Origin of the sequence: Runella zeae DSM 19591, from assembly GCF_000423565.1 — a bacterium.
GTDB classification, from domain to species: Bacteria; Bacteroidota; Bacteroidia; order Cytophagales; family Spirosomataceae; genus Runella; species Runella zeae.
On record NZ_AUIF01000036.1, the window covers coordinates 1 to 57,671 of the forward strand.

The 57,671-nt window shown below is 43.2% G+C and carries 34 protein-coding genes (1 of these 34 running past the window's edge); 22 read left to right on the plus strand and 12 right to left on the minus strand.

Translation table 11 applies throughout. From position 1 onward, the window contains the following. Positions 1–196: 196 nt before the first annotated feature. The 9 genes from G563_RS0110570 to G563_RS34340 all read left to right on the plus strand — a co-directional run bounded on the left by G563_RS0110570 (position 197) and on the right by G563_RS34340 (position 17,268). The gene (locus tag G563_RS0110570) at positions 197–622 is read left to right on the plus strand and encodes an ATP-binding protein (RefSeq protein ID WP_028665293.1); all 426 of its coding nucleotides are present in this window, start codon (positions 197–199) and stop codon (positions 620–622) included. Positions 623–654: 32 nt separating this feature from the next. Continuing rightward, positions 655–3,840, plus strand: a complete 3,186-nt coding sequence (locus G563_RS0110575) for a WD40 repeat domain-containing protein (RefSeq protein WP_028665294.1) — start codon at positions 655–657, stop codon at positions 3,838–3,840. A gap of 30 nt (positions 3,841–3,870) precedes the next feature. Continuing rightward, positions 3,871–6,474, plus strand: coding sequence for a TonB-dependent receptor plug domain-containing protein (locus tag G563_RS0110580; RefSeq protein ID WP_028665295.1), 2,604 nt, complete (start codon positions 3,871–3,873; stop codon positions 6,472–6,474). Positions 6,475–6,476: 2 nt separating this feature from the next. Further along, complete coding sequence (locus tag G563_RS0110585) at positions 6,477–7,061, plus strand: GNAT family N-acetyltransferase (RefSeq protein WP_028665296.1); 585 nt, start codon at positions 6,477–6,479, stop codon at positions 7,059–7,061. A gap of 13 nt (positions 7,062–7,074) precedes the next feature. Further along, the gene (locus tag G563_RS0110590; RefSeq protein WP_028665297.1) at positions 7,075–9,981 is read left to right on the plus strand and encodes an MFS transporter; all 2,907 of its coding nucleotides are present in this window, start codon (positions 7,075–7,077) and stop codon (positions 9,979–9,981) included. A gap of 16 nt (positions 9,982–9,997) precedes the next feature. After that, complete coding sequence (locus G563_RS0110595) at positions 9,998–13,807, plus strand: sensor histidine kinase (RefSeq protein WP_037326474.1); 3,810 nt, start codon at positions 9,998–10,000, stop codon at positions 13,805–13,807. Positions 13,808–13,818: 11 nt separating this feature from the next. Continuing rightward, positions 13,819–14,718, plus strand: a complete 900-nt coding sequence (locus G563_RS34335; protein WP_051210894.1) for a sensor histidine kinase — start codon at positions 13,819–13,821, stop codon at positions 14,716–14,718. Positions 14,719–14,782: 64 nt separating this feature from the next. Next, positions 14,783–15,958: a PP2C family protein-serine/threonine phosphatase gene (locus G563_RS0110605; protein ID WP_028665299.1), complete on the plus strand. Its 1,176-nt coding sequence runs from the start codon at positions 14,783–14,785 to the stop codon at positions 15,956–15,958. A 71-nt stretch (positions 15,959–16,029) separates the two neighbouring features. After that, positions 16,030–17,268 (plus strand): SGNH/GDSL hydrolase family protein, encoded by a 1,239-nt coding sequence (locus tag G563_RS34340; RefSeq protein WP_051210895.1) that lies wholly within the window; start codon positions 16,030–16,032, stop codon positions 17,266–17,268. A gap of 6 nt (positions 17,269–17,274) precedes the next feature. Here the strand turns inward: G563_RS34340 and rbsK are convergent, their stop codons facing one another. From rbsK to G563_RS0110630, 4 genes are all read right to left on the minus strand, one after another. Further along, positions 17,275–18,192: a ribokinase gene (gene rbsK / locus G563_RS0110615; RefSeq protein WP_028665300.1), complete on the minus strand. Its 918-nt coding sequence runs from the start codon at positions 18,190–18,192 to the stop codon at positions 17,275–17,277. Positions 18,193–18,297: 105 nt separating this feature from the next. Beyond that, entirely contained in the window at positions 18,298–19,158 is an 861-nt protein-coding gene (locus G563_RS0110620) for a sugar phosphate isomerase/epimerase family protein (protein WP_028665301.1), read from the minus strand. Positions 19,159–19,253: 95 nt separating this feature from the next. Further along, positions 19,254–21,089, minus strand: coding sequence for a RagB/SusD family nutrient uptake outer membrane protein (locus tag G563_RS0110625; protein WP_037326475.1), 1,836 nt, complete (start codon positions 21,087–21,089; stop codon positions 19,254–19,256). Positions 21,090–21,124: 35 nt separating this feature from the next. Next, positions 21,125–24,265 carry a SusC/RagA family TonB-linked outer membrane protein gene (locus G563_RS0110630; protein WP_229598481.1) on the minus strand — a complete coding sequence of 1,047 codons (3,141 nt, stop codon included), beginning with the start codon at positions 24,263–24,265 and terminating at the stop codon, positions 21,125–21,127. Positions 24,266–25,065: 800 nt separating this feature from the next. Here G563_RS0110630 and G563_RS0110640 point away from each other — a divergent pair. The 5 genes from G563_RS0110640 (at position 25,066) to G563_RS34350 (ending at position 29,912) form a co-directional block, all read left to right on the plus strand. Further along, positions 25,066–27,630 carry a TonB-dependent receptor gene (locus tag G563_RS0110640; RefSeq protein WP_028665304.1) on the plus strand — a complete coding sequence of 855 codons (2,565 nt, stop codon included), beginning with the start codon at positions 25,066–25,068 and terminating at the stop codon, positions 27,628–27,630. 74 nt (positions 27,631–27,704) lie between these two features. After that, positions 27,705–27,965: an ACT domain-containing protein gene (locus G563_RS0110645; protein ID WP_028665305.1), complete on the plus strand. Its 261-nt coding sequence runs from the start codon at positions 27,705–27,707 to the stop codon at positions 27,963–27,965. 29 nt (positions 27,966–27,994) lie between these two features. After that, positions 27,995–28,870, plus strand: a complete 876-nt coding sequence (locus tag G563_RS34345; protein WP_037326479.1) for a sulfite exporter TauE/SafE family protein — start codon at positions 27,995–27,997, stop codon at positions 28,868–28,870. Positions 28,871–28,972: 102 nt separating this feature from the next. After that, on the plus strand, positions 28,973–29,263 hold the full coding sequence (locus G563_RS37995) for a hypothetical protein (protein ID WP_028665306.1): 291 nt from the start codon (positions 28,973–28,975) through the stop codon (positions 29,261–29,263). A gap of 40 nt (positions 29,264–29,303) precedes the next feature. After that, positions 29,304–29,912 carry a peroxiredoxin family protein gene (locus G563_RS34350; RefSeq protein WP_051210897.1) on the plus strand — a complete coding sequence of 203 codons (609 nt, stop codon included), beginning with the start codon at positions 29,304–29,306 and terminating at the stop codon, positions 29,910–29,912. 20 nt (positions 29,913–29,932) lie between these two features. Here G563_RS34350 and G563_RS0110665 read toward each other — a convergent pair whose 3' ends face one another. From G563_RS0110665 to G563_RS0110695, 7 genes are all read right to left on the minus strand, one after another. Next, positions 29,933–31,366, minus strand: a complete 1,434-nt coding sequence (locus G563_RS0110665; protein WP_028665307.1) for a phytoene desaturase family protein — start codon at positions 31,364–31,366, stop codon at positions 29,933–29,935. A gap of 9 nt (positions 31,367–31,375) precedes the next feature. Then, positions 31,376–32,623, minus strand: a complete 1,248-nt coding sequence (gene soxC / locus G563_RS0110670) for a sulfite dehydrogenase (RefSeq protein WP_028665308.1) — start codon at positions 32,621–32,623, stop codon at positions 31,376–31,378. 3 nt (positions 32,624–32,626) lie between these two features. Further along, positions 32,627–33,235 carry a c-type cytochrome gene (locus tag G563_RS0110675; RefSeq protein WP_037326480.1) on the minus strand — a complete coding sequence of 203 codons (609 nt, stop codon included), beginning with the start codon at positions 33,233–33,235 and terminating at the stop codon, positions 32,627–32,629. 86 nt (positions 33,236–33,321) lie between these two features. After that, a complete protein-coding gene (locus tag G563_RS0110680; protein WP_028665310.1) occupies positions 33,322–35,016 on the minus strand; it encodes a hypothetical protein in 1,695 nt (564 codons plus the stop codon). Positions 35,017–35,042: 26 nt separating this feature from the next. Beyond that, complete coding sequence (locus G563_RS0110685) at positions 35,043–36,380, minus strand: hypothetical protein (RefSeq protein ID WP_028665311.1); 1,338 nt, start codon at positions 36,378–36,380, stop codon at positions 35,043–35,045. Positions 36,381–36,509: 129 nt separating this feature from the next. After that, a complete protein-coding gene (locus G563_RS0110690; RefSeq protein ID WP_028665312.1) occupies positions 36,510–37,853 on the minus strand; it encodes a RagB/SusD family nutrient uptake outer membrane protein in 1,344 nt (447 codons plus the stop codon). A gap of 26 nt (positions 37,854–37,879) precedes the next feature. Next, entirely contained in the window at positions 37,880–40,915 is a 3,036-nt protein-coding gene (locus G563_RS0110695; protein ID WP_028665313.1) for a SusC/RagA family TonB-linked outer membrane protein, read from the minus strand. An 835-nt stretch (positions 40,916–41,750) separates the two neighbouring features. On the opposite strand from G563_RS0110695, the gene G563_RS0110705 reads away from it, so the two are divergent. Both G563_RS0110705 and G563_RS0110710 read left to right on the plus strand, forming a co-directional pair. Further along, entirely contained in the window at positions 41,751–44,393 is a 2,643-nt protein-coding gene (locus G563_RS0110705) for a DUF7133 domain-containing protein (protein ID WP_028665314.1), read from the plus strand. A 67-nt stretch (positions 44,394–44,460) separates the two neighbouring features. Next, positions 44,461–45,327, plus strand: a complete 867-nt coding sequence (locus G563_RS0110710; protein WP_028665315.1) for a 3-keto-disaccharide hydrolase — start codon at positions 44,461–44,463, stop codon at positions 45,325–45,327. 11 nt (positions 45,328–45,338) lie between these two features. Here the strand turns inward: G563_RS0110710 and G563_RS0110715 are convergent, their stop codons facing one another. Then, a complete protein-coding gene (locus G563_RS0110715; RefSeq protein ID WP_028665316.1) occupies positions 45,339–46,745 on the minus strand; it encodes an OprD family outer membrane porin in 1,407 nt (468 codons plus the stop codon). 197 nt (positions 46,746–46,942) lie between these two features. Between G563_RS0110715 and G563_RS0110720 the strand changes: the two genes are divergently transcribed. From G563_RS0110720 to G563_RS0110745, 6 genes are all read left to right on the plus strand, one after another. Continuing rightward, the gene (locus G563_RS0110720; protein WP_169579744.1) at positions 46,943–50,353 is read left to right on the plus strand and encodes an RHS repeat-associated core domain-containing protein; all 3,411 of its coding nucleotides are present in this window, start codon (positions 46,943–46,945) and stop codon (positions 50,351–50,353) included. 1 nt (position 50,354) lies between these two features. Next, positions 50,355–50,804, plus strand: a complete 450-nt coding sequence (locus tag G563_RS0110725) for a hypothetical protein (RefSeq protein ID WP_028665318.1) — start codon at positions 50,355–50,357, stop codon at positions 50,802–50,804. 268 nt (positions 50,805–51,072) lie between these two features. Beyond that, entirely contained in the window at positions 51,073–54,450 is a 3,378-nt protein-coding gene (locus G563_RS0110730) for a hypothetical protein (protein WP_028665319.1), read from the plus strand. A gap of 4 nt (positions 54,451–54,454) precedes the next feature. Then, positions 54,455–55,975, plus strand: coding sequence for a leucine-rich repeat domain-containing protein (locus G563_RS34355; protein ID WP_169579745.1), 1,521 nt, complete (start codon positions 54,455–54,457; stop codon positions 55,973–55,975). Between the two features lie 29 nt (positions 55,976–56,004). Then, positions 56,005–57,108, plus strand: a complete 1,104-nt coding sequence (locus G563_RS0110740; RefSeq protein ID WP_028665320.1) for a hypothetical protein — start codon at positions 56,005–56,007, stop codon at positions 57,106–57,108. Between the two features lie 45 nt (positions 57,109–57,153). Beyond that, a protein-coding gene (locus G563_RS0110745; RefSeq protein WP_028665321.1) for a hypothetical protein crosses the window boundary here: on the plus strand, positions 57,154–57,671 show its 5' portion. It continues 1,246 nt past the right edge of the window; 518 of the gene's 1,764 nt are visible here — the first part of the coding sequence; it begins with the start codon at positions 57,154–57,156; the stop codon falls past the right edge of the window.

Consider the following 57,671-nt stretch of genomic DNA (forward strand, 5'->3'; position numbering starts at 1 on the left):
GTTGATTTTCTCAAAACAAAAAATCGGGGTAGGTCTTACGATTTATGTAGTGAAGCCGCAAGAGTCTATCGTAGATACACTCGAAAAGACAGGTCTACACCACAGCGTAAACATCGTGGATCAATATCCTGCTTAAATAGAGCAAAAAGCAGCATAAACCTTTCCAAACTCAGGTACGAAATTTGTCTTTACGCAAATGGAATTAAAAACCTTTCCCGCCCATGTTGACTCTCTTGACCCTCTACGGCAATACGTCAAAGAAATATCCCAACAAGCGGGATTAGACAAAAAAGCCACGTACAATTTGATATTGGCCGTCGACGAAATCGCCACCAATATCATCTTATACGGCTACCAAAACGCCGGTTTGGAGGGCATCATTGATGTAAAAACGGAGGTAGCCGACAATCAACTCAAGGTAATCTTTGAAGATGATGCGGCTCCCTTCGACCCTACGACTCGCGAATTGCCCGACCAAGAGGATTTTGATTTGCCCCTCGACGAAAGGCCCATTGGAGGGCTAGGTATCTATCTCACTGTCAATGGAGTAAGTGAGTTTAAGTACGAATATTCCGACAATCGAAATCGAAACATCTTTATTGTTGACATCAAAAGCCCTTAGTATCAAGGGCCAATGACCGTTTTTTTTGAAATATGACCACCCACCGACCTTATGCCAACCCTTTTCCTGGATTAAGAAGCTTTGACTCAAAAGATGCAAGTCTATTTTTTGGGAGAGAAAGCCACGTCAAAAAATTACGGGATAAACTCAGTGCATCAAGGTTTTTGGCAATCATTGGATCTTCGGGAAGTGGGAAATCGTCGCTTATCAAGGCAGGGCTTATTCCCTCTTTAGAAAAATCGCCGCTCGACCTTACCCCTGAGCAAGGATGGCATATTTTGTTGCTAAAACCAGGAGGAGAACCTATCAAAAATCTCATTGGAGCTATCAGCGAATACTTCAATAGATTTAATATTGGTGGTTCTTCTCCTGATATTGTCAATAATCTCGAATCTTTGATTTTCAACGATTCCGATGGCATCAATCGCGTTTTTCAGCTCCTTGCCGGAAAAAACATCCTTTTTGTCATCGACCAGTTTGAAGAGGTATTTAGATATCGTCAAAAGGAGGCCACCATTCAAACCGACCGCGACGAAACCATCCTTTTCATTGAGTTTTTGATTCGGATTCTTAATCAGCGCAGTTTGCCTATTTACGTGGCTCTGACGATGCGCTCCGATTACTTGGATTATTGTACCAACTACAACGGCCTTACCGAGGCCATCAATCGTGGATATTATCTTTTACCAAAGATGAACCACGCCGAAATTGTGTTAGCGATTAGTGGTCCGCTTGATACAGTGGGCGTCAATATTTCCCCCGACCTCATCGAAAGGCTCCTTAAAGATATTGGCAACAAGACCGATCAATTGCCCGTACTTCAGCACGCACTTATGCGTACTTGGGATCATTGGCAAACCGTCAAAACACACCAACAAAGCATTGATGAGTCTGATTATGAAGCCATTGGCACTATGTCAGATGCGCTTTCTCTACATGCTGAACAAATCTATGAAGATATCTTCGATGCCAAACGAAAAGCGGTCACCGAAAAGTTGTTTAAAGCACTTATTACGCTTGGAGCAGGCGATGCCGGCGTAGTTACCCCTACGACTTTGGCCAATGTCAAAAAAATAACCGCTGCTCCAGAATTTTTACTACTTGATGTCATTGATAGATTACGAGAAGTTGGTACTTCTTTTTTATCCCCTTCCTATTCCACTCCACTAGCCGACAATTCGGTCATTGACTTGACCCATGAGCGCATCACTTATCTATGGAAACGCCTCAAAATGTGGGTAGAAGAAGAAACTGAATCGGCAAAGCTTTACAAAAAATTGAGTTTTTCGGCGGAACAATATCAACAAGGAAAAACGGGGCTATGGGTCAATCCCGAACTCCAAATAGGGCTAAAATGGCTCAAAGAAAATCGCCCTACCAAAGAATGGGCAACCCGCTATGACCCTTATTTTGAACGAGCTATCAACTACCTTGAATACAGTCGTAACCAGTATGATTTTGAGGTTCAAAACAAAGAAGCTAGACACAAGAAGGAAGTCAAGCGGAATCGACAATTTGCCCTCATCTTAGGGCTAGGCTCATTGCTTTCACTGCTATTTTTGATTGTTTCTATTATTCTCCGAAACCAAGCTGAGCAAAGTGAAAAAGAATCTTTAGAGAAAGAAAAAATCGCGCTTTCTGAACAGAAAAAAGCCGAAATACAAAAAAGAGAGGCTATTTCTCAAAAAAGAATAGCCCAACAACAAGAGGAAATCGCGGAAGCTCAAAAACAACTTACCGAAGAGCAAAAGCTCATCGCCGTAACTGAGCAACGAAAAGCTGAATTTCAAAGACAAGAAGCCATTCAAGCACAAAAAGTGGCTACCCAACAACGCATCAGTGCCGAAAGTGCCAAACGCGACGCTGAAAGCCAACGTACAAGAGCAGTCATTGCCCAAGGCGAGGCCGAAAAACGCAAAGATGAAGCCGAAAAAGCGAGAAAAGACGCCGAAACGCAAAGGAGGTTTGCTGATGAAGCTCGCAAGGATGCAGAAAATCAGAAAGTTAAGGCGATTGCTCGTTCAATCGCCATCCAAGCCACCCAAATGCCCGACAATGCCCAAGATGGTCTTCCCGCTTTGCTGGCTCTTCATGCTTATGACCTCAACCTAAAAAGTGGTGGCGACAAAAATAATCCTGACATTTTCAATGCCTTAGCTAAAGCCGCAGGGGCAAGCTCTAAGTTGGTTTTGCGTCGGCATAGTGATATTGTAAGGTCTGTGGCCATTAAAAACGATATTGTAGGTACTCAATTTGTCTCAGTAAGCGACGATGCCACTGCCAAAGTTTGGGATTTTAATACCTCCCAACCTCAGCTTCTTCGTACCCTCAGCCGAGGAGCTAAAACCAACGAAAGTTTTCGTACCGTGATTTTTAATGGAAACAAAATCATTGTAGGAGGTGCTCAAGGCTCTATCATCAGCTGGAATCTAGACCAACCTACCCCTACTCCAACCGTAATAAAAGCCCACCGTAGCCCTATTCAATCGTTACTGCTTAGCCAAGACCCAACCAAGCTCATCTCTATCAGTGGTGATGGCAATATACGTACTTGGAATATCAAGCCTAATGGTCTTGATTCTTTGGTGAATGTCAAAACCAACATCGACATTTTTTGTGCGCAATTGAGTCCAGATGGCAAAAAACTGCTGTGTGGTTCTAAAGGAAGAGTGGCTGCTTTTGCCCTTGAAAACCTTAAAGCAGCACCCGATTTTTTTGCATTCAATGGGATGGGGCCTCGCGTCACGGCCCTTGCTTTTAGCCCCAACGGTCGCAAGCTAATGACTGGAAATAGCAACGGAGGACTCTATTTATGGAGTTATGAAAACGACAAAATCGTCGAATACTCAGGCACATCTGTCGTAGGAAGACACAATTCTATCGTCAGCGATATTGTGTTTTCGTCCGACGGCAATCTGGTTGCTACGAGCAGCTTTGACTGGTCGGTACATCTTTTCAATTTTGACGAAATCAGTCGTCAACAGCAGCCTATCGTCATCAATGACTTTAACAACTGGGTAACTGGGATTCGATTTACAATAGATAGTAAAAAACTAATTGCCTACGGAGCCGACCGCACCGTACGCGTATGGGACATCAACATCAACGACCTCTACAAAGAGGTAACTAAAAAAATAACCCGAGACATGACCGTGGAAGAGTGGAACAAGTACGTGGGAAAAGACGTCGAATTCAACAAAATCTCGGCCCATCAGTAATGATTTGTTTTATTGAAAATGACCTGTGATATGGGAAAAAATTTACGTTTTTATGCGATAATAATAGGGGTAATGGCACTGAGCTTACAGGTTGGAAGAATATACGGACAATCATGCGAGGAGTCAGTGGATATTCCTGATGCCGAAAAAAAATTCACTACCGGAAATTTTGACGAAGTATTCTCAATTCTTTTACCCTGTTTGAAAACAGGCTATTCGCCCAATGCCAAAGTACAAGCTCATAAAATTTTGGCTATGACATACCTTGCTCTCGACTCTACCCAGCAAGCGAGTCGGTCGATACAGAATTTGTTGGCAATCAACCCCAGCTTTGTGCCCGATTTTGCGTCTTCACCCCAATTTAAAGAGCTTTTTCAATACGTAAAAGACTCTCAGGAACGAATCATCCAAATTACGTCGGTGTCCAAACGCGCCGAAAATGTCTTGAAAGTACCCGCCACCGTGACGGTGATTACCGACAAAGATATCATCAAGCGAGGGTATCAAAATCTCGAACAAGTACTACACGACCTCTCAGGATTTGACATCGCCAAAGGCAACGGCCCCGGATACTCCAATTTCTACGGTCGAGGCTATCGCTCTACTTCCAACGACCGAATGCTGATGCTCATCGATGGTATCGAAGAAAATGACTTAGCTTCCGACAACATCCCTATTTCGCGCCAATACCCTTTGTCAGACATCGAACGCATCGAAGTAGTCTATGGCCCTGCTGCTACTATGTATGGCAACAATGCTTTTGTGGGTGTCATTAACATTATCACTAAAAAATACGCCGAAATCATCGATGCCAACAATAAAGTTCAGGTAAAAGGACAAACCAGATACGGCACTTGGAACAGTCGCTACCTTGACGCCACAGTCGCTACCAAGACCAAAGACGTGGCGATTTCGGTATCAGGAAGGTTTTTTGAGTCAAATGAAATGAACCTCTCCCAATACCCTGAGTGGAATTATGGCACCCGTGAAGCAAGCGACTATGCGAGTCATTTGAATCGTACGGGTACTGCCGCTCAAACCTACGCCAATAGTACACAGCTTCTTACTAAATATCCAAACTCAGACCTATATACGGTCGAATACGCCAACAACGCCATCAGTGCTATCAAACTTACTCCCAAAGGGCAACAAAGGGCGGCCGAGCTTGACAATCAGCTTTTCAACGGAAACGCCTTCAATCAGCCTGTTTCTTTCAACGACTTTTCTAGAGATTGGTACATCAAAGGCAAAATGGAATTTAAAGAATTTACCATTCTTACTTCTTCTTGGCGAACCGACGAAGGAGCCGCCCCGTGGTATACCAATCAAACTCGCCTCAGTACTCGCAATCTCTCACGGTGGATTACTTTGTACCGCAGTCTAGCTGGTATTTATAATAAAGTGCTAAGCGAAAAATTTCAGATTGTTATTTTAAGCTCTTATCGCTTACACGAAATTGACGGCGGTACCAATCTTGCTTCTTATCGGAGCTATTACAACAATCGCCTCGGTATCGCTGACTTAGCGGCGGGTACGACGCCTACTTACTCTACGGTATATTATTATCGAGGATCAAATCAATTCCGCAACGAGCTGCGGGCTTTGTGGAGTCCTTTGCCGACACTCGATATCAACAGTGGCGTAGAATACCGAAACAGTATCATTCAAGGAAATTATATTACCTCCGCCACTCCTAATCCCGACGACATTGGCTTTCCGGCTGATACCCTTCGGGGAGGCAACAATTTCCGTGCACTTGATTTAGGAATTTATACCCAGGCGACTTATCGTTATTCTCCGTCCTTAAATTTAGTGGCAGGTTTGCGCCTTGACAACAATCGCGTTCGTAAAAGTGGAGGATATGGCGTAGTCGTAAACCCCCGTTTGTCGGTGATTTATAGTAAGGGGAATTTTATTTTCAAAGGTATTTATGCCGAAGCTTTCAAGGATGCTTCTTATTTACAAAAATACGGTACCACTTCCGACCGACGGCTCAACAACCCCACTCTTCAGCCCGAAAAAGTGCGAAACATGGAGTTTAGTGTTTATTATAAAATATCCAAAGAAGCCAATATCAACATTGCCGCTTACCGTGCTAATTATAGCAACGCCGTAGGACTCGTGACGGTCGTGCTCGAAAATGGCACTCGCACCAACCAATTTCAAGGGATTGGTCGGCAACGCATTTGGGGCATACAAGCCGAAGCCAATTACCAAACCGAAAAGCTCAATATCTGGAGCAATTTTACTTATACCAATCCTACTGATTTGACATCGGGACTCAGAATCAGCGACATTGCTGATTTTTCGTTCAATATAGGTGCCAACTATCAGCTCAACAAAAGCTGGCATTTCAACCTTACCTCTCATTACGTAAGTGCGCGTAAGTCTGGGGCAGGTACCTCAGGAAGTCGCAACCCTATCCAATCGTTTGACCCTTATCTGGTGCTAGACGGCGTTGTGACTTATCACAACCTCTTTAAGGGCGTATCAGTACAAGCCACCGTCAACAATCTCTTGGACAAAGAATATTTTGTGCCAGGCATCAGAGAAGCCGACAACATCGTAGGTGCATCCAGGTTTCCACAAGAACATCGAAATTTTTCAATTGGTATTTTATTCGACATTAAATAGATATGAATGCTTTACCCAACGTGATGGAACTAATGGTGATGGAAAACAACAAAACAATCTCCCTTCCTAACGGATTTGAGCTTCATGAAGGGCATTTTCCTGAACGACTCGAAGAAATAGGCCGATTCAGAATCAAAGCTTGGCGTCATGAAAACGGAATCAGTTCTAGTTTTTTTTCGCAAGATGCGTGGATTGATAGTATTGATAATCAAGCCATTCACTGGATTATTACTAAAAACGATACCATCGTGGCCGCTGCACGACTGAGTTTTCATGATGATTTAGAGGATGTTCCTTACAATGATTTTTTGCATCCTGAGCACGGGCTATTGTTTGACCGCCCTCCTATTGCGTCTATCAATCGGCTGGTAGTTGACCCCGCTTTTCGTGGAAGAGGCTTTGCCAAAATCCTCGACCAAGAACGTATCAAAGTAGCCACACAGTATGGCTCAAAAGTAATGATTGCTTTTCCTCAATTATCACGTTTGGAGTCTCTACAAAAGTTAGGATTTTCGTTGATTTCGCAATTAAGAAACATTCCCGAAATGCCCGAGCGTCCCTTTTTCTTAATGAAACTAGACTTATAAAACCTATTTTTTAATGTTCAAAAGAAAAGCGATATATGGTATTCTCAACCTGAAAGCAGGAGACCTCCCTATGGTCTTACCTTTCATGCGTTATTCTTTTTTTATGGGGGTATCCGTCGCCATCTTTTATACGGCGAGTATGTCGTTGTTTATCAATAGTTTTGATCGCACCATGCTCCCTAAAGTATACATCGCAAGTGGTATCATTGTGTACGCGTTGGGGTTTATTGTTGCCAAAATTCAAGAGAAAGTATACTTTTCTAAACTTGCACTGGGGCTTATTGTCTTCCTGATTGTATCGGTAGTGGGTTTATTAGTTCTGCATTTTTTGACGGGTAGCAAGTGGGTCTACTTTCTTCTATTTCTTTGGAATCGGGTTTTTGTTTTTGTCAACGGAATAGCCTTCTGGGCCATTGTATCGCGGATTTTCAATTTACAGCAAGCCAAGCGCCTGATTAGCTTTATCACCACTGGCGATGTGTTTTCGTCGATTGTAAGTTATTTATCTATTCCGTTGTTGTTACAATTTATCGATACCAATCACCTTCTGTATGTTTCTGTCATTGTACTGGTCGTATGCTTGGTAGTAATGGTATCAATTGGCAAAAAATATGAGCCAGAACTTGCCATCATTGCCCGGGCGCCTTCCAAAAACGAACGCAAAACACTCCGATATTTTTTTGAAACCCCTTACTATACAGCCATCTTTTTGCTTGCGCTGATGCCGGTGGTAGGGTTGTTTTATGTTGAGTTTATGTTTGCGGTAGAGTCCAAAAATGTGTTTCCAAACAAAGAAACTTTAACCAGTTTTCTAGGATTCTTTTTTGGGATGTGCGCTATTATTGAGCTACTCATCAAGACTTTTTTGTACGGAAGAGTCATCGAAAAGTATGGCCTCAAACTCGGCCTCATCATTCTGCCCTTGGCCCTTACCGTATTTTTTGTGTTTGCGGCACTGTATGGATCTTTTTATGGCAACAACTACGTCTTTTTTGCCTTTGTGGCGATGGCTCGTTTTTTTATGAGCACTTTTCGTAAATCTATCAATGACCCCTCTTTTCAGCTTTTGTTTCAGCCTATCGTCCCCGACGAACGCATCGAGCTACAAAGTCGTATCGAAGGTGGCCCCAAGGCCATGGGCAATATAGTGGCGGGGGTGTTGTTGATGGCGCTTACCTATTTTTCTTTTGTAGACAGTGTTTATTTGTCTTATTTCTTCGTTTTGGTGCTTTTGGGTTGGTTATCGATTTCTTTCAAGACCCAAAACCTCTATCGCAATGTGCTAAAAAACTTGCTCATGGATGTCAACAAGTTTAAAAAAGCCTACCAAAAGCACAAAATATCGGTACTTTCGTCGCCTCATTTCAGCAAAATTACCGAAATCAACCAACGTTACGATTTTGAGAAAGTAATTCAATTAGCCACCTCTTCTCGCTCTGAAGAACGATTGAAATCAGTGCATTTATTAGAAAAATCAGGCCGCTATTTTGCTTATAAACACCTCGAAACCCTTCTGCAAGACCCCAACACCCAAGTAAGACAAACGGCGATATTGGCCGCAGGCAATCTCCAAAAAAGTGAACTTTGGCCTTATTTATTCAACAACCTACCTTCAAAATATTTCGCCAAATCAACCTCTTTGGCCTTAGCGCGTATTGGGGAGCCGGTGATTGGCGAACTTGAGCGTTATTTTAATCGTGTTGAAAACGATAAAGTGACGCAGCTAACTATTATCGGCATCTTTGAAAAAATCATCAGCCCTGCTTCTCTGCGGATTTTGCGAGCCAAAATCAACCACCCTGACCCTCAAATAAGAGACCGGGTATATGAAGCCCTCAAAAATCTAAACCATCGCGCTACTTCCCTCGAACGCCCCCATATCAACGCCGAAATCGACGAAAGGGCCGCGTTGATTGTTTGGCTGCTTGCAGCCCGAAGAGACATTTCTACCCAAAAAGACCTCATCAAACTACGGAAAGCCATTTCGGCCGAAAACCGCCAAATGGTACCAAAGCTTTTTACGCTACTTGATATTCTCAACGGTGAGCAGGGTTTTGAACTCATCAAAGAACTATACGACAACAAAGGAGAAGATACCAAGGGCTTTTTGCAGGAGGTTTTCAATATGTCGCTTAGCGAAGATTTGAGGGTAAAATTGGTACCGATTTTTGAGGATACCCCACTCAACGAAAAATTGCAGAAATGCCAAGCCAATTATCCTCAACAAAACTTGACGGTAGAAGAACGTATTTTAGATATTATCAACAAAGACTTCTCTCAAATCTCTAAATCGCTCAAGGCCATTGCCATCCAGCATTTACTGAGATTTCCAGCGTCGGACCATAAGTATATACTCATTGCTTGTGCCAATTCGGATGCGATGATTGTGGCCGAATCGGCCCTGTATGTGTTGTATCAACTTTACCCCGAATCATTTGCAGACTTTAAAGAAACAGCACTTTTACACGAAGCCGAACGCTCGGTGTTGTTATGTGAAAAAATGGAGAAAGGTTTAAAAAAAGACGAGTTGTTGGTCTATAAACTCTCCCATATCAGGCCATTAGAGTTGTTTGAAAATATCCCAAGTGACGATTTGCTCACGATTGCCAATCAGCGAATAAGTCTTCATCTTAACGAAGGCGAGACTATATTTATGCATCCTTATTGTAGCGATGGCTTGCCTTGTGTGTTGGTTAGAAGGGGCGAAATTGAGCTTCACGAATCAGACGGTACGCATCTATTGCTCAGCAAAGACGATTATTGGTACCGGTCTCCTGTGCCCCCTCCTCATAGTTTGTTGCATTCGATAAAGGCCCTCAAAGCCACTGAGCTTATTTTGTTGGATCCGTATTTAGTATATAATCTAATTGCCCAAGATGGAATAGAAAAAAATAGCATTCTTATTCACGAAGGCGAATAATATGACACTTGTATCAATGAAAAACACTATATCAATTGACCATAGCTCTTACGTACCTTCTTGGCCTTCCTTGATTTTGAAGGTATTAGGAATGGTATGTATAATGATATGGGCAACAAGTATCAACGCTCAAGTCAACGACACAAGTACTGAGAAAGGGATTCCGCTCAGCAGATTGTTTATCCCCAAAGAATACAATGCCCACGGTCAAAACTTTGCGATTGCCCAAGACACGCGCGGCTTGATGTATTTTGGAAACTTTGCAGGAGTGCTAGAATACGACGGAGTAACATGGCGTACCATTCCTACCCAAAATATCACAAAAGTATCGGCCTTACACGTGAGCAAATTTGGGAGAGTTTTTGTGGGAGCATTGGGCGAATTTGGTTATCTCAAACCTGATAGCCTTGGTACCTTATATTTCGAAAGTTTGAGCAAAGATGTCAAAACAAATTTTGGGGCTATTATCAATATTTTTCAAACCAATGAAGGCATCTATTTTATTTCTCAACGACATATCTTTTTGCTAACTCCCAAAGGGTTAAAAGAATTTAAGGTCAATGGTACGATTATGTCGTCGTTTTATGCCAACGAAAAAATCATTGTATTACTCAAAGACAGTGGCCCACAATTTATTGAAGGACAAAGTCTTATCCCTATTTCCAAAGCACCTTCTACTCCTACCCTCTTTGACTTGACGGCTGTTTTTCCAATCAGCAACAATGAGTTTTTGTTGCTCACAAGTAGTCAAGGCTTGTTCAAACTCACCAATAATACCATTCAAGTGTTTGATTGTGAGGCCAATAAGTACCTAACCTCCAATCAAACATCGGCAGGCACGGTGCTTGATAATGGAGATTTGGCCATTAGCACACTCAACCAAGGGGTTTTGGTGGTATCGCCCCAAGGACAAATCAAAAACCGAATCAAAGACAATGATTACCTGCAAGACCTTCAGGTAAACGCCATGTTTTCTGACCGCGACGGTATGCTTTGGCTCGCCCTCAACAATGGCATCGTGCAGATTGAGATAGCTTCGCCTATCGAAAGGTTCAATGAGTTCAGTAATTTAAAAGGTGAAGTCAAGGCTATTAGCCGCTACAATGGCCGCTTGTATGTGGGTACGCTCAACGGTCTTTTTTCTGTAAATGGATTTTTGGTCAACAATATACCAAGCATCAACGCAAGCTGCTTCGGCTTGAGCAAGTCGCCAACGGGACTGTGGATTGCGACCAACAAAGGCTTATTGAAATTGGTCGGTAATAATTCTGTTCAGCAAATCACTCCCTTCTACTCACTTTGTGTCTATACTTCTCAGTCTAATCCCAACCATGTGTTTGTAGGACAGCAAAACGGTCTGGGGATGATTACGACTTCGGGCAAAGGCCAAAGCTACAAGCTCGTTCCGCAAATAACGGAACAAATCATGAACATAACTGAAGACGAAAACGGAAATCTATGGCTTGAAACCCTCACCGAAGGGCTGATCAAATTCAATATTTCCTCCAATCAGGTTAAAAAATATACTACTCAAGAGGGACTATCTGTGATGGTCAACAACCGCGTTGTGGCTACTTCCAAAGGACTCGTCGCTTACAATCAAAAAGGCGTGTTTAGATACAATCCTACCAAAGATATTTTTGAATCGTTTAATTTATTTCAAACCAAAAACTCGTCCGCAGCTTATTGGAACGGAATCATCGTAGAAGATCAAGCCAAAAACCTCTGGACTACTCGTGGCGATGAAAAAGTAATTACACTTTATCAAAAACTTGACCAACCAAACAAGCCTTACCAAGAAATTGCTACGCCCTTCTTACCATTGGCTGAGACTTCTTTTGGGGTGATTTATCCTGATGTCAATCAAGTAGTTTGGTTTGGAGGGGCCGAAGGACTCATCAAATTTGACCTCAAAACAAGCCGCGATTACAATCGTGAGTATGCCTCGTTGATTCGTAAAATCAGCAAAGGAAATCAGATACTCTACAATGGATACCCTACCGATACCGTCGCCAAACAAAACAACATGGCTGTTCGTAGGATTGAATTGGACTATCAAGACAACAATATTCTTTTCGAATTTGCGGCACCGAGTTTTCACGCCAACGAAATCTTGGAATTTCAGTACTATCTCGAAAATTTTGATCAAGCATGGTCAGAATGGACTACCCAATCTCAAAAAGAATATACCAATCTCCCACCGGGCAATTATCAGTTTAAGGTCAAAGCGCGTAATATTTATGGTATCGAAAGCGAAGAAACTGTTGTTCTGTTTAGGGTACTTACGCCCTTGTATCTCCAATGGTGGGCTATCTTGCTGTATGGTATTCTGATTGGAACGGCCATTTATTTTTCGGTGAGATGGCGACTGAGAGTGCTTGAAAGAGAAAAACTAGAGCTCGAAAATCTCATCCAAGAACGTACAGAAGAGGTAGTTAGCCAAAAAGTAGAACTAGAAAAGCAGTCGGATGAACTTACCAATAAAAATGATCAACTCGAAAAAATAGACATCATTGTACAGGCTATCAATACCGAAATCAATTTTGGTAATTTGTTTCAAACGGTTTTGACCCGCCTCAAAGTCATCCGCAACATGGACTGTGCCAGTGCGTTGATTTATGACAAAGACACCAACGGCTATCGTTTCAAAGCACTTTATGGATTCAGCGAGTTATCGCTTTTAGGAGCCGTACAGTTGACTCCCGAACAAGCCGAAAAACGCTACTTAGACGAAGCTATAGAGGTATATGAGGATATCTATTTCAAAAACGATATCAAATACGATAAGCTCAACAATATGATTGACCAGCTCGTCACCCCCAAGTCAATGATTACGATTGTTATCAAAGTTGACAATCACATTGAAGGTTTTATCACCCTCGAAAACTGCGCCCGTGCTAGTGCCTTTGACCAGCGAGATTTCAACATGATCAAAAACCTCAAGGAGCACCTTATTGCGGCTTATATCAAAACCCGTTTGTTAGAAAACCTTGAAAAAACCCTCAGCAATCTCAAAGAGACCCAAGAAGAACTCATTCGTCAAGAGCGCTTGGCATCGGTTGGACAGCTTACCAAAGGAATTGTGGATCGTATTTTGAATCCTCTCAACTATATCAACAACTTCTCGGAGTCGTCCAAGCTACTCATCGACGAGCTGCAAGAGCTTATTGATAAATACCAAGCAGAATTGTCGGACGATTTAAAGGACGATGCTTACGACTTATTAGATGTACTCAAAAATAGTATTTCAAAAATATACGACCACGGCAGCAGCACCACACGTATCGTCAAAGACATGCAGAAGCTTCTGAAAGAAAAATCAAGAGACTTTTTTGAAACAGACCTTAACAGTTTTGTAGAAAATCGGGCCAAGGCTGTTTACCAAGAATTCAAAAATACCAACAAGGATTTCAACGGGCAGCTTCTCATGCACTTGGATAAACAACCTGCCAAAACCAAAATTTTACCTCCCGAATTGGGCGACGTCATCACTAGCCTTGTAGACAATGCCCTGTATACGCTCGCCGAGAAAAGCAAACTAAACAAGGGTTTTGAACCTCTCGTGACCATCACTACCGAAGTAGCATCAGAGGAAGTATTACTCAAAATCAAAGACAATGGAAAAGGTATTCCAAAAAGGGATTTAGCCCTACTATTTAGCCCCTTTTTTACGACCAAACCTACCTCAAAAGGTACGGGTTTGGGATTGTTTATGAGTAAAGACATTATAGAATTGCACAAAGGGAAAATTAGTATCAATTCAAAAGAAGGGGAGTTTACGGAGGTAGTGATTGTACTACCTACCGTAAAAACCTCTTCTTTATAATCAATGTTAACATGGAAAAAGCGAATCAATCGAGTGAAGCTCCACCAACTACTGCTTTTCTTCCAAAAGAGCAACAACACGCCCATGAAGATGACGAAACGTTTAAAGAGCGTTTTGTACAACTTAATAAGCTAGCCGAAATCGGTCAGCTTACCGCAGGTATCATGCACGAAATCCAAAACCCACTTAATTTCATCAACAATTTTTCCAAATTATCGGTTGATTTGGTTCATGAGATGAAAGAGATTTTCGACAAAAAACAAGACACACCTCTTACTGAGGAAGAAGAAGACTTACTTTTTTTGCTAGACAAGCTGGTCGGAATCAACGTCAAAATCAGTGAAAATGGAGGGCGTATCACGCGGATTATTCAAAGTATGCTAGCCCAGACCCGCACCGAAAACCAAAGTGCAAAATTTGAACCCGTAGATTTGAATCAATTGCTGGAAGAGTTTACCAAACTGGCTTATCAAGGAGTACGTGGTGAAGACAAGGCTTTCAACGTATCGTTTGTGTTTCAGTTTGACCCAAGCGTAGGCAAAGTCAAGTTAGCTGCCACCGAGATAAGTCGTGTAGTGCTCAATCTGGTCAACAACGCTTGCTACGCCCTCAACGAAAAACGCAAACGAGAAGGAGCAGAATTTGCCCCTCAAATTTCGGTAAGCTCAACGCGCCTTGCCCAGACTGTCCAAGTCAAAATCAAAGACAATGGCAACGGAATTCCTGATTCTATTAAAGAAAAAGTATTTTCGCCTTTTTTTACTACCAAACCCGTCGGCAAAGGCTCAGGGTTAGGATTGGCACTGAGTCGAGATATTATTACAATTATGCACAAAGGGCAGTTGGAAGTAGTATCAGAAGAAGGTAAGTTTACCGAATTTACGATTCAGATACCCTTAGATTTATCTTAAATCAAACCTCAAGAATTCCTGTTACTCTCATTCCTAAGAAAAACTCATTAAAAATTACTAAGACATGGCTATCAAGATACTCAGTATGGACGACGAATTGGATATGGAAATGCTGATTCAAACCCGATTCAGAAAACAAATCCGCGAAAGAAGATATGAGTTTATTTTTGCCCACAATGGCATCGAAGCTCTTGAAGTTTTGGAGCAACACACCGATATTGACATAGTACTGTCGGATATCAACATGCCCGAGATGGACGGCCTGACTTTTTTGACAAAACTCAATACTATCAACAATCCACGCGTAAAAGCGGTGATGGTTTCGGCTCACGGAGATATGGACAACATCCGCAAAGCCATGAACCTTGGGGCTTTTGATTTTATAACGAAACCTATCAATTTTGAGGATTTAGATATCACCATTGATAAAACCGTAGGGCATATCGAAATGCTCATACAGCATCAAAAAGAACGCGACCAACTGGTCTCAATCCAAAACGATTTGCTGATTGCTCGCGAAATTCAGCAGGCAATGTTACCAAAGATTTTTCCGCCTTTCCCTCATCGCAAAGACTTTGATTTGCACGGATTTCTAGAACCTGCCAAGTCGGTGGGGGGAGATTTGTTTGACTTTTTTATGATGGACGAAAACCACCTTTTCTTCATCATTGGGGATGTATCTGACAAAGGAGTTCCGGCTTGTATGTTTATGGCCATCACCAAGGCTATTTTCAAAACCCACTTCCTTCACAGCAGTTTTGAGAATATCGCCGAAGAAGTAAGACAAGTAAACGCGTTTTTGTCGGAAGACAACGACTCATTTATGTTTGTGACTGCTTTTGTAGGGGTACTCGACCTAATGACGGGCGTCGTCGAATACGTAGATGCAGGTCATGAGCCTCCCCTTATTTTGCGCAAAGACGGCGCGGTAGAAGTTGTCAAGAAAAAAACGGGTATGGCCTTAGGAATAGATCCTACCTACGACTATCATACTCAAGTCCTCACGCTTCAGCCCGGAGATACGTTGTTTACTTATACCGACGGTGTAACCGATGCCAACAACGAAGCCGGAGATCGATTTGGGATGAAAAAAGTAGAAGAATTAGTGGCGTCTATTGGGCCTAATAATACTCCTAAAGAAATCAACACTACGGTAAAGGCTACCTTAAAAGAGTTTATCGGGACACATTATCAGTTTGATGATATTACGACGCTTACCCTCCAATATTATGGTAATTAAAGGTCGCTTTAGAAGTAGTTATTGCCTAAAGCGAGGTTTTGAGAATATAATCAAAATCATAATATTTGAAGATGAAATTCACCCTGGTTAGTTGTTTAGTGTTGGGATTGGTAGTTACCATAAAAAGTCAGACTGTACCTTTGCCTCTAGAGAGTGAGGCGATAGTGAGAGGAGGTTTGCCTCATTTTTTTTCAAAAATTAAAGAAAACAAAAAAGTGAAGGTTGCCTACTTGGGGGGAAGTATCACTCGTGCTGATAAAGGGTGGCGTGACCAAACTTTTGAATGGATTCAAAAACAATATCCTTCAGTTGGTTTTGAACAAATCATGGCGGCTATTGGAGGTACAGGGTCTGATTTTGGTGCGCATCGATTGCAGAGGCATGTACTTCAATACCGTCCAGATTTGGTATTTGTGGAGTTTGCAGTCAATGACAATTCCAAGCCTGCTAACGAAATCAAAGAGGCAATGGAGGGTATTGTAAGACAAATATGGAAGCAAAGCCCCAAGATTGATATTTGTTTTGTTTATACTTTCTCAAAACCGCAGTTGGAATTTTACCAAGCTGGCAACTTTCCTGTGTCGGCTTCGGCGATGGAGCAAGTAGCAGATTATTACCAAATTCCTTCTATTTGTATGGCTTTGCCAGCCGTCAGACTCATTACGGAAGGCAAGATGCTTCTTCAAGGAAAACCCAAAGAGCAGCCCGATAAGATGATATTTTCGGAAGATGGGGTGCACCCTTTTTCCGAAACAGGCCAAAAAGTGTATGCCGAAACCGTAGGACGATACCTGAAACAATGGGAGACAACTACCACACCCCAAAAACATAAGTTGAAAACGCCAATGATGCCCCACAACCTTGAAAACGCCAAGTTGCTCTCGCTCGACAAAATCAATAAAAGTAAAGGTTGGAAGCGGGTAGATACGTCGGCAATTGGACGGGGATTTGCCAGTATGTTTGCGCCTATTTATGCCTCAGCAGATAGCAGCGATTTCTTACAGTTTTCTTTCAAGGGGACAAGCGTGGGACTGGTAGACATCATCGGGCCTAGCAGCGGGCAAGTGGTGGTATGGATAGACCAAGACGCCCCAAGATACATTAATCGTTTTGACGAATATTGTACTTACAATCGACTTAGCTACACGCTTATCAATGGGCTTAAAGCAGGTACTCATAAAGTAACCATGAAGGTATCGCCTAACCAACTTGATAAAGCGACGATTTTGCAAAAGAGAAACAACAAAATAAGCGACCCTGCGCTTTATGAAAAGCAATTTTTGTACATAGGAGCAATTTTGGAAAAGTAACGAAAATTAAAGCAGTTCGTCTAGTTCGTGGCGATAGGGCATAGAGGCTTGTGCACCCATGCGCGTCACCGCAATAGACGCGGCTTCGGTAGCAAAAATAACGGCCTCTTCGAGCGACTTCCCTTCAGCAAGGGCTACTACCAAAGCCCCGTTGAAACAATCGCCCGCTGCGGTGGTGTCAATGGCTTTTACGATAGGAGCAGGGAGTTGTTTCGCTGCCGATTGGGTATGTAAATAGGCTCCTTTTGCGCCCAAAGTAATGATTACGTTGGCAATTCCTTTGTCTATCAATTGCTTAGAAGCGGCTTTTGCCGACACTTCATTATTTACCTGAATACCCGTCAGCAGTTGGGTTTCCGTTTCATTGGGCGTAATTAGGTACAAATGTTCCCAGATTTCATTGGGTAGAGCGGTCATGGGTGCAGGATTTAGAATGATGCGAACTCCTTTTTCGTGGGCTTTTTGGATAGCATAGGCGACGGTAGAAAGCGGAATTTCGAGTTGGACCAATAAAATATCATTGGGTCTCATTTCCTCAAAAACGGGAGTAATGTCGGCTTCGCTTAAAAAACCGTTGGCACCGGAGGCTACCGAAATACAATTTTCACCCTTGGCATCGACATTGATTAGTGCCACTCCCGACGGATGATGTGGGTCGGTTTTGATATACTGAATGTTGATTTTTTCTCTGGTAAATTGTTGTAAAGCTTGTTTCCCAAAAATATCATCGCCGACTTTGGCCACAAAAACCACTTTCCCGCCTAGTCGAGCAGCTGCCACTGCTTGATTGGCTCCTTTGCCGCCCGCATTCATCAAAAAATCTCCGCCCAACACAGTTTCACCTGGCATAGGAAGTTTTGGCGTTTTTATGACCATGTCGGTATTGGAGCTACCGATTACATAAATGGTATTCTGTAAAGACATAGTAAGGCTTTTGGGTAAATATATAAAAATCCCCTTTTTCTAATTGATAGAAAAAGGGGAAATAAAGTTATGATTTCGGCTGTTTAGGCCATAATTCCAAAAGAGTTAGGATTTACGCTTGCCAGATTGAGATGCTTCGCATACACCTTTGAAATACCCAACCGACTCTGCAATACCTGCTAGAGGGTCTTTCATGTCTTTTTCGTATTCTAAGCTACAGCAGCCGTCGTACTTGATTTTACGAAGCATCGCTACAAATGCTGGAATGTCAATAATTCCCCGCCCAAGCTCACAAGTTTTACCTTCTTTGGATGCGGCGGTTACGTTTTTGAGGTGAATGTCAAAGATACGTTTGGCATATTTTTGCAAGTCGGCAATTGGATCATCTCCGAAGCGTTTGTCGTGGCCCATATCAAAGCAAAGCCCGATACGAGGGTCAAGATTTTTGACGGCGTCTATTACCGAAGAAGCATTGGGCCATAGCTTAATATCAGGGCCATGAATATGTATGGCATATTTCATATCGTACTCTTTCACTTTTTTGTCGATATAAGGAAGCAAATCTTCGTTGGGGACTCCTACGATAAGTTTGACACCTACTCGCTTCGCATAATCGAAACCATTGTCGATTTCTTGGGTAGTTTTCATGTAAATAGGCCCTACTGCGTAGCCAGTTACATTGGCATTTTTGAGGGTTTCATGAAAGGTCGCGATTTGCTCGGCGGTACTATTATAAGGTAAGTGAAAGTCTTTGATACACAAATAATGAACATCGACTTTTTTCATCATTTCGAGGGCTTGGTCGAGTTTGAAATGAACAAAACTAAAACCTGCAATGCCGAGTTTAAATAAATCGTTGCTGGGAGGAGAGAGAAGTGTTGATTGAGGGGCAGCAGCGGCTATTACAGGGCTTGAAAGAGCTAAGCTTCCCACTGCATTTTTTAAAAAAGATCTTCTGGTATTCATAAAGTCAGAAATTTAAGGTGGTACTCGTTGAAAATAAAATCTCCAAAGTGAGGACTTACAGACCCTCAACTTTGGAGAAAAGAATTATTTGACCACTATTTACTAGGAATAGACGTCAATGGAGGAATATTTCGCTCAAAACCCGCATATCCTTTGTTTTGATTGATGATTCCTTTGGAGTTGCCATCGATAGCACTTTGCGGAATGGGCCACAACACGTGGTAAGGACTCATTTTGTATTCGTCGCCGTGGCGTGTTTTTACCCCCTTGTTGTAGAAATTACTTTTCTCCATAATACGATCGAAGAAAAAGTTATTGTCAGAGAAGTTGGCCAAGCTGTAAGTTTTACCATTGTAAGCAGGTTTACCAGTTTGGGCCAAAATATAAGCAATACGGGTAAGCTCGGTTTTACGAGGTTCTTCAAAATAAAGCTCGCGAGCACGTTCGTCCAAGATCGTTCCGATGTTGATTTTGTCGGCAGTAAGCGGAGAAGCACCAGCGCGAGTGCGTACTTGGTTGAGGTCGTTGGCGGCACTTGCCAAATCACCTTTCCAGAAATGAGCTTCGGCACGAAGAAGATAGGTTTCTGCCAAACGAAATACATACCAATCGGTGTGGCCACCTGCTGCTTGCACGCGCTCAGGATCAGGAATAAACAACTTATAATGTGGCCAGTCAAACCAGCAACGGATGGTGTCGATAGTAAGCACCGCTCCTGCATTGGTACGAAGTTGTAATTTTTTGCCATAAAACTCGTCACGGCCTTTGATAGCAGGGTTGTTATAAACTAAATCTTGCATACGCATCCAGTTGCCTGGCGCATGGCGCAAATCTTTAGGGTCATCCCACACCGAATGAGTAGAGTACCATGTAGGTCTAACACGCCCGATACCACGGCCAAATTCATTCACTTGATTAAACTCCAGATTGGGGGTATCGATGGTACCACGGTTACCAGCAGGGGTGTTGATATTGTTGTGCCAAAATGGAACGGTATTCCGCATAATTTGAATACCACCGTCGTAGTTTCCTTCCATGAGCAAACGGTCTATTACCAACATCAATCCTTCTCTATTAGCCGCAATAGCCTTATTTTCAGGACGGTGTAAGTCCCAAATTACGTTTTTAGTAACATCTCCTTGCGTAGCTCCAAAACGATTACGCATCAAGCTGTGCTGCCCGCCATCGATGACATTACTAGCCGATTTAATAGCATCGTCAAAAAGGCCGAGGGCTAGGTTGATTTTGGTGAGTAAGTGACTTACCGAACCACGGTTTACGGTACCTTTATCGGCTACCACCGGCACCCATTTTTCGGCAAATTCGAGGTCTTCTTTCATTTTTTTCAAAATAACCTCTCTTTTGGTAGATGAATAATCCAGTTTTGGGGTATTGACTTCTTCCAAAATCAAAGGCACATCCCCAAACTGATGCGTAAGGCGATAATAGCGCATAGCGCGGTGGAAATAAGCAGCGCCAAGGATTTGGTTTTTCTCTTGCTCTGATTTGTAAGTCGGCTGGTCGATACGCGTAATCGCCGCATTGGCGTATTTGATGCCTCGATACCCTTCCATCCAATACCAACCAATTTTGTTATAGTCACCGTGGTTGAGTTGTGCATCAGGGGTAATCTGAAGATCCATGTTTTGGGCAGGTCCCGATTTATCGGTAGTTCCTTCTACTGCAATGTCCGAAAAGATGGACTCTGTTACCATTGGAGGCGAATCGCCATACCATTCGATACGGAGGTTTCGCTCACATGCTACGAGGGTAGCTCTTAATCCGCTGGGGTCGTTGAAGGTGTTTTCGGGAGCAAAAAAGGAAAGGGGCTTAGGCTCGAGCCAAGATTTGTCGCAGCTTGTGAGGGTAGCTCCGAGCAAAAGAGTGCCAATGCAAATGGCTGGTTTTGAGGTAATATATTTAAGTTTCATGATTTCGTGATTAAGATTAATAGAGAAACGTCTCCTTAAAGAGTGATATCAATCCCAAAGCTAACAATACGCGGAGCAGGTACGTTGTTGCCACTATCATCAGGCTCTGCATCCCAGAAGTTCCATTTAGGAGCATAGTAGCCTACGTTTCTAACCGAGCCAAAAAACTTGAGATTTTGGATATTGGCTTTTTGAATGAGGGATTTAGGAACGGTGTAAGCCACAGAGATGTTGTCGAGACGGATGAAAGAGCGGTCTTGATATACACTGAATCCACTGGCTCCACCTTCACTTGAATACAGACGTGCCCACTCATTAGAAGGATTTTCGGCAGTCCAGTAGGGGAACACATATGAGCTTGTACGGTCAAGGAAGCCATCACGGTTTTTCATTTGGTTGAAGGCCGTTTTGTGTCCCCAATAAGAATACATTACCATCGAAACATCAAAGTTTTTGAAGAGTTTGAACTCATTACGGAATGTCCATCTGAAACGTGGGTTGGTCCAGCCTTGGAAATCTTTATCCGCATTGGTGTATTTGCCGTCGCCATCTACATCTTTGATTTTGAAATCGCCTGGTTTTACACCGTACTTAGCGGCTTCAGCTTGTTCGCTTGTTTGCCAGATACCATCTACTTGGTAATTCCAGATTTCATCGATGGAGTGCCCGATAAACCAACGGTTGGCTACATCGTCGATTTCTTTTCCGTTTTCGTCTAAATCACCATACAGGTGCACGATTTTGTTGCGGTTTAGTTGGAGGTTGAAAGTTGAGCGCCAAGTCAAGTTTTCTTTGTTCATGTTGATCGAGTTAAGGCTAATCTCAAACCCACGGTTTTGAACTTCACCTAGGTTGTCCATGACCCAGTCAAATCCTACGATGTTAGGCAAAGAGCGTTGTACAAGCAAGTCTTTGGTAGAAGAACGGTATACTTCGATAGAACCATCCAAACGGTTGTTAAGGATCCCAAAATCCAAACCTAAGTTGAAGGAGTTGGTACGTTCCCATTTGAGGTTGGGGTTTTGCATCCGGCTTACGTACAGCTGATTGACCAAGTAGGGAGTACCATCTGGTTTGATATAAATATACTTACCAGTGGTAAGGTCAGAAAGTGCAAGATAACGGCCAATGTCACGGTTACCATTGCTACCCCATGAGAGGCGAAGTTTTCCGTAGTTGAGCCAAGAGCTTTTGAAGAATTTTTCATCCGTAAATACCCACCCCAAAGCTGCCGACGAGAAAAGGGCACGGGGGTTTTTTTGTCCAAAGGCTGAGTATCCATCCCGACGCGTCGAAAGCGTAATCATATAACGGTCTTGGAGTGAATAAAACATCCGCGCCATCAAACCATCGCCCGTACTGTATTCGTCGTTGCTAGATACAGTGGGGTTGATACCCGTATTAATACCATGATAGCCAAGTACATCCGAAGGAAGCATACCTCGGTTGGTCATGGTGTTGTCCCAGCGTTGGAATTGTTCGGCGTTGGCAAGGAGTGTTACATCAAAGTTGTGAATACCAAAAGTTTTATTCCACTTTAAGATGTTGTCTATTTGCCAGTAAAATGTCTTGCGTTGTTGACGGCTTACATTTCCTCCTACAGCAGCCCACTCAGCGTGCTTAGAAGATTCGTGGTTGTATCTTTCATAAAACTCAAGTTGTGGCGTGTAGTTGAGTCGGTACGTAATACCAAAAGGCAATGTCACTAAACCAAAAATGGTAGTATTTAGAGTGGTGATTTTGGTGCGGCGGTCGATAAAACTACGGTCATAGTAAGGGTGTTTGCCACCGCTAGCTTCGTTGTTTGGACGCCAAGTGTAATTACCATTAGCATCCAACTCCGAGCCCCAAGGCGACAAAGTACGCGCCAAAGTCCAGTCTACCGGTACTTGGCTTTCGTCGCGGTCAGCAAATTGGGTAGTCATCCCTACCGACAAAAACTTCGTCACTTTGCTTTCAAGATTGATACGTCCTCTGATGGTTTTGAAACGGTCTCCATAAATGATACCATTGTTGTCGAGGTAGCCCATTGACATATAGTAAGAAGTGCCTTCTTTTCGCCCCGAAACGCTAACGGTATGGTCTTGGCGAGCACCATTCTGAAAAATCATGTCGTACCAATTGACACTCTTTCCAGCTTTGTAATTTTCGATTTCGATGGGTTGCATTCCCAAGCGCTGCAACCACACCGTGGTGGGGTCGCCCGACGAACCGTCATAAGCCATCCATTGCTCAAGACTCACCCCTGAAGGAAGCTGAGTGGGGTTGTTGAATTGGCCTGGTTTATAAGTAGAGTTGATGTTTTTCATTACATCGCTTCTCCAATTGACAAATCCGTCGGGGCTCAACACTTCTTGATTACGAGCTACACTTGCTACGGCAAAGTTGGTGTTGATATTGACCCGAGGTTTTCCTTCTTGGCCTTTTTTGGTAGTAATCAAGATGACGCCACTTGCTGCTTTCGCTCCAAAAACCGCCGCTGAGCTTGCGTCTTTGAGTACGTCGATGGTTTCGATGTCGTTGGGGTTGATGTCCGACAACTCCCCATAATAAATCGCACCATCCAATACAAGAAGTGGACTAGTGGCGGCATTCAAAGAGTTGCGGCCCCGTACAAGCAAGCTACCTCCGCCTTTGGCAGAAGGTGACATGCCTACATTCAGACCTGCCACGTTTCCCCGTAAAATATCTTGGACAGAGTTAGGGTTTTCGTTTTCAAGTTTGGTGGTATTGATTTGCGATACAGCCCCTGTCAAATCTCTTTTTTTCTGCGTACCATACCCCACTACTACTACTTCGTTGAGGATTTTTTGATCCGTACCAAGGCTAATATTAATGGTAGTTTTGTTCCCAACTACCATTTCTTGAGACAAGTAGCCCACCGAGGAAAATACCAAAATAGCGGTGTTGTCAGATACGTTAATTTTAAACCTTCCTTCTCCGTCTGTCGTTGTACCATTGGTGGTGTTTTTGACTAATACAGTTACACCGGGGATAGGGGAATTATCATCTTTGGATAATACCTGCCCACTCACTGTTTTGTCGGAGGGTTGATGAGAGGTAGGAATAGGTGGGGAGCCAGGAGTCGCCCATGAAGGAGTACTCATCTGAAGGCTCATGGCAAATGCGCCACAAACTAGCGCATGCCTTAGTGTAAGCGTAGATGTTTTCTTCATAATGATTGAAGTTGCATAGATAGATAAATAGAATTGAAAAAAAAGACAAAATTGACTCGCTATTAAGAATTTAGTGAGTTAGAATATAACTTAAAAAAATAAATATAATGTTGGTAATCAGGCACTTTAAAGGCTGATTGCTGAGATGAAGTGTTGGATGATTGAAATGGGTACATACATGATTTATAAATGGTGTGACTTCTGGCGAAACTTGTTTGATAAGAAACTTCGAACTTTTTATTACTTATTTAATTCACAAAAAAATTCAATTTTTTTGTGAATTAGTACTATTAATAGGCATTGTTTTTTACGTATATAAATTTATTTTTTGTTGTCATTAATTTTATAATATTCTGTTTTATAAATATTTATAATCTTTTGTATTGTTTTTTTTGAAAGAATTAGCAATAAAAAAAGATCTATTCTTTAGGATATAAAAAGTAGAGTTTTTTTGACAGGATAGACCATTGATTTGGCTCATATTAAAGTCTTTCAAGGAGTCATAAAAAAATATATATGTGGTATATTTTATAGGTGAAATATGATAATTAGTAGAAGTTTAAAAACTTTTTGCCAGAAGAGTTGCATATAAAATTTTTTTTAGAATACATTTGCATATAAAATCAATAGACAATAAATACTAATATCCTTGTACCCTATCTAAAATAGGGAGAAGTAGATTGTCGCAAACTAAATGTGAATGTTGAAATTTAAACTATAAAATCTGTATATTATATATACAATAAACATAAGTATACAACTCAATTTTTATGACCATCCACCAATCAAACCAACCCACTATGAAGTATTTTTTAACTACTCTTTTTTTTATAGGACTCATCTTTCCCACCTTATTAAAAGCACAAGACAAGCCAATTATCAATGCAACCGTTTCGGGAAAAGTGGTAAGTGCTCGTACTAGCGAAATCTTGATTGGAGCTACGGTCTCTATCAAAGGAACAACCAATGGTGCCGCTACCGATGCTAATGGTGAGTTTGCGCTTATTACGGGTCAAAAGTTACCTTTTACGTTAATAGTATCGTATGTGGGATACCTCAAAAAAGAAATCTTAATCAATGAAAGTAAAGTAGAAATCAAGCTTGAAGAAAATGTGAATCAGTTGGGAGATGTGGTAGTTTCGTCGAGACGTCGTCAAGAATCGTTGCAAGATATTCCCATTCCGATTTCGGTCGTGCGAGGTGTAACTGCCGAAGATGCAGGGGCTTTTAACGTCAATCGCCTCAAAGAACTCGTTCCGACTGTGCAGCTTTATGCTTCTAATGCGCGCAATACTACGCTCAATATCAGAGGACTAGGCTCTACTTATGGATTGACCAACGACGGTATCGACCCTGGCGTTGGCTTTTATGTGGACGGGGTGTATTATGCACGTCCAGCGGCTACCGCTTTAGATTTTATCGATATCGATCGGGTAGAAGTATTGCGCGGGCCACAAGGTACCTTGTTTGGTAAAAATACTACCGCCGGTGCTTTCAACATTACTTCGCGTGAGGCTAGTTTTACGCCCAATGCTAGTTTTGAGCTTAGTTATGGAAACTATGGATTTATTCAAGCCAAAGGCTCACTTTCAGGACCGTTGAGCAAAAAACTCGCCGCAAGGGTGTCTTTTACGGGTACTCAAAGAAATGGGTTGATTTACAACACAAGAACTCAACTCAATATCAATGACATCAACAACATCGGAGTAAGAGGGCAGTTGCTTTATACGCCTAGCGATAAAGTTAAAATTACCTTCATCGGCGATGTGTCAGACCAAAAACCCAGTGGGTACGGTTGGCCGGTGGCGGGGGTAGTCACTACCCAACGGGCGGCTTATCGACAATTCAATGCTATCATTGCTGACCTTGGCTATAAGCTGCCTTCTACCAATCCTTTTGATAGAATAGTGGATCATGATACACCTTCAAAAGCAGATAATCAATTGGGGGGAGTTTCGGTAAATGCGGATATAAAAATAGGAAACGGCACCTTGACATCTACTTCGGCCTGGCGCTATTGGAAGTGGGTTCCGCTCAATGACCGTGATTATCTAGGACTTCCTTCTTTTACTATTTCGGCAGGAAACTCGGTGCATGACCAATGGTCGCAGGAGATTCGTTATTCTGGAAAAGTCGCCTCTAATTTGAGTGGAGTAGTAGGGCTATTTGGTCTTTGGCAAGACCTAAAATCTGACCCTGTCCAAACCGAAGAAGCAGGTGCTGCGCAGTGGCGTTTTGCACAGAGTTCAACAAGCGCCTTATGGAAAACCCCTGGTTTGTTTGACAATTTTGGGATTCGTACCACCAATAGAATCCAGAGCACAGGACTAGCGATTTTTGCGCAAGCAGATTGGGCAATTACCGAAAAGCTGCACGTGTTGCCTGGTATTAGATACAATTATGACAAAAAAACGGCCAATTATAAAAGAGAAACTTATGGTGGATTACAAACCACCGACCCGGCTTTGTTGGCTTTGAAAAATGGAGTTTATACCAATCAAGCCTTTGATACAGAAGTAGAAGAGGGGAATTTTTCGGGACAGTTGACTTTACAGTATAAAGTCTCCAGAGACTTTAATGCTTTTGGTACTTATTCGGTGAGCTATAAGCCTGTCGGAGTAAATATCGGAGGATTGCCCACCGCAAGCGGTCAAGTATTGATTGATTTGGCGCGCGTCAAACCTGAATTTGTAACCCACATTGAGTTTGGAATCAAGACCAAGCCTTCGGCCAACTCGGTCTTGAATGTGGTATTTCATGATACCGACATCAAAGATTATCAAACCCAAGTGCAGACTCCTGAGCCAGGTGTAAACCGTGGGTATTTGGCTAATGCAGAGCGCGTAAGGGTGATTGGGGTGGAAATAGACGGAAACATCAGAGTAGGAAGCAATTTGACTATCAATGGTGCCTTTGCTTATACCGACGGTAAATACATTTCTTTCAAAAACGCCCCCGTGCCACTTGAAGAAGTAGGAGGTGCGCAAGCATTCAAAGATATTTCTGGCGGAGCGCTTCCGGGTATTTCGAAATGGGCTGGTTCACTTGGTGCAGAAGGCTCCGTAAAGGGAGGTTTGCTAGGACTTAAAGGAAACTACTTCGCGGGTCTTGATTTGTATTATCGTTCGTCTTTTTCATCGAGTCCGTCTCCTTCCAAATATTTGAATATCGACGGCTATACGCTTGTCAACGGGCGATTTGGGTTTAGAGCTTCCAATGGAATTTCGGTTTTTGTGTGGGGAAGAAACATCCTCAATACCAACTATTTCGAACAACTTTTGGCGGCGCCGGGTAGCGCGGGGCATTATGCTGGTATCTTGGGCGATCCCCAAACCTACGGCATTACTTTAAGATATACTTTTTGATTTTAAAACCCTCTGGGCAATGTGGCTCACATTGTCCAGAGGCTATTTGGCCATCCAATTAAACTCAACACATTATGAACGCAAATCATGTGCCTTTATCGAAACCATATCTTACCCAAATCGAGATTTTGGGCTTTGATCGTATTGGATTTGTCGCGGAAGTGACTCGCCACAGCTCTGATTATGGGCGTATTGTAAGTGTAAAGTTTGAAGCAGATGGCGTAAAATCTGAGGGAAAAGTACGGATAGAATTGGAAAGTGCCGACAAGCTAGACAATCTTCTCCTCAGACTCAAAGCCATTACAGGTTTAGTAAGGGCCAAACATATCATTTGATACTTTTTTATCTAACCGAACATATAAAAATGATTCAATCAACTAATCGGGTGTATCTTGGAGATCGGGCGCTTTTTGGCGTCTTTGTGATTATTATTCTTATTACCATTGGTTTGGTCGTGTGGAACTTTTTCGGGCAAGATATTCAGCCGGTGGTTTCGTCATTTTTTACCCTCGAAACGCTGCTTTTTATCGGAGTCGGTTTTTTGGCGCAGACCATAGACGGTGCTTTGGGCATGGCTTACGGGATTAGTTGTAGTTCGCTTTTATTGAGTTTGGGCGTAAGCCCCGCCGCTGCGAGTGCGAGTGTACATATTGCGGAGGTTTTTACGAGTGGCGCTTCGGGGCTGTCGCATTGGCGTTTTGGGAATGTCAACAAAAAGCTTTTTAAATTATTATTGATTCCGGGTATCATTGGCGCATTGACAGGTGCTTATTTGTTGAGTTCATTTGATGGAAATATCATCAAACCATACATATCTGCTTATTTGCTAGTGATGGGGGTAGTTGTAATATCGAAAGCATTGCGCAAGAAAACTGTAAAAAAGAAAACAAAATATGTAGGGCCTTTGGCGTTGCTTGGAGGATTTGTAGATGCCGTGGGTGGAGGAGGCTGGGGGCCTGTTGTGACTTCGACGCTCATAGGAAGCGGCCGACAGCCTCGTTATACGATTGGGTCGGTCAATACCGCCGAGTTTTTTATTGCAGCGGCGGGGGCGGGGATGTTTACTTTGATGATTGGGATTGACAACTGGAATGTGGTAGTAGGCATCTTGATAGGAGGAGTTTTGGCATCGCCTTTTGCGGCCTATGTATGTGGGAAAGTGAACCCTAAGACTTTGATGCTTATTGTGGGTATTGTTATTATCACTTTGAGTCTAAGAAATATTATATCAGCATTTTGAATGTAAGTACACACAGCACTCAATCAAAGTGCAACAAAAGTGCCGCAGGTTTTTTTCTAAATTTTAATTGGATTTGTTGTTTCATGAAACTATCCTGAAATCATGTCAATCAACATCTTTGCGTTTGCAGTTCCGTTTTTCTTATTTTTTATTGGTTTAGAATATTTTATTGGTAGAAAATATAGGAAAAATATTCACCATTTTAGGGAGTCTATTGCCAACCTCAATGTAGGAGTTGCCGAAAGGCTCATTGATTTGTTTACGGCGAGTAGTTTTTATTTTTTCTATGATTATTTGCATCGGCATTTTGCGCTCTTTCAGATGGAGCCAAGTTTGTTGTTGTGGATTGCGCTTATTATATACAGCTCATATACGGATAAGAAATGTACGTAATGTGTTGATAAATTTTAATATTCATAAAAAACGAAACCATATGAAATCCATCATTAAAGTGGTAGGAGAAGATTATTTTATTTCTTCTTTACCCGAAACTTACAAAAAAGCTGAGCCTGTCAAAAACCGTGGAAAACTCCCAAGTATCAGAATCAATGCTGAGCTAGGTGTGTGGCAGCATTTGCCGTTGTATTTGGAGGCGGGGAGCTATTTTTATTTGCATCAGCTCGTCAAAGAAGGTCCATTAGTAATCAGTACTTATAGCCCTTCGTGGAACAACTACGGCGAAAAGCATCTTTTACGGCTTAAAAAAGCATATCCTACCATCCAAAATCTAGGGGGGAATTTGTTGGTATTGACGACCGAATATTTTAAGAATATAGTCTATACCGTTCAAAAATATGACCTAGATTTTAATTTACTCCAAGACATCAATTTGCAGATAAGTGCAGCCTTGGGGGTGTACTCGGAGTTTGAGCCTGTTTGGGATCGCATTGCGGGTATTTCGGAAGAAGTACCTTTTCCTGCCACCTTTGTGGTCAATGCAGAGGGAAGAGTAGTGTATGACTACATAGACAAAGATTTTGAGTTTGTTGTTTCGGACAAAGAAATAGAAAAAGCGGTGAAGATTGCTTCAGTTAGCAACTAACTAATCAATCGTCAACAGCTTCATATTTCGATTTTGAAAACATCTTTGAGGGCTTGTTTGGCGGCGTGGTAGCCACACATTCCATGCACTCCTCCACCCGGTGGCGTAGAAGACGAGCATAAGTACAGACCTTTGATGGAAGTACGGTAAGGCGACCAGCGCAAGGCAGGCCGGGTAAACAACTGACGCCAATCAATCACACCGCCGTTGATATCGCCGCCAATATAGTTGGGGTTGTATTCTTCGATTTGGGAAGTATTGAAGGTATGCCGTGCCAAAATCCTGTCTTTAAAACCAGGCGCAAACCGCTCGATTTGGTTTTCGATAAAGGGCGTCATGTCTTTGGTAGAGCCGTGAGGGACATGACAATACCCCCACAACACTTGTTTGCCGGCGGGAGCGCGGGTAGCGTCAAAAAGACTTTGTTGCCCCAAAAGGACAAAAGGACGAGAAGGATGCTGGCCTTGCCAAGTGGCTTGTTCGGAATGGACGATTTCCTCAAGAGTATTGCCCAAGTGGAGTGTTCCGGCAAGCCTACAATCCGAAGAAGTAAAAGGGACTGCCTCGGCCAACGCCCAATCCACTTTAAAAACCCCCATGCCGTAGCGGTATTTTTGGAGTTGCCAGCGATAAATACTCGAAAAACGATGCCCTGCAATTTGGAGCAATTGGCGAGGGGTAATGTCAAACAAAATGGCTTTTGATGAAGGTAGTTGCGACAAAGCGCTTACGTAAAAGTTGGTTTGTATTTTTCCACCAATGGATTGAAAATAAGAGCCTAAGGCATTGGCGAGTTGTTGAGAGCCGCCTTTCGGAATCGGCCACCCTTTTGCATGGCTGGCTGTCATGAGTACTAGCCCGATAGCCGAAGTTGTAAAGTGAGAAAGGGGCAAAATGGAGTGCGCTGCCATCCCCGCCCAAAGCCCTTTGGTAGCTTCGTTGTTGAATTTTTTTGCCAGCCAAGTAGCGGGTTGTAAGGCATTGAGTCCAAATTTGGCTAATCCAATAGGGTCTTCTGGAAAACTTAAAGGGCCTAAAATTTGGGGTAGAAGCGATTCCCATTGGGATTTTACGGACCCAATTAAAGAAAGGTAATTGCCTTCGTCATGACCTAAAAGGGAGGCTGTTTCTTGGAGCGAACGGGTCAATACGGCCGATGTCCCATTGTCGAAGGGATGGGCTGCCGAAATAGAAGGATAAATGTATTCGAGTCCGTGTTTCTCCAATGGAATGGCATTGAAAAAAGGAGAGGCTGCGGCCATCGGATGAATCGCCGAACAAATATCATGTTTGAAGCCTGGTAAGGTAAGTTCTGCCGTGCGTAAGCCTCCTCCAATGGTATTTTTGGCTTCTACGATAAGTACTCGTAAGCCCGCTTGTTGTAAAGTAATGGCCGCTGCTAAGCCATTTGGCCCCGAACCAACCACCACGGCATCATAATCAAATGAGGTCATAGGGAGAGATTATCTAAATGATTCGGGTTTGAAAAGCACCGAGCCGTCAGGTTTGATTTGCCAAGCCGTAATTGGATTAAAATGATAGCCATTGGATTCGCCTCTTGCTTCTACCAATTGCTTGAGCGTAGGCTGAGTATAGCCAGTTTCGTCGGTGACACGGCTCATGATTTCGGTGGCATTGCCGTCCCATTTCCACAAATACCTGAAAGCCGTATGCGCTTTGTCTAAAATGGGTTCTTGTAGGTTGGCAATTTGCCAACTCTTGCCAGCATCTACGCTTACTTCTACTTTGTGGACTTTGCCGCGTCCACTCCAAGCGATACCCCTGATTTCAATCCATCCTTTTTCTACCTGCTGTGGATAAGAAGGAAAGGTAATGATAGAGCGAGCATCCATGTCAAAACTAAATTGTCGGACTTTACCATTTACAAATTCGGTGTATTTGGAAGTTTCTTCGCGAGTCATAAAAGGCTGGTCGGAGAGTTCAATTCGGCGAAGCCATTTGACGTTGGTATTGCCTTCCCAACCGGGCACAAAAAGCCGAATAGGATAACCTTGTTCGGGACGGAGGGCTTCGCCGTTTTGGGCATAGGCAATGATAACATCGTCCAACCCTTTTTTGACCGGAATACTGCGAGTCATTACGGCGGCATCGCCTCCTTCGGCCAAAAACCAAGTCGCAGTGGGCTTGATGCCAACTTCTCTAAAAATCGTTGAAAGTTTCACGCCTGTCCATTCGCTTTGGCTGGTAAGGCCACAAATTTCTTGAGGGCGAAGGGTTTCTTTACCCGAACGGAAATTGCCCGAACACTCCAAAAATGCAATACGAGATACCGACGGAAATCGCTTTAAGTCAGCTACCTTAAAAATCATGGGTTTGTTTACCATTCCATGAATGAGCAATTCGTGCTTGCTAGGGTCGATGACGGGTACGCCTCCATGATGCCGCTCAAAGTGAAGATCAGAGGGGGTGATGATACCATAAAAATCTTGTAAAGGCGAACGGGAAGACGTCTCTGAGGGGTCTTTGACCAATTGCTCAAAAGAAGAACGTGTGCCGATTTTACCAGGGAAAGTCCCTAGTTTTTTGGTTGGGTCGTCATCTAATAATTGAGCTTGGCTAAGAGCTGCTTGCACGTTTTTGCCTTCGGCGGTCTGAACAATAGCTACGGCGGCAGTGGCGGCACCTCCCAAAAGTTTCCGCCTTGATATTTTGGTATCCCGCTGTGTAAGTTCAATGATTTTGTTTTTCATACATTATTTTATTACAGGTCCACCTTTGCGGTCGTCAGGAACAAATAGGGGCTGTGCGGGCATTTTTACCGTTGGAAGTGTGGTAGGTGTAACCACAAAGCTAGAATCAATGATTTGATTGGCCGAAAGCAAATAGGCCGTCAAATGATAAACTTCTTCGTTGGTGAGTGAGCCGGGGGCGTTGAAGGGCATGGCCCGTCGGATGTAGTCAAAGACCGTGGTAGCATAAGGCCAATAATTACCGATGGTTTTCTCGGCACGTTTTTTAGTAGGGTCCACTTGACTATGCACCAATGAGCCATTAGGCCCCCCTATGCCTCCTGCGCCGTGGCAAGCGGCACATTTGGTGGCAAAAATCAATTTTCCTTTGGCGGCTACGCCTTTGCCTTGGGGCAGCCCTTTGCCGTCAGGACGAACATCAATGTCTATTCTGTCGATTTCGGTTTGGGTAGCCAATCTCCCAAAACCAAAAGAAGAAGGAACTTGTGAAGTGTCGGCTGGTGAAAAATGAGACGACTGCTTAGGCGTGTAGTTTTGCGTTGAAAACAATAATCCCAAAACGAGGGGAAATACCAAAAGAGACTTTAATAAAATACCCATCAATGACGGCATAAAGCGTAGCGTTTTCTCAAACAAGTTAAAAATAAATTGTCACTGATTCCGCTTTTTTGTCAGAATCAGTGACAACAGCGACGAAATTAATCATATTTACCAGCTTCAAGTGTACTTCTCGACAAAGCATAGTTTTTGGTATATCTATTCAAGACCACTGTGATGGAATCTTTGTTTTCGTTGATGCCCGACAAAATCACCTTATTTCCCCCATCCAATATCTCATATTTCAATACCATACGGTTGCGTTTGGTAGGTCGCGATTCTGCCTCAATACCTTTGGTTCGACGGGTAGAGCGGGCTATCGCCTCAATCTTAGTATCTTCGGAGCCAATGTTTGCCAGTGCTTCTTTCGGAATCCATGAATCTTCAAGTGCTTTTTCTGTCTTTTTGCGAGCTGCGGCATTGGTGCGAGCATCTCCCCCAAAGTCTGTTCTGTTTCCCAAAAACTCCCGCCCTTCTTGGCGAACTCCTCGGTTTTTGTCTTGAAGATAAAGCACTTTGTTGAGAGTATCAGCTTCATAATAAAACACCCGTTGGCCACCTGCTACTCCTGTGAGTTCAAAGGTGCGGTTGATGTCGCGCATGGGAGCACCTCCACCGTTGGATAAGTCGAGGCTTACGGGCTTATTGACTTTGAAAGTGAGGGTTGTCCACTTTTCAAAAGTGGCCTGTTGCCAGCGAGTTGTATCAAGTGGAGAGTAAGGAGTCACCTGATTGTTGAGTTTAAATTCCGTCACATGGTAGTTGCCCCGCAAAGAGGGTATTCCTTTGATAGCGGGCTGTTTGTAGGGGTCATACAAAAAATTGACAATCGCCAAATACGTAAATACGGGCAAAAAAATGATAATAGTGACCGTTTTGAGCGAAATACGCAAGATTCGTTGCCAAGCTTCGCTAAAATTGGGATAATAAGTAAACGGAATGGTGAATTTTTCTTGGATAAGAAGGCGATACAAGGAGGGTACGTAATCTATGAGAATAAAAGCCGAAAGAAGTACAAAATAAGAGCTGTAGACATGCACTCCCCCGTCATAGGCAAAATTGACATAGACAATATCGGCCAAAGCTCCAAAAAGCAAAACCGCCCCCCAGAAGGTAGTCGCTCTGAAAAAAAGTAAAGCCCCCGCCGCTACCTCCACGATTCCCGTAAATACCTCATACCAAGGCACAATACCAATCGAAAGCCAATAGATTTTTTGGAGGGTTAAATCTCCAAAATCCGTATTGAGAATACCCCAAGAAGGGTAGGGGAGCTGAGTAGGCGTAAGTTTAGTAAATCCAAAACCGATGATACCAATCCCAGCTCTATATCTTACAATTACCCGTAGCCAATAGTATAAAAGATAGTATTCGGCTCGCTCAGACTTACGATAAACCGCGATAGCCGTCCAAATTAGCCCCACTACGACCGAAAAGATAAAGGTAATCACCCAAATAGCGTATCCATTGAGATTAGACCCAAAGATAGTAGACCCAAAAATGTTGAGACCTGACCCAAACCGAGCGATGTCGTACAGATCACGATAATGCAGGTGCAGCCAGTCAAACGATACTATTTCTTTGTACCAATCAAGACTGTTGGGCAACGCCATACTTACAAAAAAAACAAAGGCCATTCTGAACAGAATTTTTTGCCAGGGTTTCCACGAAGGTAGCTTAGATGAAGGCTCTGTATGCTGCGGAAAAGGCTCAACCGTTTTGGGGATAGCTGTTTTTTGACTTAAGGGGTTTGTTCCCAAATCAACCCGTTCTGATGTGATTTTTAATGCTTTAGCCATGAGGTAAAAGGTTTTAAAGGAAAATATTAGAGTTTCAAGCCACGGCGGCGCCCCGTTTTTTGGGCTTCAAACGTGAGGTATTTTTTGTTGATTTTGTTCAAAATGGCGTATACCGAATCACGTTTTTCGTTGATTCCTTTAAGTACAAAAGTAGAATCGTTGGGCTGTGTAAAATGCAATGTCAAAGACTCATTGCTATGATTGGGATTGCGGTTTTTTAGATACAGTACATTGTTTGAAGTATTCCATTCATAACTATAATAGTGCCTTCCTTGTGACCCAGCATACTCATAACTGCGGTCGCTGTCATTTTGGAAGATTTCTTCCGTTTTTGTATGAGCTATCTTCACAGGGCGATTAGAGCGGATACTGATAGTGTTCCATTGCTCAAACACCACATCTTGCCACCGCGTAGAGTCAGTTTTGGAGTAAGGCAAAATAGAATCGTTGACCGCAAATACGCTCACATTATAGATCCCTTCTGCTCGTGGAAGACCTGCTTTTTGTGGAAATTGATACGGTCCTTCTTTGTAGCCTGCGTATGTTTTGTAGCCATACAAAATCACAAAAAAGAAAATGAAGGTGGTTTTGAGCGTAAGACGGGCTTTTTGCCACTGTTCTGAAAATACAGGTTGAAAACGATGAGGGGCAGTGGGTAGCTCAAGTGAGACAAGATTGAACACCCGAAGAGCATCATAAGCAAAAAGAAATAACGCAATCGAAACCAGATAAAAACTGTAAATATATTCGCCACCCTCATAAGCAATGTTGGAAACAAAAACGTTGCCTGTAAAAGGAATAATGATGAGGGTTGCGATAGTGGTGGTTTTGCGATTAAGCAACAAAAGCCCACCTATAATTTCTACCAATCCCAAAAAAGATTGATAATTGGGCACAACTCCCAGCCCTAGAGAGAAGAGCTTCCACGCAGAAAAATCCCCATAGTTTGTGTTAAGATTGCTAATCGACGGAAGAGGTGCTTGCAATGGAAAGAGTTTGATAAATCCGTAAGCAATTAGTCCAATCGCTAGTCGATAGCGTAGGAGTACCCTAAGCCAATAATATAGCTTGTTGTAGTCGGTAGAAGTAGTATCCACTTTTGCCCAGACAATGGCCCCAATGCCGGCCAAAACTCCCACAATTAACCAATTGAGGGGGTTGTCGTGTCCCACAAAAGAAGGTGAGTACCGTGACAAATAAAAAATGTCACGGTAACTAATACTAAACAAATCGACGGAAACTAATTGCTGAAAAAAACGACTATCGAAAGGCAAAACCTGAATAAAGAAGAAGATTGAAAAAAAACGGAAAGCGTTTTTTTCTAAGTTACTCCAAGCACTGCCAACGTTGGGTTGATTTGACATGGTCGTAGTTTTTGAAGGTGATTTATAAATGATTATGGTAGAGGTTAGTAGTGATAGCTTCGAACAAGACTTTCCAAGTTTTAATTTGTTTGATTCCTAAACTTGGAAAGTCTTGTCTGGTGTAAATAATTAATAACCAGGGTTTTGTTCCAAAGACTTGTCAGATAGCAGTTGTTGGACAGGAATGGGGAGCAACAAACGATTGGGGTCGGTGACACCAAAAACAGCCCCAGCTCTGCCCGTGCGGACAATATCAAACCATCGGTGAGGCTCCAAGGCAAATTCGAGACGGCGTTCATTTTCGATAGCCAACAAAACCTCCTCTTGGGTAGTGGCTGTGCTTGCGGCGATTCCTGCCCTGTCACGGACCACGTTTAGATCCGTAAGTGCTTGACTTAGTTTTGATTGTTGGGCAAGTGCTTCGGCTCTTATCAAGTACAATTCGGCAATCCGAATAATATAAGAAGGGTCAGAGGCAGGATTGCGATAATACAAGTTTCCATACCAGCGGTTTTGATTGTCTTTGGCAACCAATGCGCTGCGGTTTCCACCTACGGCGGGATTGTTGAGTAAGGCCACCAAGGCATCATTGGGCGCCCACTGACGGGTACCGCCGTTGGTTTGAGGCTGCCATTGGCCTCGGTGAGAATTTACTTCGGTGGTGCCATTGTAAAAAACCTCAAAAATAGATTCGGCAGTACCACGGGCATCATTGGCAAAAAAAGCACTGAAAGGTTTTATCAAACGATAATTGGTCGCATCTGTAATCACTTTGCTAGCGTATTCTTCGGCTTTTGCCCATTCTTTTTGATAAAGATGATAGCGCGCTCGTAAAGCCCAAACTGTTTTGCGAGTAGCCCGATAGCGGTCGGTAGTAGCGGGAAGAAGTGGCTCAGCGGCTTCTAAGTCTTTGAGTACTTGGGCGTAAGTTTCGGCTTGGGTGCTTCGCTTGATTCCCACATTATCCGTTGGATTGACGGTCGGAGTCGTAATCAATGGAACGCCTCCCCAAGTACGAGCCAAATCAAAATAGGCCAATGCTCTGATAAAATAAGCTTCGCCAATGTATTGATTTTTGAGTGCTTGGGTGAGCTGAGGGTCATTGACGCTTGCTACTTTGACGATTACGTTGTTGGCGCGATTGATAGTTCGATAGATAGCTATCCAAGCCGAGCTAATGGTGGCGTTGTCGGCATTTACTTTCTTGTTGATAAACTCCTGAACTTGCGATTGTGAGCCAGTCCACTGAATATTGTCACCAGAAAGATACCCAATCGACTGAAAACTTGTGCCATAATAATCACCGCTTGCCAATGCACTATACACGCCTCTAATGGCGGTTTCGGCCGAAGTACGATCTACAATCGTAACGGCGTCAGAGATAGATTCTTTGGGGTTGACTTCAAGAAACTTTTCGCAACTTGAAAGTAAAATCACCAATGATATGCCTATTATATTTTTGACTAATTTCATTTCGATGTATTTTTTCAAAAAGAGTGTTAGAACGAAAGATTGATTCCTACTTGTACGCCCAATGGCTGAGGTGGAGTTCCTAAATCGATTCCTTGTTGGTTTTGACTACTGCTTGCACTCGACTCAGGGTCGAGACCCGTGTATTTGGTCAGAAGCCATAGGTTCGTACCAGCTAGGTATACACGTAGTGTTTCGATACCCACTTTCTTAGTGGTATTTTTGGAGAGCGTATAGCCTAGGTTAAACGAGCGAAGTCTTAAAAATGAGCCATCTTCGAGCCAACGACTTCCTCCATCTCGGTAATTGTTGACATTGACACCGTCGGGGCGAGGAGTATCCGTGATGTCTCCCGGTTTTTGCCAACGGTCGTTGTTGCTGGCCAAAATCACCCGCGCTGCATCACGTGCGCCTCCTCCTTCTCCAAAAAACCGATTGTGATTATAGATTTTGTTGCCGTATTGGAAGGAGAAAAACACCGAAGCATCAAAACCTTTATAGGTGAAGTTGTTGGTAAGACCACCGAAAAATTTGGGCCAAATACTACCAAAAATTTGGCGGTCGGCCACCATGATTTGGCCATCCTTGTTGACATCGTCGTAGATTACGTTTCCAGTTTCAGGACTGACACCCAGTTCTTTATACACCCAAAACGAATACAACGGAGTCCCTTCTTGGAGTAAAATCAAATCCCGACTTCCGTAGCGGAGTGGATTAGGGAGTTTTTCGATTTTGTTGATATTTTGAGCCACGTTAAAGCTCGTGGTCCAAGAAAGCGAACCTTTGCGGATGTTGACGGTATTAAGTACAAATTCAAAACCTTTGTTGCTAATTTCGGCGGCATTTGACCAATAGCCACTAAAGCCAGTAGCGGCAGGAAGTGCCAATTGTAAAAGGCCGTTGGAAGTATATTTGTTGTAATAATTAAGCTCAAAGCCTACGCGTGATTCGATGATAGAGGCGTCAATTCCGATATTAAATTGGCGCGTGCGTTCCCATTGTAAGTCGGCATTGCCAAGCTGTTGGGGCGCTATACCGGCATTGCCTTGGTAAGAGGCTCCCCCGGTCCAAAGTCCTTGCGAAGCAAAGTCTCCAATCCCATTTTGATTGCCAGTAATACCTACGCTACTTCTGATTTTGAGGTCAGAAAGCCAGTTGACATCCCGTAAGAAGCTTTCTTGCTTGGCGCGCCATGCAACTCCTACCGAAGGGAAGTACCCCCATTTGCGGTTGTTTCCAAAACGAGAAGAACCATCCGCCCTTACGCTAAAATCGAGCAAGTATTTATTGTCAAAAGCATAATCGATTTTTCCGAAGAAAGAAGCCAAGTTGCTTTTGCTCCAGCTTTGTGAACCGGCAGTAGTGGCAGCGGAAGAAATTTGGGTGAATTGGTTGTTGGCAAAACCTCTCCCTTCGGCATAAGTTCTGGTTTGGAGGTCGCTTTGTAAAGTGTTTCCAACCAATACGCCCAAGGAATGTTGTGACCCAAATTTTTTACGGTATTGCAGGGTTTGTTCGTTGAGCCAAGTTGTAAATTGCGTAATTGACGAAGTCGCCAATCCATTCGGACTTCCTGAAATCAGTAGATTGTTCCAATATTCGGATTCGTTGTAGTTGTTATAATCAATACCCCAGCTACTTCTAAACTTCAAGTTGGGTAAAAGCTGCACATCAGCATATAAGTTTCCGATGTAGCGTAGGCTTGTTGAGTTGACATTGTAGTTGTCAAGCAATAAGGTCAAATTATCAAACCCTGCACGTCCCACCAACACCCCTTGCTCATTGACGGGCGAAAGATAAGTAGGGGTGTGCAATGCCGCTTGCAACAATCCCCCGGCTGGTCCATCGCCTGCTCTTGCCTGATTGCGATACGTGCGAGTGAAGGTATTGCTGACTCCTACTTGCACTTTGTCGTTTACTTTTTGGTCTAAGTTTACTTTGAAACTAGCTCTTTGAAACGTAATCGGTTTGATGATAGCTTCTTGATTGTTGAAGCCTCCTCCAATGTAATATTTGGTGCTTTTGGTACCACCCGTGAGCGAAAGGTCATAATTAGCGAGTTTGGCGGTACGGAAAAGCTCCCCTAAGCGGTCATAGGTTTGCTGTTCTTCTGGAAGTCCGCGCCCTCCTTCTGATACGGGCCTAAAGGGGCGATTTGCAAAAGTACGATTGAGCGAAGGTGTATCTTTGCCGGTATTAATCCACCATTCATTGACGAGTTGGGCATGTTCTGGCCCTGTCGTAAGTTTCCATAGTTTAGTAGCTTTGGCTTGCCCAAACGAAGCATTGAAATTGATTTTGGGTTTTTGTTCAAAATTCCCCCTTTTGGTGGTAATGAGAATCACACCATTAGCGCCTCGTGAACCATAGAGGGCAGTAGCTTCCGCGTCTTTGAGTACTTCGATACTTTCGATGTCGTTGGGGTTGAGGTCAGAAATAGGCGACGTCGCCTTACCGCCCGTGCCAATGGTCTGAAGACTGTTGTTGTTGATAAAAACGCCATCTACTACATACAAAGGGTCGTTGTCGGCATTGATAGAAGTGGCACCTCTTACCCTAATATTAATTACCTCACCCGGTACGCCTGTACTTGAAGAAATCTGAACCCCTGATACTTTTCCTTGAAGCTGTGCATCAAAACTCCCTGCTTGAATGGTTTTGGTTTCGGAAGGGTCAATTTTTGAGATAGAACCAATGAGATTTTTTCGTTCGAGCGAACCATATCCAACTACCACAACCTCAGACAATTGTTTAGAATCAACACCTAGCTCAATAGTGATATTGCTTTCATTGACAATCGTTTCTTTGGGTTCGTATCCAATGTAGCTTACTACCAAAGTAAAAGGGAATTTTTGCCCTGTTTTAAGAAAAAATGCCCCTTCTACGTCAGTGGTGCCTCCGTTAGTAGTGCCTTTGATAAGCACAGTAGCTCCAATCAGTGGCTCTTTGGTGCGTTGGTCAATGATTTTACCAGAGAGTGTTGCGTTGATTGTGGGTGTTGTCTGTGCAATTGTGAATATGGGTATCGAAATCATCAAAACCCATGCAAGTAGTCTTCCCTTCATTATAGTTGTGTTTTAAAATTAAATAATAACTATAGATATAGTATATTAATAAAGAAGCGTATAACCGAACAAAAAGACACGAATTAAACAACCACCGTCAAATACGGCTCATTGTCCATGTTATACGCTAATATCCTGAATAAGTAGTGAGAGTATTTTAAAGAATCCTCAAGCCATCATGGCCACCACCGTATTTTTTGAAAACCGACATCTATCCATTTTGCACACGTATGTTTACACTTGTTTAAAGATACGTTTTCTTGAAGCGGCCCTATTGCAGGTGGTTTACAACAACAGCCGATTGAAGCTTGAAATACAAATTACTACCAAATGATATATCAAGAATGAACATTTTCGTATATCATTTGATGCTGCAATGTTAGGGAGTCCTTTTCATAAAAACAAACAAAAAATTTGATTTTTTTTATAATTAACTCCCTGAAATAGATGTATTTATAGGATATTACAAAGATTTTGAATCTTGATTGATGTCCTCAAAAATGTACTTTTAAGATATTATTTAAAACAATTACTGGTTTAATGATAAAACAAACCACCTTCTAACACAAATCGTCTTCCTGCTTTCATAACCTAAGATTAAAACCCTATTAATCAGTAGAGTATATAAATTTGTGAAAACTAGCAGGAAATGTTGCTTTTAAATCAAAAACCAAGCGTTCTTTTGAGAGGTGTTTTTCTTTTGATAGCATTTGGGTATATAATTTTAGAGCCACCAATGATAGTTTATACCCGTTTTTAGTGAAATTTGCGTGTGTTGTACAAGTCTCTGTGAAAAATTAATCCTTTATCTTATATTAAAAATCTGTCTATCAGTATGTTAAAAATTTCCTATGCGATTATTTCAACTTTTTTAATGATTCTTTTGGGGGTAACCCAACCTTGGAGCGAGCACACACCTCCAAATCCTGAAATATGGAGTCGTGCTGATTCGCTTCGTAATGCCAGTAGTTGGCCTGCCGAACTCACCATTAGCAATTTTGCCAGTGCCGACCTTACCCCCAGTCCAGCTTGTTTGGCAGTAGCTCCTACGGGCGAAGTGTACGTGGGGGTCGATATGATAGGTTCGTTAGGCAAAAAACCCGGCAACGGCCGTATTGTAAAGCTCGTAGATACCAACAACGACGGTAAAGTAGACAAGCATACGGTGTATGCAAGTGTGGACAATCCACGGGGTATTTTATCGGTGGGCGACAAACTATACGTTCTTCACACGGTTTTTTCTAAAGAAACGGGTATCGCTTCTGGTATGGACTTGGTGGTATTTGAAGACAAAAACCAAGATGGCATAGCCGATGGCCCTTCTTCACCGTTGATTGAGCATGTCAGCTCCCCTAAATTTCTTCAAAGTAGAGGTACTGACCACGCTACCAATGGTATCCGAATGGGGATTGACGGCTGGATTTATATTGCGGTGGGGGATTTTGGATTTCACAATGCCACCGACCGCAGCGGCAAAAAAATGACCATGCTCGGCGGAGGGATTGTCAGAGTGCGTCCTGATGGTACCGAAATGGAAGTATATACCCACGGAATGCGCAATATCTATGATGTGGCTATTGATCCTTTTATGAATATTTTTGCAAGAGGCAATACCAACGACGGTGGCGGTTGGAATATTCGCTTTAGCAATCAAATCCAGTCGGGAGAATATGGCTATCCGGTTTTATTCAAACATTTTACCGACGAAATCATCCCTGCTTTGGTGGATGTAGGAGGTGGCTCAGGTACGGGGGCTTTGTTTATGGACGATGATACTTGGCCTGCCCAATACAACCAAGTTCCTATGATGGCCGACTGGGGGCGCAATCAGCTTTATATTCACCGTGTTACGGCTGATGGCCCAAGTTTCACCCAAAAAGAAGAGGAGTTTATCAAACTCGCCCAAATCACCGATGTAGATATTGACGCCTCTGGCCGTGTGTATCTTTCAGCCTGGGATGGAGCAGGATACTCTGGCAATCCAAGTAAGGGTTTTGTGGTAAGGGCAGTTCCTAAAAATTGGACTTACAAAGCCTTTCCTGATTTGAAAAAAGCTTCCGTTAAAAACTTAATAACTGCCTTAAAATCAGGTAGTAGTGCGGCAAGACTTGCGGCTCAACAGGAGCTTTTGACACGACCGGCTGACAAAACGCTCAAATCCATCTGGGCAGTGGCGGCTGATACCAAATTGTCGAAAGCAGTACGGGTTGCGGCGATTTTTACGTATGCTCAAGCTGCCGGTACCAAAGGATTTGATAATTTGGTAAAACTCACTTCGGATAGCAATGTCAAGGAATTTGCTTTAAGGGCTTTGGCCGACCGCAAGCCTTGGGTAGATGCGGCACCGATTGCTCCCTTTTTACAAGCCATGAAAGATGCTTCGCCACGGGTACAGTTGGCAGCAGAAGTGGGATTGGGGAGATTGGGTAGAATAGAAGCCGCCGAAGAACTCCTAAAAGTAGCCGTTCCAGCTTCTTTCAAAGCGCCTGCCTTAGGCACCGAAGGCCCCCATGCCACGCCCAATTCGCCGATTATTTTGCCCCACATCGCCGTAAGGTCATTGGTGAGTTTGAATGCAGTAGATGCTTGTGTGAAGGCTATCGGCACCGCAAATTCGACACTTGCTTTGTGGGCACTACGCTATATGCACGACCCTAAAGCCGTTGCAGGTTTGATAAAAGCCTACGAAGCAAGCCATGACGAAGCCCTAAAAACGCAAATTCTGACGACTTTGTCGAGGCTTTACAAAAAAGAGGCTGACTATGACGGTTCTTGGTGGTGGAGTACTCGCCCCGATACACATGGTCCTTATTACAAGGCTATTACATGGGAATCTTCTGAAACAATCAAAGAGTTTTTGTTGGCTGAATCGAAAAAAATGACTGACAAACAGTTTTTTATCGACCTCAATAGCCGTCATCGGATGGAAATTCCGGAGTTTGGAAAAGAAGAAGTGGCTGCCGTAAAAGAAGAAGTAAAAATTGATTTGGAAAAAATCAAAAACAAAAAAGGCCAAGTAGGGGAGGCTTCGATTGAAGACGTGATGCTCGCGATGGCCAAAATCCAAGGAGATGCTGCGGTGGGCAAAACGCTCTTCACGCAGCAAGGCTGTATCGCTTGTCATAGCCTTTCGAAAAGCGAAACTATGAAAGGGCCTTTTATGGGGCAGATTGGCTCTATCATGAATCGGGAACAAATCGCCGAATCAATTTTGAAACCCAATGCCTCCATTTCTCAAGGGTTTTCGTCGGTGTTGATTACTGCCAAGCGCAACAAAACTTATTCTGGATTTGTAACCGAAGAATCGGCTTCAAGACTGGTATTGCGGGATATTACGGGGCAGGTATATACCATCAAAACGGCCGATATCATCAGTCGCAAAGAAATGGAAACATCGATGATGCCGGCGGGATTGGTCAATGCGCTTTCTTATGAGGAGTTTGCATCCTTGCTTACTTTCCTCTCACAACAAAAATAAAAGCTTTGGGGGCTCTGCTTTCTACAAAGTAGAGACCTTTTTTGAAAAACAACAAAACGCTAAAAAGATGAAAACGTGGATTACAGCGCTATTGACAATGAGCAGCTTACTTTGTTTTGGCCAAAAAAAGGCCAATGCCGACAAAGAAGAATGGAAGCAGCTTTTTAATGGAAAAAACCTTGACGGCTGGGATATTAAAATCAGAGGCTATGCGCTCAACGATAATTTTGGGCAAACTTTCAGGGTAGAAGATGGAAAAATGGTGGTGCGCTATGACCAATACGATGATTTTAAACAAAAGTATGGTCATATTTTTTACAAAGGAGATTTCTCTTATTATAAAATTGCGGTCGAATATCGTTTTGTGGGTGAGCAAGCTCCCAAAGGAGAAGGTTGGGCTTGGCGCAACAGCGGTATCATGGTACACGGCCAACCCGCCGAAACCATGGGCAAAGACCAAGATTTTCCGGCATCCATAGAGGTACAACTTTTGGGAGGAAATGACAAAAAACGCACGACTTGTAACCTCTGTACGCCAGGTACAAATGTGGTCATGAACGGCAAACTCATCACGCAGCATTGTATCAACTCTACATCGCAGACTTACAACGGCGACCAATGGGTACGCGCCGAAGTATTGGTATTGGGCGATTCATTGATTCAGCATTTTGCCAATGGCGAAAAAGTACTCGAATACAACAAGCCTCAGCTTGGAGGCGGCAACGTAAGCGGACATGACCCCGCTTTGATGATTGCCGGGAAGTTGCTCGACCACGGTTCTATTTCCCTCCAAAGCGAAAGTCATCCGGTAGAATTTAGGAAAGTAGAATTGCTCAACTTGAAAGGCTGCATGGATCCTAAAGCCAAAAATTATAAGTCGTATTATGTCAAAGAAGACAATTCGACTTGCGACTATGGCAAACGCAAGAAATAACGCATTGGGTGTCAATAATGATAATTGACGATGAAGTTGATATGGGTCATATTTACTTTATTAAAAACATAACGGTCGTTGTTGTAGGTTTCTCCTATTTTATCTTTTCTGACCATCAACAAAAGTACATTCAGACCTTTCAGATAATTGTCAAACTGATAAGTAAGGCCAAGGTTGATTTGTGAATAACTGGGCATTCCGTATTTGTTTAAAGCTGCATTTTTGACATCTGCCAACTGAAAATAACCGCCACTCGCTTCGATTTTAAGTTTTTGATGAGGCTTAAAAAAAGTATTGATCGTAGTGGCGGTTAAGTCACCCATTCCTTCGGTGCGTTCTCTTGGCAAAAAAGTATAAAAAGGCTCACGTCCCCACTCTCGGGGCATGAGGTAGCGCCCTTCGGAGGTAATTCGGGTAGCATTAAAAAACCACTCAAATTTAGCACTTTGTTGCCCTAGACGTACAGAAGCTACGGTAGCACGATTGTGGGGAAGATTGTAAGTAAGAAGTGCCTCTGGATTTCCGCCATTTCCTACTGTAAATTGTCGTATCACTTGAGTGCCTATCATCCAGTTTTTGCCCAAATGTGAAGGAGATTTCCATTCAATTTTTGAGAATATCGTATGATGGATATTTTCCGTATATTGATTCCACAGCTGTATATTCCAGTGTTTGAGCTGATAAGAAGCTCCCAAAATCCCAATAAACTTTGAGGAAGTATTGTTTTTATACTGCGAAGGTTTTCCATCTACGCCTATCCCAACGGGATAAACGCCCATGCTTTCGCCAATATCCATCCACCTTACGGTAGAGCGTGGAGAAATTTGCCAGGTGTATTCGGCATGAATAGAAAAGTTTTTCAGTTCATTCAGTTTAAGCACCGCTCCTTCTACAAGCGTCGGGCGCATTCGCCCATCTTGAGGATTGATGAAGGGTGTTTGGGGAATTTGCCGCCCAAGGGTTAAACTTGATTTTTTTCCAAAATGATATTTTATAAATAATTCTTCTAGTCGGTCGAGGTCTTCGTGGTCGTGAGGGCGCTCAATGTCAAAAAGCCCAATTTCATAGCGATTAGATTGCCCTGTGCGTTCGTCAGGCTTGGACAAATCAGAGGAAGCAATATTAAACATAAAAAAACCACTCAAGCCCAATTGAAAATGTTTTAAAATCATAGGCGTTTGATACCCAATCCCTGCCCCTAGCCCATATGCATAATAATCCGTGAGGTTTTTCTGGTTGAGCGTGGCCGAAAAATAGGAGCGTGCATGTCCATAAAATCGCCCTTTTTCCAAAAAATGATTGAGCGTGTTGGTATCTTTTACCGATTCCAAGTGCGAATGAATGCCTTGCGAATAAGCAGCGTTTTTGAAAGCTATATATAAGAAGAGGGTGGTAAGTAGAAGCCTTAAATTTTGCATTGGTTTTTAAAAGTTTTATGCAAAAGTAGATTCCCACTTAGAAGCTATCAGTGATAATTGTTACGTTACAAAAAAAACAAAGAGCAGTAATCTTTAGAGAAAAACAGAGGCGAATACAAACCGTACTTATCATAAGTCCCATTTTGGGACTTATGATAAAAATAGATACTTGCAGTTGTGTAAGTTGTTGATTTTAAGTGAATAATAAGGAATGGAGTCTGCTTTTTATGAAAGGGCATTACGAATCATGGCATTCAATTCATCGCTTGTTTCTTCACCCTGTCAGCTGCTACGACGACCGTGGACGCGTCATCCAAAAACTCATCCCTGGCGCGGGTTGGACGTTCATGGTTTACAACAAACTCGACCAAGTCACCCTTACCCAAAACGAACGCCAACGCGCTCAAAATAAGTGGACTTTCAACAAATACGATGCTTTTGGGCGAACCGTATTGACCGGCGAATTGACCAATAGCAGTAGCCGCAGCACTTTACAAAGTAGTTTCGATGGCCACAGTACTCAGTACGAAAATCGCTCAGGGGCGCAGTTTGGCTATACCAACCTAAGTTTTCCCTTTACGACCGCCGATGCCGACGTGAATGTGGTGCAATACTACGACGATTATGCTTGGAGTCCACCCGCAAGTTTTGCGAGTACTGACGCGTTGGGCATTCAGCATACCGACGTAAAAGGAATGGCTACGGGTACCAAAACCCGCATCTTGGGGTCTAGTGACTGGCTCGAAACGGTTCATTATTACGATATTAGAGGGCGGGTGATCCAAGCCCACGAAAAAAATCAGTTTGGATTGCTAAACCGCACCGATACGCAGTACAATTTCGCGGGCGATGTGCTCAAAACCAAAACGACTCACAACGCCTCCGGTAGCCTCGCTACGACGTTGACTACCCGCTATGAGTACGATGGCATGGGTCGTAAAATCAAAACCTATCACCAAATCAACAACGAAACCGAGCGCGAACTAGCCCGCTTTGAGTACGACCCCGTGGGGCGTATGGTTCGGAAAGACTGGCAAAAACTTGAAAGTGGGGGCTATGGGTCAGTGGCGACAACTCCCGATAGCATCACGCGCAATACCTCCCTTAGCACAACCGTCTATGACAAAGCTCAGATCCAAATCACCTTAGAGACGGGTTTTGGATTGGGGCCGGGAGGCGAATACACGGGTGAGATTTTTGGGGAAGGGAGCGGGCCTACTTTTGCCGACTTGCAAAAAATCGACTACCACTATCACCTACGGGGGTGGCTGACGGGTGTCAACTTGGACTCCCAAGGCAATCCTGCGGTGGATGAAGACGAAAACGATTTGTTTTCGATGAGCCTCAGTTATGAGACCGACGGGCAGTACAACGGCAACATCGGCAAGCAACGCTGGCGTAGCTACCAAGCCAAAGACCTGACGCGCCAATACGCCTATGCCTACGACCCTGCCGACCGCCTCACGGGAGCGGCCTATAGTGGGGGCAATAGCGGCGAAAACTACAGCCTCTCCAACCTGAGCTATACCAAAAATGGCAATATCACGGGCCTGACGCGCCAAGGCATGACAGCGGGCACGCCTACTGCCCCTACGAGTTTTGGTAATGTGGATGTGCTGACGTATAGCTACGAAGGTAACCGCCTGAAAGCCGTAGAGGATGGTGTTACGGCAAGTTTGCCGGCAGAAATCCACGATTTTAAGAATGCCGCCACCCAAACCACCGAATATACCTACTACAACGACGGTAGCCTGCAAAGCGACCTCAACAAGGGCATTACGAGCATCAGTTACAATTACCTCGGCTTGCCTGAGCAGATATGGGTAGGTAGCAGTGGCGACTATATCAAAAACACCTACGATGGCAGTGGCCGCAAGCTACGCAAAGAAGTACACCAAAGCAGCGGGAGTAGCTATACCCACTACGAAGGGGCGATAGTTTACAGTGGTGCGGCGGCCACTCCTCAGTTGGATTTTATCACCCACGACGAAGGAAGAGCCTTGAATCCCACGTTGTTGGGAGGTAGTAGCGGCGACGGCTTTGCTTACGAATACCACTACCGCGACCACCTAGGCAACCTACGCGTAGCCGTGCGACAGCAAGCGGCCACCACTACTTCTTCGGCCACGATGGAGGTAAGCGAGGCGGCCCACGAAGAGCGTGCTTTTAGCCGTATCTCCGACACCCGCACGGGGGGAATTGCTTACGAAGGCAATTACTCAGCCGAATTGCGGGGCGAAACCGGCCCTAGCAAAACCTTTGGGGTGATAGCGGGCGAAAAAATAACGGCCCGGGTGTATGGGTATGTGGAAGAAAAACGCCCCGAGAAAAAACGCCGCCTGATTCCGTTGCCAATTGTAGGAACGGAGCGTTTGCAGACCGAACGCCACAGCACGCGCGATTGGGTATTGAAAGGTGGGGTGCTTGTACCGGTTACTACGCACAAGAATGCCAAAGGAGAAGAACGCCTGCCCAAGGCCTATTTACAATTGGTGGTATTGGACTCGGCCAACAGACCGCTACACATCGAAAAAAGATATTTGGATAGTGCCGCCGTGGGTGGTTGGCAAGAGCTAAAAATTGATTATCTTGCCAAACAAAACGCGACTTTACAAGTAAGCCTCGTCAACAGTACCGAGCATACCTCAGCGTTCTTTGATAACTTATCAATTACCAACGACCCTCCTGCCATTGTACAGGAAAACCACTATGACCCTTGGGGTTGGAATTTGGTGGGTATTGAGGTGCAGGGTGATGCTGAGCACAAGTGGCAGTACCTTGACCGTGAAAAGATTGAGGATTTAGGGCTTGAATGGTACGACCTCAAAGCCCGTGGTTATGAGAGTGTGTTGGGAAGGTTTCATAGTGTGGATCCTCTGCCAGATGCTCAAGGGCAGGAAAGTTTAAGTACTTATCAGTATGGGTGGAATAATCCTGTAAGGCTTAGTGACCCTAATGGAAACTGTCAAGGTTGCCCAGAAGAGAATGGCCAAATAGGTATGATGATAGGGGCAGCTGTGATGAGTGTCAAAAACTCAATTATGACTCTTGCCTATAATGCAGGTGATGCGTTGGGTATTACACCTACTGCCAAAGGTATGAAGTGGGAAGCCGTTGAAAGGAGAGTAGGCGATAAGTACGAAACTGTGATGGAGCAAGTACCGCGGCAAGGCTTTTGGCAAGATGCAGGGGGACACTTACTAGATGGAATTAATGCCGTAGCCGCTGTATCACCCGCCAGTGGAACAACCACAGGGCTATTGGCTAAAACAGTACCAAATGCCGTAGTAACAAGCTCGGCGAAAGGAGGAATTTATGCTTTAAAAGATGGACAAACCGTGGTAAGAACAGGTAGGACAAAGGATTTGGCACGACGTGAGATAGAACACGCTAAGGACCCTGTACTTAGTAAATATAAGTTTGAAGAAAAATATCGAACAGATAACTATGCTGAACAGAGGGGCTTAGAACATAAGGTTTCAAAGCAATATGAATCAACAGCTTCAAAAGCCAATGGCGGACATAATAAGATAGAAGCCATCAGGGACAAAAACCCAAATAAACCAATATACCTTCAAGCAGCAGACAATTACCTAAAAAGGCAGTAAAATGGAAAAGAAAAAAATAAAATATTCAGAAGGAGATTTATTTATCATTAAAACCGAAAATCATACTAAATTTCTGGGCTTAATAGTAAGACGTAAAGGGCGCACAAAATTGTTGTTTGGCTATTTTTGGCAATTGAATTTCGATGTTGATGACAACCTTGTTTTAAATAAAAATAAAGCAATTACAGCAACTAAATTTAGCGGTTTAGGTTTTGAATTAAGTAATTGGAAAATTTTGGGTAAATATTCAAATTGGAATAAAAGTGATTGGGGAATGCCAGAGTTTAGAAAATATGACGTCCTAACAAATAAATATTACTCTGTACTTTACAATGATGATTTAGAGTATGTTTCTGAGAGACAAATTGATGAAAAAGAAGCCAAAAATCTTTATGATCATGGTAGTCATGGTTATATATCTCTTGAAAACTATTTACAAAGAAGCTCATAACCAAAAGAATTCCCTTGATTGGGGCTTCTTTATTGAGCAATAGCCCAATTTTGTTTTCTACGCCCTTTAGCAGATACTGTATAATGGGCATCAAGCAAACTTTTTGTAATCAGGTTTATTCCTAGTTCATCATCTCAAAAGAAAACTCTGCCCATTTTTCAAGGTATGAGATCGCTTTTGAGAATAAACTCCAACCCCTATCTCAATATTTTCCAATACTCTTTTCACACTATAGTTTATAAATAGACAAAAGTAAACAACAACTCTGATGATTAACAAATGGCTTTTTAGCTCCATACTCTGGTGGTGTGGAACAGGGGTACTTTGTGCCCAATCGGACTTCGTACCCAAGGTCATACCACAATCTCCCAACGCCGCTGCCATTGGTAAATACGGCGATGTGCCTATTACTTTGAATACGGGTCAAATCAATCCTTCTATCCCTTTGTATGAAATCAAACTCAATGATTTCTCTTTTCCTATATCATTATCCTATGCTAGTTCGGGTCTCAAAACCAACGAAACCCCTAGCTGGACGGGCTTAGGGTGGACATTGTCGGCTACGGGAGTTATCAATCGACAGCTGCGGGGACTCCCGGATGAAACCACTCATGGATTCAATGGACTACATCCCACCGCAAGCACGGTCAAATCAATCGCCAATGGAGGATACTCCCCTACAGGAATGTACAGTGGACTAACATTTTTGCAGTTTCAAGCTAAGATTGCCGCTGATAATGAATATGATTCAGAGCCAGATATGTTTGTATTAAGTTGTGCTGGAATAGGTGGTAAGTTTTTCTTTGACCAGACCCAAGCTGGAACAAGTCTCAAAAGTCCCGTCTGGATTCCGTATCAAGGTATAAAATTAGAAGCAGAATTTAATTTCAATGCCAGCGACCCTACCACGGTTTATAACTTAAACAATACCCAAGGTAGAATTGACACCATCAGAGTTGTAGATACCAAAGGCATCAAATATATCTTTGCCTACAAAGAACGTGGGTACGATGATGATGAAGCAAGTTTTGGCAAACGTCACGTAAATGCTTGGTATCTGACCAAAATCATAACCCCCAATGGTCATACTATAGATTTTACCTATAAAATAAGGCGCGTCGATATGCCTCCTACTCTTTCAGAGCAAAGATACAATATGCTTGCTGTCGCTACTGATGTAATTGTTTATAATCCTGGTCCTTCTTCGCCACAAGTATATAAAATCAACGAAGTGATTTTAGAAAAAATCACAATCAATAACGGAGAAGGTGGCGAGATTCTTTTTGTAGAAGAAACTAATGATAGGAGCGACTGGACGTTTGGGAGCGAAAAAGCCAAAGCTCTTTCAGAAGTAATTGTCAAAAACCAAAACGGCGATACTATCAAAAGTTTTAAATTTACCTACGCAGAGAGTGTAAATCGCTTGTTGCTACGTTCAGTACAAGAAAAAAACGGAACAGATGAACTTCCCCCTCATGAGTTTGAATATGTTCAAGAAGGCAGCATTCCTCCTTTACCCAATTTGAGTAGTAACTTGTCAGTATTATACAATCAAGACCATTGGGGGTATTACAATACTAACAATACCTCTTCTCTCTTGCCCACGGTCTCTTATATCAACAACTTGAGCGGAGGCACCGACATCGCAATCCTTGCCACCAATAGAGACCCCGATGCCTCAAAATCAGTAATAGGACAGCTTTCAAAAATTACGTATCCTACTCAAGGAATGACTCAGTTTGAATGGGAGGGCAACACTTATCAAGAAGATGCCAATCTCCCTAAACGATACACTTCTTGTAGCGGTACCATGCAAGCTATTTCCACTCTTAGTTTAAGTGGTAGTGGAAGCAGTGTAGATCCTGTATCAGTAGCGGATACTTTTGTCGTAACTCAGTATAATTTCTGCTCTGAAATTTATCATTCGGTTCATTTCCAAAACAATGATGATGTTATCAATGCTGACATCATTTTGACAGATATATATGGAAATATTATGTATAAAAACACGTGGGAGCGAATCCGACCCACGACTTTACCAGAAGCGGGTGAAACCAAAACACAGACTAGCAAACTACTTTTACCAGCCGGAACCTATATTCTGAAAATAGTGATGACTGCCGAAGGTAGGTTCAACGCGGCAGGCCTCATAGCGGATGCAACGGTTGAATTTCGGAAAATTGTTCCCCCTTCAGGTAGTAATTTTATTACTAAAAATGCGGGAGGTGTGAGAATTGCGAAAATAAAAGATTGTGTCTCCTCATCGGGCTGCAACGTAAAAGAATACAAATACAATACACCTGACCAACCGACTCTTTCCAGCGGAGTGCTTGATACCTCTCCCATATACGATTATGCGATGCAAATATCACTTCCAATCACTGGGGGGGGCTGTGTTTTCAATATTCCTCATTTAGCCTTTACATCCCAAAGTCACTTACCTATATCGACCACTTTGGGTAACCACATGTCTTATCGGTATGTAAAAGTAATTGAAACGGACGAAACAAATCCGTCTTCTAACAACGGCTATACCATCAATACATACAATACAAGTAGCGAATTTTCTGACCTTGGAGATGAAGAATTTCCTTTTCCTCCTAAAACTTCATTAGAATGGAAAAGAGGTAATTTAGCCAAAAGTAAATCATATAATTCATCAAACTCTTCCGTCAAAGAAACCACCAACATATATGCCGCAGAGCTGGATTCATCTAATCATTATAGTGAATTTACAGGCCTCAAGTTTGGATTATCTCAATTGATTACTTGTTCTGTCAGTGGGAATACTAGAAGCTATTTATACGCTGCCTATGTGATGGCCTCAGGATTCAACTATTTAGCTTCTACAATCGATACGCTTAAATTTTCTGGAGGAGAGGTGGTAACCCGTACCAATTATGAGTATAGTAATTGGTCCCATTTCCAACCCACCGCTACCGAAACGGTCGATAGTCAGCAAAAAACCATCAGAACCGAAATGAAGTATGCAGGAGACTTACTAACGGACTTAGATTTAGGAAGTTCGGCAACAGTTCTCAATGCAAAAAATATGATTTCAATTCCATTACATCAGACTACAAAAGTAGACAATTCCATTACCAAAATTCAAAAGACCTATTATTCGTCCTTTCCTTTAGTGAGTAAAATTGAGGTGTTTGAGGGGAACTCTACTAATCCTCAAACAATTTCATTGACAGATTATGACAACAGAGGTAACCTACTCTCTTTTAATCAGAATTTGGTGGGTCCTTATACTTCCTATCTTTGGGCTTATAAAAAGCTACTGCCAATTGCTGAAATAAAAAATGCTACTAAAAGTCAAGTGGAGTCCGCACTCTCTGCTATTTCAGTAGGCGGTGTAGCTATGGATTTTGATAAAGTAGGTGCCATTACAAACGAGGCTGACCTGTTGTATATTATTAATCAACTTAGGAGTCAGTTGCCCAACGCTCTTGTCACGGGTTTAACCTATACCCATCTAGTAGGGACAAAGAATTTGATTAGCCCAGCCAATCAAACCACTAAGTTTGAATATGATGCCTTGGGACGCCTCAAAACTACACATACCCAAAATGGTGCGAATGTTGTCACGGACATGCAACCTGTCCAGCAATATCAATATCATTATAAAACCAATGAATAATCTTATGAAATTGTACATCACTAGTATTATTTTGGTACTGAGTTTGGGTGGTTTTCTAAAAGCCCAATTACCTCAGCAAGAAGGTCACTTCACCGACCTCAAAACAGCCCTAAAACACCCCAAAGAAGTCAAAAAGTTGGTGTTGAGCGAGGCAAAAGGGTTGGAACGCAAACTCCATAAGTTCAAGAATTTGGAAGTGTTGGAAGTAGAAGGCACCTCCCTACAAAGCCTGCCCGCTAACATTGGCAAACTAAAAAAACTCAAGGAACTTCGCCTTGCCAATAATCAATTGACGGACTTACCGGCTACTTTGGCCAATCTTCCTCAATTGGAAGTACTAAACCTAGCCAACAACCGCCTCAAAGAAATTCCCCAAAATCTACAGCAGCTTCCTACCCTCAAAAACCTTCAACTCAGGGGCAATCAGCTCAAAGGAATACTTTTAAGACCAGAGGATTTGCAACATACCCCACTCTATACTTCCCTTACGGAGGCATTGAAAGAACCCGAAAAAGTGTTGCGGCTATCGCTCAACAATCTTCAAGAACTCCCCGAATCAATCGGTCAATTCAAAAACTTGCAGTCTCTCAATCTCAACAATGGTTACTTAAGCCAATTGCCCGAAAGCATCAATCAGCTAGGTCAGCTGCAAGAATTGAGTTTGGTCAACAATCGCCTCACGGAATTGCCCTCATCACTGACCGATTTAAAAAACCTACAATCCCTCAATCTCAGCGCCAATCCACTTGCCAAACTGCCTGAAAACCTAGGGAAGCTTACACAACTCAAACAACTGACCGCCCTGCAGTGTCGTCTCACGGATTTGCCGTCTTCTGTCGGGGATTTGAAAATGTTGGAGCAGTTGCATTTGTCTGGCAATCGCTTCCAATCCTTGCATGAATCCATTGGCTCCTTGTCAAACCTAAAACTACTAGACTTATCCCAAAACCCGTTGCAATCTTTGCCCCAAACCGTGGGTAACTTAGGTAATCTCAAACAGCTCAATTTGTCCCAAAATCAGTTGCTGAAACTGCCCGAAAACATCGGTAGCTTGAAAGAATTAAAGCTCCTGAATCTTAATCAAAATCAGTTAGATGCACTTCCAAAATCGTTAGGGGATTTAAAATTATTAGAAAACTTGCAATTGAATGGCAATACGCTCAAGGCATTGCCTGAGTCGATTGGGAAGTTAGCTAAACTCAAAAACCTAGACCTCAACTTTAACCAATTACAACAACTCCCCGCTGGCATTGGAGAATTGGGTAGCCTCAAAAACCTCCAATTGCTTGGCAATCAACTCAAAACGCTTCCTGCGCAAATAGGCCAATTAAAAAACCTTAGCTCGCTGTCGTTAGACAAAAACCCCATCCAATCGCTGCCAGATTTGTCTAAGCTAAAGCAGTTAAGTCACCTTAGTTTTGATTTCAAACAATTGCCCGTAGCAGAAGTCGAAAAACTCAAAAATAGTCTATTGCAAACCTCCGTTTCACCTTTACAGGTCCGACAGTTGGATTTCCTTAAATGAAATGAAGGTATCAACTTAATGTAAGAATCATGAAAACCAGCATTTTACTTTTACTTTTAGGCTGCGGTTATTTATCGGCCATTGCCCAACGCTACCCCAATGATTCAATCGTGGAAGTGCGGCTGTTGACCAGCGGAAACGTTACTTTTGCGGGTGCCAATAGCGTCACCGCCGTTAAGGGAGCCCTCAGCAATCGCCAAAACAAAGCCGATTCACTCATCAAACGACGCAACGAAACGGCCAATAACAAGGTCACGGTCTTTACCAAAAAAGAAGATGAAGGCAAATCCCACGGCAATGTGACCTTACCCGTTCCCCCCAATTACAAACTCAACTTCCTGACCTCAACGGGCGATGTTACTTTGATTGATGTCAATGCCAACGTGATTGGAAGAGCCGAAAAAGGCAATCTCTCGGTCGTGCGTTCCTCGGGCAGAATGGAGCTCAAAACCGACACTCACAACATCACCGTCACCGACTCGGAGGCCAGCGGTTTTGTGATGACCAAAACGGGTACCGTTACCCTGCAAGACGTGGGCAGGGATTTGGTAGGAATCAGCCAAGAAGGCAAGGTTATCTATAAAACCACCACCAATTACTTCAAAACCCGCCGCTATGCCTCTTTTGACTTGAGTTTTGAAAAAGCCGAAGTAGAAGTAGCCAATGCCCCCGAGGGAGGTACTTTCACGGCTGTCAAAGGGAACATTGTCGTCAAAAATGCGGGAAAAAATGTACACCTCAAAACCACCGAAGGAAGCCTCAGCGTAGCTCCTGCCAGCATGGGCGTAAGGGCTCAAAATCGCCTAGGGGGTGTGGTGGTACAAATGGCCGTCAACTCCACCTCTCTGGAACCCGTCGTGATTGAAGCCCAAGAAGGCAATGTCGATTTGTATGTGCCGCTGAATTTTGCGGGGGATTTTGTGATTACCTTGGTTCAAAACAAAAACTTCAACATTCTCAATCGGGTCAATAGTTTTTTAGACCTTGGCTCCATAAAAGCCGAAGAAGTGGTCGATACCGAAAGCAAACGCCTCATGAGCCGCCACACGCAGATTTCAAGGGTGATTCGCAACGGCAAGCGTCCAGTCAGAATCAGGGTCGTCAATGGCAACGTCAATATCATTCGGATATAGACAAAGTATATACAGCATCGTTAGTTATTCAAAACTATTCAAGTAATGAAAAAGATTATTTTTTACTTCCTTTTCCTGCTTCCTTTGGTGGGATATACCCAAACCTACTGGACGGGAGCCGTTGACACGGATTGGAACACGGCGGGCAACTGGAGTTCGGGGGTTCCCAATTCATCTACGGCGGCCGTGGTATCTAGTTGCAGTACCTGCCCAGTACTTACTTCCAATGTAGTCACGGGAGGTTTGACGGTAGATAGCGGAGGGAACCTTGATATCGGAACTTATACCGTGACCGTCTACGGACTGTATTGGATGAACTGGGGCAATCTGACTTCCAACGGTGGGGTGATTGATGCGAGTCGCACGGGAAATGTACAAAACAGTCAGTTTTATGGCAACCTCACGCTGCGTATCAATTCGGCGGGTACCAACAACTACCTCGGCGGCATGGGGGGCAATAATACCTATCACAACGATTTTACGCTAGAAGCCCACACGGGCGACTGGACTACTTTTGAGATAGGTCGGGGGTTGGTGGATACATACAAGGGCAAAGCAATCAT

What these genes read in the sequence shown, in the direction of transcription:
- G563_RS0110570 (WP_028665293.1), top strand. Translation starts at nt 197, where the DNA reads ATGGAATTAAAAACCTTTCCCGCCCATGTTGACTCTCTTGACCCTCTA.
- G563_RS0110575 (WP_028665294.1), top strand. Translation starts at nt 655, where the DNA reads ATGACCACCCACCGACCTTATGCCAACCCTTTTCCTGGATTAAGAAGC.
- G563_RS0110580 (WP_028665295.1), top strand. Translation starts at nt 3,871, where the DNA reads ATGGGAAAAAATTTACGTTTTTATGCGATAATAATAGGGGTAATGGCA.
- G563_RS0110585 (WP_028665296.1), top strand. Translation starts at nt 6,477, where the DNA reads ATGAATGCTTTACCCAACGTGATGGAACTAATGGTGATGGAAAACAAC.
- G563_RS0110590 (WP_028665297.1), top strand. Translation starts at nt 7,075, where the DNA reads ATGTTCAAAAGAAAAGCGATATATGGTATTCTCAACCTGAAAGCAGGA.
- G563_RS0110595 (WP_037326474.1), top strand. Translation starts at nt 9,998, where the DNA reads ATGAAAAACACTATATCAATTGACCATAGCTCTTACGTACCTTCTTGG.
- G563_RS34335 (WP_051210894.1), top strand. Translation starts at nt 13,819, where the DNA reads ATGGAAAAAGCGAATCAATCGAGTGAAGCTCCACCAACTACTGCTTTT.
- G563_RS0110605 (WP_028665299.1), top strand. Translation starts at nt 14,783, where the DNA reads ATGGCTATCAAGATACTCAGTATGGACGACGAATTGGATATGGAAATG.
- G563_RS34340 (WP_051210895.1), top strand. Translation starts at nt 16,030, where the DNA reads ATGAAATTCACCCTGGTTAGTTGTTTAGTGTTGGGATTGGTAGTTACC.
- rbsK (WP_028665300.1), bottom strand. Translation starts at nt 18,192, where the DNA reads ATGTCTTTACAGAATACCATTTATGTAATCGGTAGCTCCAATACCGAC.
- G563_RS0110620 (WP_028665301.1), bottom strand. Translation starts at nt 19,158, where the DNA reads ATGAATACCAGAAGATCTTTTTTAAAAAATGCAGTGGGAAGCTTAGCT.
- G563_RS0110625 (WP_037326475.1), bottom strand. Translation starts at nt 21,089, where the DNA reads ATGAAACTTAAATATATTACCTCAAAACCAGCCATTTGCATTGGCACT.
- G563_RS0110630 (WP_229598481.1), bottom strand. Translation starts at nt 24,265, where the DNA reads ATGAAGAAAACATCTACGCTTACACTAAGGCATGCGCTAGTTTGTGGC.
- G563_RS0110640 (WP_028665304.1), top strand. Translation starts at nt 25,066, where the DNA reads ATGAAGTATTTTTTAACTACTCTTTTTTTTATAGGACTCATCTTTCCC.
- G563_RS0110645 (WP_028665305.1), top strand. Translation starts at nt 27,705, where the DNA reads ATGAACGCAAATCATGTGCCTTTATCGAAACCATATCTTACCCAAATC.
- G563_RS34345 (WP_037326479.1), top strand. Translation starts at nt 27,995, where the DNA reads ATGATTCAATCAACTAATCGGGTGTATCTTGGAGATCGGGCGCTTTTT.
- G563_RS37995 (WP_028665306.1), top strand. Translation starts at nt 28,973, where the DNA reads ATGTCAATCAACATCTTTGCGTTTGCAGTTCCGTTTTTCTTATTTTTT.
- G563_RS34350 (WP_051210897.1), top strand. Translation starts at nt 29,304, where the DNA reads ATGAAATCCATCATTAAAGTGGTAGGAGAAGATTATTTTATTTCTTCT.
- G563_RS0110665 (WP_028665307.1), bottom strand. Translation starts at nt 31,366, where the DNA reads ATGACCTCATTTGATTATGATGCCGTGGTGGTTGGTTCGGGGCCAAAT.
- soxC (WP_028665308.1), bottom strand. Translation starts at nt 32,623, where the DNA reads ATGAAAAACAAAATCATTGAACTTACACAGCGGGATACCAAAATATCA.
- G563_RS0110675 (WP_037326480.1), bottom strand. Translation starts at nt 33,235, where the DNA reads ATGCCGTCATTGATGGGTATTTTATTAAAGTCTCTTTTGGTATTTCCC.
- G563_RS0110680 (WP_028665310.1), bottom strand. Translation starts at nt 35,016, where the DNA reads ATGGCTAAAGCATTAAAAATCACATCAGAACGGGTTGATTTGGGAACA.
- G563_RS0110685 (WP_028665311.1), bottom strand. Translation starts at nt 36,380, where the DNA reads ATGTCAAATCAACCCAACGTTGGCAGTGCTTGGAGTAACTTAGAAAAA.
- G563_RS0110690 (WP_028665312.1), bottom strand. Translation starts at nt 37,853, where the DNA reads ATGAAATTAGTCAAAAATATAATAGGCATATCATTGGTGATTTTACTT.
- G563_RS0110695 (WP_028665313.1), bottom strand. Translation starts at nt 40,915, where the DNA reads ATGAAGGGAAGACTACTTGCATGGGTTTTGATGATTTCGATACCCATA.
- G563_RS0110705 (WP_028665314.1), top strand. Translation starts at nt 41,751, where the DNA reads ATGTTAAAAATTTCCTATGCGATTATTTCAACTTTTTTAATGATTCTT.
- G563_RS0110710 (WP_028665315.1), top strand. Translation starts at nt 44,461, where the DNA reads ATGAAAACGTGGATTACAGCGCTATTGACAATGAGCAGCTTACTTTGT.
- G563_RS0110715 (WP_028665316.1), bottom strand. Translation starts at nt 46,745, where the DNA reads ATGCAAAATTTAAGGCTTCTACTTACCACCCTCTTCTTATATATAGCT.
- G563_RS0110725 (WP_028665318.1), top strand. Translation starts at nt 50,355, where the DNA reads ATGGAAAAGAAAAAAATAAAATATTCAGAAGGAGATTTATTTATCATT.
- G563_RS0110730 (WP_028665319.1), top strand. Translation starts at nt 51,073, where the DNA reads ATGATTAACAAATGGCTTTTTAGCTCCATACTCTGGTGGTGTGGAACA.
- G563_RS34355 (WP_169579745.1), top strand. Translation starts at nt 54,455, where the DNA reads ATGAAATTGTACATCACTAGTATTATTTTGGTACTGAGTTTGGGTGGT.
- G563_RS0110740 (WP_028665320.1), top strand. Translation starts at nt 56,005, where the DNA reads ATGAAAACCAGCATTTTACTTTTACTTTTAGGCTGCGGTTATTTATCG.